Here is a 54817-nt window from a genome sequence, read left to right on the forward strand (position 1 = left end):
CGCGGCGGCTGGCGGTGGCGCGGCGGCGCGACGCCAGGCTGCGCCGGATGCTGCGCCTGGTGCCTGCGGCGATGCTGGTGGGGGCGGGCTGGCTGGCCCATGCGGGGCTTGGGCCGCTGGTGGTCAGCGAAGGCCAGGCCTCGGCCCCCGCGCCCGCCCTGGTCACGGCGGCGCTGTCCGCGCACGAGGTCAGCCTTCTGCGCCTGTCCATGGCCTCGCAGCCCGGCATCGCCCGGCTGGACCCGGCCGAGATGCGCGCGGCCACCGGCATCGTGCTGCCCCGGTTCGATCCGGCCTGGAGGGTGCGCGACGCGCAGGTCTTCCCCTCGCCCCAGGGGCCGGGGATCGAGATCCTGTTCGACGCCCCCGGCCTGGGCCAGGTCAGCCATTTCGCGGTGCGCACCGGCAGCTTCGACGTGACCCTGCCGCACCTGCATCAGACCCTCGGCCAGGGCATCGCCTGGTTCCAGATCGGCGAAACGGCCCATGTGCTGATCGCCGGGGCCGACAAGGCGGACGCCATCCTGGATGCCTCGCGGCATCTGTCGGACACGCTTTACTGATCCAACCATCGGAGCTTGCCATGCAACCCATCCGCCAGACCGGACGCAGCGCCGGATTTGCCCCCGCCGCCGCCCTGGACCAGGGGCTGCGCGCCCATATGCTGCGCATCTACAACTACATGGGACTGGGCCTTGCCGTGACGGGCCTTGTCGCGGTGCTGGTCGCCTCGGTCCCGGCGATCTATGTGCCGATCTTCAGCACGCCCCTGAAATGGGTCGTCATGCTGGCGCCCCTGGCCTTCGTGATGTTTTTGTCCTTCCGCATCGAGACGGTGTCGGGCGCGACCGCGCAGGCGCTGTTCTGGGCCTTCTGCGCGGTGATGGGGTTGTCCTTGGCCTCAATCTTCCTGGTCTTCACCGGGGCGTCCATCGCGCGGGCCTTCTTCGGCGCGGCGGCCATGTTCGCGGGGATGAGCCTTTACGGCTACACCACGCAGCGCGACCTGTCGAAGTTTGGCAGCTTCCTGATCATGGGCCTGATCGGCGTGATCATCGCCAGCATCATCAACATCTTCCTGGGATCCTCGGCGCTGCAATTCGCCATCTCGATCATCGGCATCCTGGTTTTCGTGGGCCTGACCGCCTGGGACACGCAGTCGATCAAGGTGGCCTACAGCGAACACCACGACGCGGAAACGCAGCAGAAGCTGGCGGTGATGGGCGCGCTGTCGCTCTATCTGAACTTCATCAACATCTTCCAGTTGCTGCTGAGCCTGACCGGCCAGCAGGACGAATGACGCAAGGCAAAAAAGGAGAAACCGTCATGGAGCACAACGACAGGCAAGCCATCGAGGGGTTGTTCAACAAGCTATCCGACGCCAGCCGCGCCCAGCCTTACCGCGACCCGGACGCCGAGGCGCTGATCGCCGACCTGATCGCGCGCAATCCCGGCGCGGCCTATTACCTGGCGCAGACGGTGATCGTCCAGGAACAGGCGCTGGATGCCGCGCAGCAGCAGATCGAGCAGTTGCAAAGCCAGCCCCAGGGCGGCGGCGGGCTGTTCGGGCGTCTGTTCGGCGGCGGGCAGCAGCAAGGGGCGCGGCCCATGGCCGCGCGCCCGGCGCAGGGTTACGGCCATGCCCCCCAAGGCTATGGCCATGCGCCGCAGGGCGGCAGCCCCTGGACCAGCGGGCGCCCGTCCGGCGGCGGCTTCATGGCCGGTGCCGCGCAGACCGCCATGGGGGTCGCGGGCGGCGTGCTGCTGGGCAATGCCATCGGAGGCATGTTCGCGGGCCCGGCCGAAGCGGCCCAGGAGTTCATGCCCGAGGAAGACGCCGGTCAGGACGACGGCGGCGACGAGGGGTTCGACGACAGCAGCGAATGATCGGGCTGCAGGGGCGCAGCCTCTCGCCGCATTCGATCTGGCGAAGGCCATCGCCTTCGCCACACGATGCCTTATCCATCTGGAACCGCCGGGCCCTAAAGGCCCGGCCAGCGCCCGCCCCGCCCCAGGCGGGCGCTTACACGCCCCCCCCTCGGATCGGGCGCCGGCCTTCCGTGGTCGCGGGGCCGCACCGTCTCTGATGGCACCGCCGCGCAAAGGGCGGGGGAAACGCGATGCGTTTCCTGATCCCGCCTGTTCGCCCCTGCCCTCAGCCCGCCTTCGACGGGACCGCGCCGGGCAGGTCGATGTTGATCTCCAGGCTGGACATCTGGTCGCCGCGTTCCATGCGGACCTCGACATCCTGTTCGCCGATGGGGACGTGCTTGCGGATCGCCGCGATGATGTCGCGTTGCAGCATGGGCAGGTAATCCGCCTCGGCGCTGCCGGTGCTGCTGCGTTCATGCGCCAGAAGGATCTGCAGCCGGTCCTTGGCCGTCTGCGCGGTCTTCGGGCGCGGCTTGCGGAGAAGGTCGAACAGGCTCATGACGCGCGCCCGAACAGCCGCTGGAACAGGCCGGGGCGGCGTTCGCCCACGATGCGCATCTCGACCTGGGTGCCGGTCAGGCGCGACACCGCGTCCTCATAGGCGCGCGATGCGGCCGAGGGTTCGTCCAGCACCACGGGCGTGCCCACGTTCGATGCCTTCAGCACCGCCTTGCTTTCCGGGACGACGCCCAGCAGGGGCACGGCCAAGATCTCCAGCACGTCCTCGACCGTCATCATCTCGCCCTTTTCCACGCGCTCCTGGTCGTAACGCGTCAGCAGGACCTGGGCCTTGATCGGCTCGGCGCCCTCGGTTTCGGCGCGGCGGGTCTGGCTGCTCAGCAGGCCAAGCACGCGGTCGCTGTCGCGCACCGACGACACCTCGGGGTTGGTGACGACCACGGCCTCGTCGGCGAAATACATCGCCATCTGGGCGCCGCGCTCGATCCCCGCGGGGCTGTCGCAGACGATATAGTCGAACTCGGCTTTCAGTTCCTTCAGGATCTGCTCGACGCCCTCCTTGGTCAGGGCGTCCTTGTCGCGGGTCTGCGAGGTGGGCAGGATCGACAGCGTGTCCAGCCGCTTGTCCTTGATCAGCGCCTGCTTGAGCTTGGCGTCGCCCTGGATGACGTTGATGAAGTCGAAGACCACCCGGCGCTCGCAGCCCATGATCATGTCCAGGTTGCGCAAGCCCACGTCGAAGTCGATCACCACCGTCTTGAAGCCCTGCTTGGCAAGCCCGGCCGAGATGGCGGCGGCCGAGGTCGTCTTGCCGACGCCCCCCTTGCCGGATGTGATCACGATCACCCGCCCAAGGGGCGAGTCCTTCTTGGCTTCCGTTGTCATGCGATCACCTCCATGCGAAGTTTCTCGTCCTCAAGGTATATGTGGGTGGGGCGGTTGCGGGCGGCGTCTTCCAGCATCTCGCTGGTCTGGTAAAGGCCCGCGATGGCGACCAGTTCGGCGCTGAGGCTTTGGCAGAAGATATGCGCGCGCTCGTCGCCGTGGCAGCCCGCGATGGCGCGGCCCCGCAGGGGGCCATAGACGTGGATGTTGCCCGCCGCGACCAGTTCCGCCCCCGAGGCGACCGAGCCGATCACCGTCAGGTCGCCATGTTCGGCCACGATCCGCTGGCCCGACCGGACGGGCGCGTGGATGACCTTGTTCTCGGGCGGAACGGGGGCGGCGGCGACAGGGGCGGGGGCGGGCGCGGCCTCTCGCGGCAGGGGGGCGTCGCGGCCCGTGCTGACGGGCACCAGGCCCAGGGCCTGCAGCGCCGCCGCGTCAAGGCCCGCGGCGTTCTGCACCCCGAAGACGCGCAGGTCGCGCCCGCGCAGGTTCTCGACCAGGTGGCGCAGGCGGTCGGGATCGTCGCTGAGGCCCGGGACATTCAGCAGGTCCAGCACCACCGGCGCGCCGGAAAAGAACTGCGGGGTCTTGTGCAACTGTTCGTCCAGTTGCGCGTAGAAGGGATCATCCGGGCTGTCGGTGTCGATGCGCAGCGCCAGCACGGTCAGGAAGCGGCCGCGCACCTGGAAAGAGGCCAGCTTCGCCGGCATGGAGCCATGCCGGGCCCGGGCGGGTCGATCGGACACGTCGAAACTCTGCTCCTGCGCTGTGGCGGATCGCGATTCGGGCCGCGCCGCTTTATTGGGGTCCGTTTCTCACGCCCGGGGGCCGGACGGAAGAAGCCGTCCCGTTGTTCAGCAGGAACCCGCCCACTTGTAAAGACCGGCGAGCCACAACCTGGACAGAATCTGCGGTCCCGGCCCGTTTCGATTGTCGCGGCCCTGCGCGGAAGGGCGGGCCGCGCCCTAGTCGGGCAGGATCCGCGCGAAGGCATCGCCAAAGGCCACCGTCGCGCCTGCGTCCCGCAGGTGCTTCAGGCGGCCTGCCCGATGCGCCTCGACCCGGGTTTCCATCTTCATGGCCTCGACCACGGCGATGACCTGGCCTGCCTCGACCAGCGCGCCGTCCTCCGCCTGCCAGGCGGTGAGGGTGCCGGGAACGGGGGCGGTGACGGTGGCCTCGTCGGTCTCCGCCATGGCCTCAGGGGCGGGCGCACCGGGGGCTGCGGCCATGATGCCTGCGGGCAGGCCCAGTTCGTGGCGCTTGCCGTCGATCTCGATCGCCATGCGCAGCAGGGGCGGCGTGGCGGCGGGCGTCACGCGGGCGTGGGGGGGCACGGCTGCGGCCAGGGTTTCGGCGAAGTCGGTTTCGATCCAGCGGGTGTGGACGCGGAAATCGCCGTTTTCGGCGCAGAAATCCGGTGCGTCCAGCACGGCGCGGTCGAAGGGCAGGACGGTCGCCACGCCCTCGATGCGGAACTCGGACAGGGCGCGGCGGGCGCGGGCCAAGGCCTCGTCGCGGGTGGCGCCGGTCACGATCAGCTTGGCCATCATCGAATCGAAGCTGCCGGGGATCACGGATCCGGCCACCACGCCGCTGTCCAGGCGGATGCCGGGGCCTGACGGCGCGTCGAAGGTGTGGATGGGGCCGGGCGTGGGCAGGAAGCCGCGCGCCACATCCTCGGCATTGATGCGGAACTCGATGGAATGGCCGCGCGGTTCGGGCACGCTGTCGTCCACCAGGCGCGCGCCGCGCGCCACCGCGATCATGCCGCGCACCAGGTCGATGCCGGTGGTTTCCTCGGTCACGGGATGTTCGACCTGAAGGCGCGTGTTCACCTCCAGGAAGGAAATCGTGCCGTTCGCGGACAGCAGGTATTCCACCGTCCCCGCGCCGCTATAGCCCGCATGGGCGCAGATCGCCCGCGCGCTGTCGTGGATGCGCTGGCGCTGGTCGTCGGAAAGGAAGGGCGCGGGCGCTTCCTCGACCAGCTTCTGGTTGCGGCGTTGCAGGGAACAGTCCCGCGTGCCGATCACCTTGACGGTGCCGTGCTTGTCGGCCAGCACCTGCGCCTCGACATGGCGGGGGCGGTCCAGGAACTGTTCGATGAAGCATTCGCTGCGGCCGAAGGCGGTCAGGGCCTCTCGCGTGGCCGAGGCGAACAGTTCCTCCACCTCCTCCAGCCGCCAGGCGACCTTCATGCCGCGCCCGCCGCCGCCGAAGGCCGCCTTGATGGCGATGGGCAGGCCATGCGCCTTGGCGAAGGCCAGGGCGTCGGCGGGGGTTTCCACCGGGCCGGGGGTGCCTGCGACCAGGGGTGCGCCCACGGCCTCGGCGATGCGGCGGGCCTCGATCTTGTCGCCCAGGGCGGTGATGACGGCGGGGTCGGGGCCGATCCAGATCAGGCCCGCGTCCTGCACGGCCTGCGCGAAACCGGCGTTTTCTGACAGGAAGCCATAGCCGGGATGGATCGCGTCCGCCCCTGCGCGCCGGGCGATGGCGATGATCTTTTCGGTGTTGAGATAGGTGTCGGCGGGGCTGTCGCCGCCAAGCGCAAAGGCGTGGTCGGCCATGCGGACGAAAGGCGCGTCGCGGTCGGCATCGGCATAGACGGCCACTGTTTCAATGCCTTCGTCGCGGCAGGCGCGGATGACGCGGACGGCGATCTCGCCCCGGTTGGCGATCAGCAGGCGGCCCAGCGGCAGGGTCGGGCCGGTGGCGAAAAGGGTCATGGCGTTGCCTCGATGTCCTGGAAGGGAGCGGCGGCGGTAAATCGGATGCGCGCGCCGGGGGGGATCTGGCCCGCCAGATCCAGCGCGGACGGCAGCAGGGTCGCGATCACCGGATAGCCGCCGGTCAGCGGGTGGTCTGCCAGAAACAGCACCGGCTGGCCGGAATGGGGGATCTGGATGGCGCCGGTTTCGGTGCCTTCGGAGGGCAGTTCGCGGGCGTCGTCGCGTGTCAGGGGGTCGCCCTCCAGCCGGATACCCACGCGGGACGATTGCGGCGTGACCAGCCAGTCCTGGGACAGGAAGTGCGCGATCATCTGGTCCGAGAACCAGTCGGCGCGGGGGCCGAGCGTCACGGGCAGTTCGACGGTGTCGCCCGGTTTCGGCAGCGCGGGCTGATCCTCGGGCGTGGCGATGGCCGTGGCGGGGTTGTTCGCGGCGTAAAGGCGCGCTCCAGCGGTCAGCGGGTCAGGCCCGACAAAGGCCAGCGTGTCGGTTGCGGCGGACCCCAGCACCGGGGCCACGTCGAAGCCGCCACGCAGCGCCAGATAGCTGCGCATTCCGGCAGCGGGGGGCGGGATCAGAACCTCGTCGCCCGCATCCAGCGCGAAGGTCGGCGGCACGGGCTGACCCGCGACCGTGGCCTGCGCCGCGCCGGTCAGGGCCAGCGTTACCGCCCGGTCCGCCCGCAGCCGCACGGGGCCAAGGGTGATTTCCAGGACCGGCGCATCGGAGGGATTGCCGACCGCGCGGTTTGCCCGGCGCATCGCGCCCATGTCCAGCGCGCCCGAGGTCGAGACGCCTTGCCCGCCCTGACCCGGACGGCCTTCGTCCTGGAAGACCAGCGGAAAGGCGGTCTGGATCACTGTCAGCGCAGGCTGGCCCTGCGGTTCCGGGATCGCGGCGACGGGATGGACCTCGGCCACCCCCTCGACGAACCGCGCCCGCACGCCGGGGCGCAGCAGGGCGGGCGGGTCGCGGGACAGATCCCACATCGGCACCCGGGTCGTGCCGATCAACTGCCAGCCGCCGGGCGTGTCCTGCGGATAGATGCCGCAGAAGCGCGCGGCCAGCGCCACCGATCCCGCCGGGATCCGCGTGCGGGGGGCAGGGCGGCGCGGCAGATCGAAGCGCGGGTCGTCGCCGGTCATGTAGGCGAAGCCGGGCGCGAAGCCGCAGAAGGCCACGGCCCAGGTGGCGGCCTGATGGGCGGCGATGACCTCGGCCACGGTCAGGTCCATGTGGGCCGCCACATCGTGCAGATCGGCGCCGTCATAGGTCACGGGGATCTCGACGGTTTCCACCGGGCCTGCCTCGCGCAGCGTGCCGGACGCGGGTTGGCGGGACAGGATCTGCGCCGCCAATGCGCCGTCGGCGACAAAGCCGGGGGCCACGCGGACCATCAGCGTGCGGGCCGCGGGGATGATTTCCGCCACGCCCTCGACGGGGCTGTCCAGCAGCGCGTCGAACAGCGCCAGCGTTTCGTCCAGATCGGCCAGTTCCACCAGCAGCGTGCGCGGCCCGACGGGAAGGAAGCGCATCGTCAGACCTGCCAGTTGCTGTCGGGAATGTCGGTGATGAACATGTGCCCCGGCGCATGGGTGATGGCGAAGGGCGGTTTCGAGGCCATCACCGCCGCCTGCGGCGTCACCCCGCAGGCCCAGAAGACCGGCACCTCGCCTTCGCGGATCGTGACCGGGTCGCCGAAATCGGGGCGGGACAGGTCGCCGATGCCCAAGGAGCGCGGTTCGCCCACATGGACCGGCGCACCGTGGACCGCCGGAAAGCGGCCCGAAATCATCGCGGCCTCGGCCACGCGGTCCGCCGGGATGGGGCGCATCGACACGACCATCTGTCCGTGCAGGCGTCCCGCCGGACGGCAGGCGCGGTTCGTCAGATACATCGGCACGTTGCAGCCCTGGGCGATGTGGCGCACCTCGATCCCCGCCGCCTGCAAGGGCGTCTCGAAGGTGAAGGAACAGCCGATCAGGAAGGTCACCAGGTCGGGATGCTCGGCCCAGGCCTCGGTCGCGTCCGCCACCTCATCCGCCAGCACCCCGTCGCGCCAGATGCGATACAGGGGAATGTCGGTGCGCAGGTCCGCGTCCGGCGCCAGCGCCGTGCGGTGGCTGCCGGGGTCGGTCACGTCCAGCACCGGGCAGGGCTTGGGGTTGCGCTGCGCGTAAAGCAGGAAATCCCACGCCCAATCGCGGGGCAGGGAGATCATGTTGCATTGGGTAAAGCCTGGCGCCATGCCGGCGGTGGGGGCGACAGTCGTGCGGCAGGCCAGGCGGGCGGCGGCGGCGCTTGCGGGATCGGGACGCATCAGGACACCTTTGCAAAGGGGGCGACGGTGACGCCGCCCGCGACCAGTTCCTCGCGGATGCAGCGGGCCATGTCCACCGCGCCCGCGCTGTCGCCATGCACGCAGATGCTCTGGGCCTCCAGCCGCAGGGGGGTGCCGTCGATGGCCTCGATCACGCCCTCGGTCGCAAGGCGCAGCATCCGGGCAGCCACGGCATTGGCGTCATGCAGCACGGCACCCTTTTCGCGGCGGGACACAAGCTGGCCCCCGGGCGTATAGGCGCGGTCGCCAAAGGCCTCGGCCACGGTGGCAAGCCCCGCATCGGCGGCGCGGGACAGGATCTGCGTCCCCGCCAGGCCCATCAGCACCAGCGAGGGGTCGATTTCCTTGATCGCCGCAATCACCGCATCGGCCTGCCGCGCGTCATTGGCGATGGTGTTATACAGCGCGCCATGCGGCTTCACATAGGTGACGTGCGTCCCGGCGGCCCGCGCGATGCCCTGAAGCGCGCCGATCTGATAGATCACGTCGGCGGTCAGTTCCGCCGAGGTCACGTCCATGGGACGCCGCCCGAAGCCCACGCGGTCGGGATAGGACACATGCGCCCCCACCGCCACGCCCCGCGCCGCAGCCCCCTCTACCGTGGCGCGGATGGTCAGCGGATCGCCCGCGTGAAAGCCGCAGGCGATGTTGGCGGAACTGACGATGCCCAGCATGGCGGGGTCGTCGCCCATGGTCCAGGCGCCATAGCCCTCGCCCAGGTCGCTGTTCAGGTCGATGGTGCGCATGTGTGTCCCCTTACAGGCCCAGGAAGGCGAAGATCGGGCCAATCGAGCGATAGCCCATGTACCAGGTCAAGGCACAGACGATGGCGCTGAGGATCAGCAGCGGACGGTTATAGCGGTGCCCGCCCATCAGGTCCGGTCGCGCAAAGCCGACATAGGTGAAGATCGTCAACCCGATGGGCAGGATCAAGCCGTTGAAGCCGCCCACGAAGACCAGCAGGGCTGCGGGTGCGGTGCCGATGGAAACGAAGACCCCCAGCGACACGGCGATGAAGATGACCGTGGCGATGTTGCGGCTGCGTTCCGGCATGGGCATGAAGGCCACCAGGAAGCTGACCGAGGTATAGGCCGCCCCGATGACCGAGGTGATGGCCGCCGCCCACAAGACCACGCCGAAGATCCGCATCCCCAGGTCGCCCAGGGCATGGGCAAAGGCCTGGCCCGCCGGGTTCGCGGCCTGGCTGGACAGATCCAGCGTCACGCCCGAGGCGACCACGCCCAGGATCGCCAGGAACAGGACAAACCGCATCACGCCCGTCACCGCGATGCCGGTCAGGGATGCGCGGGTGACGGCGGCCAGGTTCTCCTCGCCCACCAGGCCCTTGTCCAGCAGGCGGTGCGCGCCGGAATAGGTGATGTAGCCGCCGACCGTGCCGCCGACGATGGTGGTGATGGTCGGAAAGTCGATCACGGCGGGGAACACGGTCTGGCGCAGCGCCTCGCCCACCGGCGGGTTCGAGGTGACGGCGACGATCAGCGTCATCACGATCATCAGGATGCCCAGGCCGATCAGGGATCGGTCCAGCAGCAGCCCCGCGCGTTTCGACAGGAACACCCCGATGGCCAGCAGGGCGGAAATCGCGCCGCCGATCTTGGGGTCAAGCCCGAACATGGCGTTCATGCCAAGGCCCGCGCCCGCGATGTTGCCCACGTTGAAGGCCAGCCCGCCCACCATCACCAGCACCGCCAGCAGATAGCCCGCGCCGGGGATCGCGGCATTGGCGGTTTCCGACGCGTTCCGGCGGGTCAGCGCGGTGATGCGCCAGATGTTCAGCTGCACCACGAAGTCGATCAGGATCGAGGCCAGGATCGCAAAAGCGAAGGCCGCGCCCAGCTTGGCGGTGAAGGTCGCGGTCTGGGTGATGAAGCCCGGCCCGATGGCCGAGGTCGCCATCAGGAAGATCGCCGCCAGGAACCCGCCCCGCAGGGTGGCATTGGCGGCCGAGGGAACGGCTGTTGCACTCATCAGTCATGCTCCTGCTGCAAGGGAGGGCGTCGTTCTTGGAATGGCTGAAGCGTGACGGCGGCGTGACAACCTGTCAACGATTATTTGACAGGATGATTGGTATTGTTGAACAATGGTAAAGTTATTGCAGGTTTATCTGCTGTTCTGGTGAGCAGAAAGGGCCTGTTCTGTCCGATCAGAAGGCATTTCGGAACGACGATTCGCGCCCGATCCCTTGCCTCGGTCCCGGGTCGCGTCCATGCTCCGGCAAGGAAACAGGGACATGACATGACCACCGATCCGCCGGGCCTGGCCGAGGAAACCGCCTCGCGTTTGCGCAACGACATCATCGGCGGCAGCCTTCCGCCGGGTCAGCGGCTGTCGGAAACGCGGCTGGCCGCCGACCTGGGCGTGTCGCGCAACACCCTGCGCGAGGTGTTTCGGCTGCTGACGCGCGAAGGCCTCTTGCGCCACGAACCGAACCGGGGGGTCTTCGTGGCCGTGCCCTCGATGGCGACGATCGTGGACATCTACCGCGTCCGCCGCCTGATCGAGGTGCCCGCCCTGGCCCATGCCTGGCCCCGGCACGAGGCCGTGGCCCTGATGCGCGTCGCTGTCGAAAAGGCCCGCGCCGCGCGCGAGGCGCAGGACTGGCGCAGCGTGGGCAGCGCCAACATGGAATTCCACGCGGCCATCGTCGCCCTGACCGACAGCGCCCGCTTGCAGGTCTTCTTCGCCCAGATCATCGCCGAACTGCGCCTGGCCTTCGGCTTGCTGGACAGCCCCGAACGCCTGCACGAACCCTATATCGACCGCAACGGCCAGATCCTGGACCTGCTGGCCGGGGGCGATCAGGCCCGGGCGGCGGCGCTGATGGCAGGGTACCTGGACGAATCCGAACGCGTGGTGCTGGCGGCCTTTGCCCGGCTGGGCTAGGCCCGCAGAAAATGATTGACGTATCTCTTTTTCCGCCGGATGCTGGCGGAGGGAGGATAATCCGCCAATGCGAAACCCCACGCTGCACGATGTGGCGCGGGCGGCTGGCGTCAGCTATTCGACGGCCGACCGGGTTCTGAACGAACGCGGTGGGGTGGCCGCGAAGTCGATCCAGCGCGTCCAGCGCGCCATCCAGGATCTGGGTTATCGCCGCGACATCCACGCGGCGAACCTGTCGCGCCGCCGCAGCTATCGCTTTGCGGTGTTCCTGCCGGGGGGCGACCACGGCTTCTTCTCGGCCCTGGGCCAGGCCCTGCTGGCGCAGGCCGAGGCGCGGGCCTTGGACCGGGTGTCCGTCACGCTCTGCGATCCCGGCCAGGGGGCTGCGGGCGATTGGGACTGCGCGGCGCTGGTGGGCGCGGAATCCGAAGGGCTGGCGCAGGTCATGGCCGATCTGGCGGAACGCGGGATCCCCGCGATCACGCTGGTTTCCGACATCGCCGGGGCACGGCGGGCCTATGTCGGCATCGACAACACCGTGGCGGGACGCACGGCGGGGCGGCTCTTGCGGCTGGCCCATGGCCGGGGGGCGGGACGGGTCCAGCCGGTCCTGGGTTCCTTGTCCCTGCGCGATCATCGCGAACGCCTGGACGGCGCGGCCGAGATCCTGGGACCATCCCGCCTGACCCTGCTGCCCCCGGCCGAGGTCCACGACCACCCCGACCGGATGCGCGACGCCCTGACCGCCGCCCTGCGCGCCGATGACGGGATCACCGCGATCTATTCCATCGGCGCGGGCAACCGCGGCCTGATCGCCCTGATGGAGACCCTGGGCGAATCCCGCCCCTTTGTTGTCCTGCACGAATTGACGCCGCATTCCCGCGCCGCGCTGGAACTCGACCTGATCGACGCCGTCATCGACCAGAAACCGGCCGAGGAAGCCGCCCGCGCGCTGGACGCGATGCGCGCCATCGCCGACGGCGAGGAGCCGCCCCCCGCCGTGATCACCCCCGCCATCTTCTTCAAGGAAAACCTTCCCGGAGTGTCTGCATGACCGGCTATTTCGACGCCATCGCCCCCTTGTCCTTCGATCCCGATGCGGATGGCCCGGCCTTCCGCCACTACGACCCCGATGAAGTGGTCATGGGCAAGCGGCTGGAGGATCACCTGCGCTTTGCCGTGGCCTATTGGCACAGCTTCGGCTGGGAAGGCGGCGATCCCTTCGGCGGGCGGACCTTTGACCGCCCCTGGTTTCCCGCCGACACGATGGACTTGGCCGAGGCGCGCGTGGACGCCGCCTTCGACTTCTTCCGCATCCTGGGCGCGCCCTTCTTCTGCTTCCACGACCATGACGTGCGGCCCGAAGGCGCCAGCCTGGCGGAAAGCCGCGACCGCCTGAACCGCATCGCCGACCTGATGGCCGCGAAGATGCAGGACGGCGGGCCGCGCCTGCTGTGGGGCACGGCCAACCTGTTCACCAACCGCCGCTACATGGCGGGGGCGGCGACGAACCCCGATCCCGACGTCTTCGCCTATGCCGCCGCCACCGTGCGCGACTGCCTGGACGTGACGCACCGGCTTGGCGGCGCGAACTATGTGCTGTGGGGCGGGCGCGAGGGGTATGAAACGCTGCTCAACACCGACCTGGGCCGCGAGCTGGACCAGATGGGCCGCTTCCTGTCGATGGTGGTCGATTACAAGCACAAGATCGGGTTCGGGGGCACCATCCTGATCGAACCCAAGCCGCAGGAGCCCACCAAGCACCAGTATGATTTCGACGTGGCGACGGTCTATGGCTTCCTGTCGCGCTACGGCCTTGAAAAGGAAGTGAAGGTCAACATCGAGCAGGGTCACGCGATCCTGGCGGGCCATTCGTTTGAACACGAGATCGCGCTTGCCAACGCGCTCGGCATCTTCGGGTCCATTGACATGAACCGCAACGACCAGCAATCCGGCTGGGACACCGACCAGTTCCCGAACAACGTCCCCGAGGTGACGCTGGCCTATTACGAGATCCTGCGCGGCGGCGGCTTTTCCACCGGCGGCACCAATTTCGACGCCAAGATCCGGCGGCAGTCGCTGGACCCCGAGGATCTGGTGATGGCCCATGCGGGCGCGATGGATGTCTGCGCGCGGGGCCTGAAGGCTGCGGCGAGGATGCTGGAGGACGACCGGCTGGAGGCCGCCCGCCGCGACCGTTACGCCGGATGGCAGCGCCCCGAGGCGCAGGCCATGCTGGAACCCGGCGCGACGCTGGACGGCATCGCCGACCGGGCGGTGGCGGCGGGACTGGACCCGCAGCCGGTCTCGGGTCGGCAGGAAATCCTGGAAAACCTGGTCAACCGCTATGTGTAGGGGGAAGCGGCCATGAAGACCATCAAGGGACCGGCGCTGTTCCTGGCACAGTTCGCGGGGGATACTGCGCCCTTTGATACCTGGGACGGCATCACGAAATGGGCGGCCGATTGCGGTTACATCGGCGTGCAGGTGCCAAGCTGGGACGGGCGGCTGTTCGACCTGGCCAAGGCGGCGGAAAGCAAGGATTACTGCGACAACATCGCGGGCGTCGCCGCCGCGAACGGCGTGCAGATCACCGAACTGTCCACCCATCTGCAAGGCCAGCTTGTCGCCGTCCACCCGGCCTATGACGAGGCTTTCGACGGCTTCACCGTGCCGGACTGTCGCGGCAATCCCAAGGCGCGGCAGGAGTGGGCCGTGGATCAGGTGAAACAGGCCCTGTCCGCCAGCCGCAACCTGGGCCTGACCGCCATGGCCAGCTTTTCGGGCGCGCTGGCCTGGCCCTTCGTCTATCCCTGGCCGCAGCGCCCGGCGGGGCTGGTGGAGACGGCCTTCGACGAACTCGCCCGCCGCTGGCGCCCGATCCTGGACCATGCCGAGGATTGCGGCGTGGACATCTGCTTCGAGATCCACCCGGGCGAGGATCTGCACGACGGCGACAGCTTCGAGATGTTCCTGGACCGCGTGGGGGGCCACGCGCGGGCCAACATGCTGTACGATCCCTCGCACTATGTCCTGCAATGCCTTGATTACCTGGACAATATGGACATCTACAAGGACCGCATCCGCATGTTCCACGTCAAGGATGCGGAATTCAACCCGACCGGGCGCAAGGGCGTCTATGGCGGCTTCCAGCCTTGGGTGGACCGGGCAGGGCGGTTCCGGTCGCTGGGTGACGGTCAGGTCGATTTCGGCGCGGTCTTTTCCAAGATGGCGGCCAACGATTTCGACGGCTGGGCCGTGGTCGAATGGGAATGCTGCCTCAAGCACCCCGAGGACGGCGCGCGGGAGGGGGCCGAATTCGTCCGCAGCCACATCATCCGCGTGACGGAAAAGGCCTTCGACGACTTCGCGGACGGCGGCACGGATGAGGCCGCGAACCGCCGGATGCTGGGGATTTCGTGATGGTGCAGATTACAGTCAGAACCAAACAGGATGAAGTCTGGCACATTCACAGATACTCTGGCGGTCCACGCGTCAGGCCGGACAAACATGGCAAGGTGACCGGTTATCGCTGCACCCCTAATTCCAACAAACCTGAGGATGCAGTCTCGTTTGAAAACATATCCGAGGCAGCAGACTTCCTTCGTCGGAATCCTTCCTGGGGCGCGCGCTTCAGTCCCAACGGCAATGACACGCCCCAGAATATTTTCGTGAAAGGGATCGAAATAGACGGGGTCCCCCGATGACCCGCATCAGGCTTGGCATGGTCGGCGGCGGCAAGGATGCCTTCATCGGCGCGGTCCACCGCATCGCCGCCCGCATCGACGGGGAGTTCGATCTGGTCGCGGGCGCTCTATCCTCGACGCCGGAAAAGGCGCGCGACAGCGGCGCGGCCCTGGGGCTGGATCCCGACCGCTGCCATGGCACTTTCGAGGAGATGGCCGAGGCTGAATCCGCCCGCCCCGACGGGATCGAGGCGGTCGCCATCGTCACCCCGAACCACGTCCACGGCCCGGCGGCGGCGGCCTTTTTGCGGCGCGGCATCCATGTGATCTGCGACAAGCCGCTGACCGCGACCATGGCCCAGGCGGCGGAACTGGAAGCCGCAATCCGCGCGTCCGACGCGCTGTTCATCCTGACGCACAACTATACCGGCTATCCGATGATCCGGCAGGCGCGCGCGATGATCGAAGCAGGCGACCTGGGGGCCATCCGCGTGGTGCAGGTCGAATACGCGCAGGACTGGCTGACCGAGGCGGCGGAAACCACGGGCACCAACAAGCAGGCCGAATGGCGCACCGACCCCGACCGCAGCGGGGCGGGCGGGTCCATCGGCGACATTGGAACCCATGCCCATAACCTCGCCTGCTTCGTCACGGGGCTGTCGGTGGAAAAACTTTCCGCCGACCTGCAAAGCTTCGTGCCGGGGCGGCGGGTGGACGACAACGCCCATGTCCTGCTGCGCTTCCACGAAGGCGCGCGCGGGATGCTGTGGTGTTCGCAGGTCGCGCCGGGCAACGAAAACGCCCTGCGCCTGCGCGTCTATGGCGAAAAGGGCGGGCTGGAATGGGCGCAGGAGGATCCGAACTACCTGTGGTTCACGCCCTTCGGTGAACCCAAGCGCCTGCTGACCCGAAGGGGCGCAGGGGCGACGGACGCGGCCAATGCCGTCAGCCGCACGCCGGGCGGCCACCCGGAAGGCTATCTGGAAGGCTTCGCCAACATCTATGCCGGGGCCGCGCGGGCGATCCGGGCGGCGCAACGGGGCGAACGCGACCCGGTGCTGGACCTGCTGCCGGGGCTTGAGGAAGGACTTGCGGGGATGCGCTTCATCGACGCCTGCATCCGGTCGTCCCGCGACAATGCCGCCTGGGTGGCGATGTGAGCGTCCTTGCCCTGCGCCATGTCAGCCGCAGCTTCGGCCCGATCGAGGTGCTGCACGGCGTGGACATCGCCCTGCGCCCCGGCCGGGTCCATGCGCTGATCGGCGAAAACGGCGCGGGCAAGTCCACCACCATGAAGATCCTGGCGGGATACCAGCCGCCAAGCTCGGGCCAGGTGCTGCTGGACGGGCAGCCGGTCAGCTTCGCCAGCATGGGAGAGGCCGAGGCGCAGGGGATCTCGATGATCCACCAGGAATTCAACCTGGCCGAACAGCTGACGGTGGAACAGAACATCTTCCTGGGCCGGGAACTGAAGCGCGGCCCGCTGCTGGACAAGCCCGCCATGCGGGCGCGCACGCGGGAATTGCTGGACCGGCTGGAATGCCGCGTCTCGCCCGACCGGGTGGTGTCCACGCTGTCGAACAGCGACAAGCAGATGGTGGAAATCGCCAAGGCCCTGCTGCGCGACACCCGCGTGCTGGTCATGGACGAACCCACCGCCGTGCTGACGCGGGCGGAAACCGCGATCCTGCTGCGCCAGGTCCGGGCGCTGCGCAAGGCGGGGACGGCGGTGCTGTTCACATCCCACAAGCTGGACGAGGTGGAACAGATCGCCGACGACCTGACCATCATGCGCGACGGCCGCGTGGTCTGGACCGGAGAGGCCGCAGCCATGGACCAGCACGCGATGGCGAACGCCATGGTCGGGCGCGAGATGTCGGACCTGTTCCCCGCCAAGGTTTCCACGCCGGGCGAGGTCGCGCTGGAGGTCCGGAACCTGACCGTGCCGGGCTTTTCCCGCGACATCGGCTTCACCCTGCGCCGGGGCGAGATCCTGGGCGTCGCGGGCCTGATCGGGTCGGGCCGCACCGAAACCTTCGAGGGGCTGTGCGGCTTGCGTCCCGCCACGGGCGACGTGAAGATCTTCGGCCAACCCGTCCGCATCGACCACCCCTGGCAGGCGCAGGACCTTGGCCTGTGCTACCTGACCGAGGACCGCAAGACGCGCGGCTTGCTGCTGGGCAAGGGGCTGCGCGAGAACCTGACCTTGCAGGCGCTGTCAAAGTTCGACCGGGGCCTGATCGACACAACCGCCGAGGAGCGCGCCCTGGACCAGGCCATTGCCGACTTCGACATCCGCGGCCACCGCGCTGCGATGGTCGGCAACCTGTCGGGCGGCAACCAGCAGAAGCTGTTGTTCGCCAAGACCCTGCTGGCCGACCCCCGGATCATCGTCATTGATGAGCCCACGCGCGGCATCGACATCGGCACCAAGCAGCAGATGTATGTCCTCATCCGCCGCCTTGCGGCCGAAGGCCGCGCCATCGTCGTGATCTCGTCCGAGATGCAGGAGGTGATCGGCCTGTCCGACCGCATCCTGGTCATGCGCCACGGCCGCATCACCGGGGAACTGGGCGCCGACGCCACCGAGGACGCCATCGTCAAGCTGGCCATGGGCGTGGCCACGGAAAGGGAACCCGCATGAGCGACGCAACCGCCCCCGCGCCCCGCCGCATCCGCATGACCGTGATCGGCCCCATCCTGGCCCTGGTCCTGCTGGTGATCGCGGGTGCGTTGATGAACCCGAACTTCCTCGGCTGGGACAACGTGACGAACGTGCTGGCCCGGTCGGCCTTCATCGGCATCATCGCCGTAGGCATGACCTTTGTCATCACGGCGGGCGGGCTGGACCTGTCGGTCGGCTCCATGGCGGCCTTCATCGCCGGGCTGATGATCCTTGTGATGAACAGCCTTGTGCCCTCGATGGGCGCAGGCATCCCCGTGATCCTGATCGGCATGGCCGTCGCGCTGCTGGCGGGGCTTGCGGCGGGGCTGCTGAACGGCATCCTGATCACCCGCCTGGGGATCGAGGCCTTTATCGTCACCCTTGGGTCCATGGGCATCTATCGCAGCCTGGTCACATGGCTGGCCGACGGCGGCACGCTGTCGCTGGATTTCACCCTGCGCAGCCTTTACCAGCCGGTCTATTACGGGGGCGTCTTCGGGATCACCTGGCCGATCATCGTCTTTGCGGTGGTCGTGGTGATCGGAGAGGTGGTGATGCGCTCCACCGCCTTTGGCCGCCATTGCGCGGCCATCGGATCGAACGAGCAGGTCGCCAAGTATTCCTCGGTCCGCGTGGACCGGGTGCGGCTGATGACCTATGCCGCGCTTGGCCTTTTGGTCGGCATCGCCACCATCATGTATGTGCCGCGCCTTGGATCAGCCTCGTCCGCCACGGGGATGCTGTGGGAGCTTGAGGCGATCGCCGCCGTGATCATCGGCGGCACGGTGCTGAAGGGCGGCTTCGGGCGCGTCTGGGGCACGGTGATCGGCGTGCTGATCCTGACGCTGATCGGCAACCTGCTGAACCTGACGGATTTCGTATCGCCTTACCTGAACGGCGCCATTCAGGGGGCCATCATCGTTCTCGCTGTGGTGTTGCAGCGCGAAGGCAAGGCCCGCTGAGCCGGGCCCATATGGGAGGGAAACACATGAAGCATTTCGTATCGGGGCTGGCCATTGCCGCCGCACTGGCCGCCCCCGCGCTGGCGCAGGACGGGGAAACCAAGGTGATCGGGGTGTCGATCCCGGCGGCGACGCATGGCTGGGCGGGGGGCATGAACTATTTCGCGCAGGCCACCGTGGACCGGCTGGAGGAAACCTATCCCCAACTGGACTTCGTGCTGGCGACCGCGTCCGACCCCGCCAAGCAGGTCAACGACATCGAGGACATGGTGGCGACCCGCAACATCGACGCGCTTGTGGTGCTGCCCTTTGAATCGGAACCGCTGACCGGCCCGGTCCAGAACGTCAAGGCATCCGGCGCCTGGATCACCGTCGTGGACCGGGGCCTGTCGCAGGAGGGGATCGAGGATCTGTATGTCGCGGGCGACAACCCGGGCTTTGGGCGTGTCTCGGGCGAATACATGGCAAGCGCCCTGCCCGAGGGCGGCAAGATCGTCGTGCTGCGCGGCATTCCCACCACCATCGACAACGAACGCGTCGAAGGCTTCCAGGCCGCCATCGAGGGCAAGAACATCGAGATCCTGGGCATGGAACACGGCGACTGGAACCGCGACAAGGCCTTCACGGTCATGCAGGACTTCCTGTCGAAATACCCGCAGATCGACGCGGTTTGGGCGTCCGACGACGACATGGCCGTGGGCGTCCTTGGCGCCATCGAGGCGGCGGGCCGCAAGGACATCAAGTTCGTCCTGGGCGGCGCGGGCATGAAGGAGATGGTCAAGCGCACCATGGACGGCGACGCGATGATCCCCGCCAACGTCACCTATCCCCCCGCGATGATTGCCACCGCCATCGAGATCACCGCCGTGGGACTTGTCTCGCAGGCGCCGGTGTCGGGCGATTTCATCATCGGCTCGGTCCTGGTGACGCCGGAAAACGCCGAAACCTATTACTATCCCGACAGCCCGTTCTGACGCGTCGCAGGCTGCGGTCCTTGCAGGGCCGCAGCCGCCTTGCGCCGTTCGGCCATCACCGCCTGGAAGTTCGACAACAGGATGATGCCGCCGCCCAGGAACACCCACAGGTCGATCGCCTCGCCATAGAAATAATAGCCCACAAGGGCCGCCATCGGCACGCGCAGGAAGTCGATGGGGATCAGGATGGATGCGTCCAGCCGCCGCAAGGCCTGCGCTTGGGCATAATGCGCCGCAAGCGCGCCCACGCCCGCAACCAGCATCCAGGGAATGTCCGTCACCGCCACGGGCCGCCAGTCGGTCAGCGCGGCCAGCAGGCCCAGCGGCAGCTGGATCAGGATCATCCACACGACGATGGCCCCGGGCGAGGCATGTTGCGTCAGCTGCTTGACCAGGATCAGCGACAGCCCGTAACCGGCCGCCGCGATCAGCACCAGGGCGGCCGCCGGATCGACCATGCCGATGCCGGGCCGCACGATCACCATGACGCCGATGAACCCGCCCACGGTCGCCAGCAGGCGCGGCCCGCTCAGCCTTTCGCGCAGCAGCAGCCAGGCGAACAGCGTCACCCAGATCGGCATGGTGAATTCCAGCGCGAAGACCGAGGCCAGCGGCAGCAGCACCACGCCGACCGTCCAGAAATACTGCGCGGTGAAATGGATCACGTTGCGCGCCAGGTGCAGCCGCAGCTTGGCGGCGCGGCGCACCTCGGGGAACAGCGACCGGCCCACGGCCAGGATCACGAACAGCCCGACCAGCGCCCGGAAGAACAGCACCTGGCGGATCGACAGGGTTTCGGCCATTTCCCGCGATCCGACCGACATGCCGATAAAGGCCGTCATCGCCAGCGCCATCCAGACCAGGCCCTGGCCAAAGTTCGACCGCCCGCCCCCGGCGGCAGTTCCGATAGTGCCCGACATGGTTCCCCCTTTGCCCGAAGCGGCTGGACCATAGGCCGGACGCCGGGCAGGCGAAAGGCCCGGAGCCGCGAAAGGCGGCCTCAGGACAGCCTGCGCACCGTGACGGGGCAGGGCCGGCCGCCGTAAAAGGTGTCCAGGATGCGGTGGAACACGGGCGGCGCCCCTTCGACGGCCGCAAACAGCGTGGCCGAGGATCGCAGCTTCTCGGCGTCGATGCCGCCCATGATCCGTTCCGCCGGAAGGGTGGGGTGGGCCATCACCGCCTCGGCGCAGGCGATCAGGCGGGGGCCGAGGACCGGATGCGCCAGATAGCGCCGCGCCTCGTCCAGGTCGGCGATGCCGTAGTGGTGCGACATCGCCGACCGGCCAAGCCCGCGCAGTTGCGGGAAGATGAACCACATCCAATGGCTTTGCTTGCGCCCCCGCCGCAGTTCCGCCAGCGCGATGTCATAGGTGCCGTCCTGCGCCTCGGTGAAGCGGTCAAGCCGGTCGGGATCGGGGGAATGGCGGGCCATGGCGATGTCCTTTCGATGCCGCCAGCCAATCATGGTCGGGGCATGGGGTCAACGCGCCCGGGGCCGATGCTGCCCCGCCGCCTGCAGCCTGTGGAACCGGGATCGGGCATGGACCAGGGCGTCGCCGGGGGCGAGGTGGGCTTCCTCGATCTCGCCCACCCAAGGCGGCGGTGAAGGTATTGGCCGACCCGAAGGCCGCGACCCAGGCCGCCGATCCGTCCACCATGCCGATCCTGTCCACCATCCGCAGGAAGTGATGCGGCGCCATGGCATCGCCGCCGAACCGGCGCGGGGTCGAGGACCGGAAGATCCGCGCCTTTTTCATAGCGCCACGATGTCGCGGGGGATGTGGCGGCCCTGCTGTCCAGCAGGTGCTTGAACTCCACCGTTTCTGTCGGGCGCGAGAAATCGCGTCCGGTCAGGGTGGCGGCGGAAAAGCTGCTGCCGGTCAGAGGCTGGTTCATGGGCGCGGTCCTGTCGGTGTTTCAAGCATGAAGCATCGGGAGGGTGCATCAATCAAATGCATTGTGGGAATGATCCCCTATAGGCCCGGTGCATGTGCGGCATTGCCCCTTTGCCAGCCAGGACCGCCTGCATTATGCTGAGGGGATGAAGATGACCTTGCCTGCCCTTGCCGCCCTTGCCTGTCTGGGCCAGCCCGCCCTGGCCGCCGATCCCCTGGCCGGGATCTGGCGCACGCAGCCGGGACGCGACGGCGGCTTCGGGCATGTCGAGATCGGGCCCTGCGGGGGCGGGCTTTGCGGAACGGTGGTGCAGACCTTCGATGCGCAGGGCCAGGCGGTCCGGGCCGACGACCTGGGCGCGGCCATCCTGGCCGATGTGGTGGCGACGGGCGGGGGAAGCTATGGCAAGGGCCGGATCATCAACCCCGAAACCGGGCGCAGCTATACCGCCCGCCTGACGCTGCGCGGCGACCTGCTGGACGTGGGCGGCTGCATCCTGATGATCTGCCGCAACGCGGGCACCTGGCAGCGGGTGCGGTAGGGGATCGGCAGAGGGAAAATGCGGTACCGCTCGGTCCACCGGGCGGGACAAGGAAACGCATGCGTTTCCCCCGCCCGCCGCGCGAGGGTACCACCAGAGACGGTGCCGCCCCACGACCACGAGAGGCCAGCGACCGGCCCGGTGGGCGTGAAGCGCCCGCCGAGGGCGGGGCGGGCGCTGGCCGGGCCTTATGGGCCCGGCGGTTCCGGTGGATAGGGCAGCGCGTGGCGAAGGCGATGGCCTTCGCCAGATCAAGCGCGGCGCAGGAGTGAAGGGCTTGCCGCCCTAGACCGCCGCCACTTCCTTCCCGGCGCGGCGTTCCAGCCCGCCGAAGAAGCGTTGCAGCCGGTCCATGGCCTCGGTGATCTGTTCTACCGACAGCGAGCCGAAGCAGATGCGCAGGTGCCCCTCGCCCGCCGCGCCATAGAAGCTGCCCGCCTCGACCACGACGCCGGTTTCCTCCAGCAGACGTTCGGCCAGGGCTTGCGAGGCCAGGCCTGTGGCAGAGATGTCGGGAAAGGCATAGATGGTGCCCTCGGGCCAGGCGCAGGTGATGCCGGGCATCTGGTTCAGCCGCGACACGACGATGTCGCGCTTGGCCTTGTCCTCGGCGATCAGGCCCTCCAGCACCGCCGGGTCGCCGGTCACGGCGGCCAGCGCGCCGTCCTGGACAAAGGTGTTCACATGGGTCACGTCGTTGGCGGTGATCTTCAGAAGCGCGCCTACCGCCCAGTCGGGCGCCGCCATGTAGCCGATGCGCCAGCCGTCCATGGCATAGCTTTTCGTGAAGGCGAACAGGCTGACGGTGCGGTCCGCCATGCCGGGCAGGCTGGCGATGCTGGTGTGGCGGGCGTTGTCGAACAGGATGTCCTCGTAAACCTCGTCGGCCAGGACCAGCAGGTCGTGCCTGATCGCCAGGTCGGCCAGGCCCTGCAATTCCTCGCGGGTGTAAACCCGGCCGGTGGGATTGCAGGGGTTGATCAGCACGATCATCTTCGTGCGCGCGGTGATCCTGGGCTCGATCAGCGCCGGGTCGATGCGGAAGCCGTTGGCGGCGTCCAGGGGGGCCGTCACCACGCTGCCGCCCGCCAGTTCGATCTTGCCGATGTGCTGGGGGTAGAAGGGTTCCAGCAGGATCGCCTCGTCGCCCGGGTCGATGAAGGCCATGATGGCGGCAAAGGATCCGTGCGTCAGGCCGTTCGTGACGATGATCTGGCCGGGCGTCACATCCAGGCCGTTCTGGCGGACCAGCTTGTCGCGCAGGGCCTCGCGCAGGGGGGCGATGCCCGTCAGGTCGGAATAATGCACCTTGCCCGCGCGGATGGCGTCGATGGCGGCCTGCTTGATGTGGTCGGGCGTGTCGGCGTGCGGACGGCCCAGTTCCATGTGGATCAGGGCGCGGTCCGTGATGGCGGCGGCGCGGCCATACATGCCGAAGGATTTCTGCGAGGTGGCGGTGATGCGGCGGGCGAGATGCTTCATGGGGATACCCGGATGGACTGTCCCGCCCTTATTGTGATCGTTTGATCAAATTGGCAAGGGAAAAGTCGGCGGCATTTGGCGTTTGATCCAGGGCGGCCCGCCCGCTATCCGTCAGCCATGACGCATCCGAGAGGCGCACCGTGACATCCCATGCCGACAAGCCCTTGAAGCCCGTCGCCACCCGCAAGACCGTGCAGGACCAGGTTTACGAGCAACTGCGCGAGGCGCTGATGTCAGGGGCTTTCCAGGCGCGCGACAGCTTCACCATCGCCTCGCTGTCGGACCGCTTCCAGACCTCGCACATGCCGGTGCGCGAGGCCTTGCGGCGGCTGGCCGCGGAAAACGCGCTGCGCATCGCGCCTTCGGGCACCGCCTTCGTGCCCGATCTGTCACGCGAGGAACTGGACGACATCAGCCGCGCCCGCGTGATCATCGAAGGCGCGGCTGCGGAACTGGCCGCGCCGAACCTGACCGGGGCCGACCAGGCGGCGCTGGCCGCCTTGATCGCCGAGCATCGCGCCACCGGCATCAGCGGCGACATCGTGGCGATGGCGGCAGTGAACCGGCGGTTTCATTTCCACATCTACGCCGCCGCCCGCAGCCCGATCCTGATGAGCCATATCGAGAACCTGTGGCTGCGGTCCGGCCCCTATGTCCGCTTCCTGTCCGACCGGATGGGATCGCTGCTGCAAACCGACTACAAGGGCGAGTTCACGCAGCACCACGAGGCGATGCTGGCGGCGCTGGAGCGTGGCGACATGCCCGGTTTCCGCGCCGCGATGGAGGCCGACATCACCGCCACGCAAGACCTGCTGCACCGCTTCCTGGACGACCGCGCGGCCTGATCAGGCGGCGAAGCTTTCCACCGTCTTCAGCGCGCCGTCCAGCGCCTTGCCCTGTTCGTCGGCCAGCGCGGCGGTGCGCAACCGGCGCATCCAGTCGGCGGCGTCCGGGCGACCGCGCAGCATCGGCAGGGCGGACATCACGCGGTCGAACTTGGACAGCCCGCGCGCGTGCGTGTCGGAATAGCCCTTGATCAGCCGCCGGTTCGCCAGAACCTCGGCCGCAAGCGCGCGGTCGGTGGCGGCGGTCTCCATGGCCGTGTCGAACCAGGCCGCGACATGGGCCATTTCGCTGCGGTGGCGCAACAGGCTGCGCCGCCAGGGGCGCAGGGCCGACACCGCCCAAAGCAGGCCGAAGCCCGCCAGGCTGTCGGTGCGGATGCGGCGGCCCTTGTCCAGGTGGCGGGAATAGAACCGCTGCGCCCGGTCGCTGCCCTGCAGCCAAGCGCCGATGCGGGCGGGCAGGGTGGTGGTGAATTCCTCGAACCGGGGGTGGAAGTATTCGGTCAGGCGCAGCACCTGGTCGTCCTTCACCCGGACCTCCTCGCGCACGCGGCTGTGGCGGCTGGCGCGCGTCTTCAGATCCGCCACGCGCAGGATGTCGTCGTAACACAGCGCATTGGCCGCGTATTTTGCCGCCGCCTGCGTCAGGGCGAAAGGCGTGGCGTCCGCCCGGGCGGCACGTTCGACCATGTCCAGGTATTGCGCGCCATAGGCGATGTCCTGGTAATCCACGACCTTCTTCAGGCCCAGGCCTGCGATGTCCTGCGCTTCCGCCGGCAGGCGGTCCAGCCGCGCCTCCAGCGCCTGCCAATCGGCTTGCAGCGGGGCGGGGACGTTCAGCGTGCGGATGCGGGGTTTGAGGGCTTCGACCGCCGGGGGCGGCGTGGTGCCCCTGGCGCAGTCATAGGCAAGGCCAAAGGCGCGAAGGGACGCTTCGACCCCCTTGCCGGATTTGGCGATCACGGCCTCATAGCTGTCGCGGGGGAAGGGCAGGGCGCCCGATCCCGCCAGCGCGCCGAAGAGGCTGGCCGAGATCACCGAGCCTGCCCTGGTGGCCAGCGTCTCCATGTCGAAGGCCACCACCTGGTCGGCGGCAAGGCCCAGGGCGGCGATCACCTGGTCGGCGTCCGCGCGCCCGTCGCCCGGCACGACCTTTTCCGATACCGCCGCGATCCGGTGGGTGGATGCGATCAGCGTCGTCCGCCCCGGCGTCACGAAGCCGCGCATGACGGCGCGTCCCGCCTCCATCAGTTCGGCGGCGATCATGATGTCCACGTCGCCTTCCGACGGCGACAGCGCAAAGACGGGCGTGCGGCCGGTGTCCTTGCACATCTCGACGTAATAGACCGTGGCGCCGGTGCGCTGCGCCACGCCCGCGACCGAGGTGGACTGGGCATGATAGCCGTTCAGTTCGGCCACGTCGATGATCCAGTTGGTCAGGACGCCGCCGCCCTGTCCGCCGACCGCCAAGGCCGCCAGCGTGATGATCCGTTCGCCCTGGGGGCCGGGCGATCTGCGGGCGATGATCGGGGTGTGCATGGTCATGGGCGTCCCTTTCAGGCGAAGGTCAGGCGGCGCGCGTCGCGGCGCGCTTGCAGCCAGCCGATGATACGGGCCGTGCGGGATGCGCGGCGCTTTTCGGCGGGCGTCGGGTTCGACACGATCTCGGCCTGGTAGAACGAGGGGCAGAGGACGGCGGCGTCCGCGACCTCGCCGCAGTTGCCGCAGCCGACGCAAGACTGGTCAATGGCGGCGACAGGGTCGTCGCGCAGGGGATCGCCGGTGTCCTTGACCGACAGGGACGGGCAGCCCGACAGCCTCATGCAGGCGTGATCGCCCGTGCAGATATCCTCGTCCACGCCGAAGCGCGGGCGGACGGTGCGCTTGCCTTCCTTGGTGGCCTTCGCCAGCGCGGGCTTTTCGCGGCGCTGGCGGTTGAGCATGCATTCAGATGACGCCACGATGACCTTGGGGCCTTCCTCGGGGCTGGTCAGCGCCTCGATCATGGTGTCGCGCATCCGGGTCACGTCATAGGTGCGGTCGATCTGGCGCACCCATTTGACGCCCATGCCCCTGACCGCATCCGCAATCGGATTGTTGGTCTTGCGGCTTTTGTTGGCGGCGCGGGACGACAGGATGTCCTGCCCGCCCGTGGCCGCCGCATAATGGTTGTCCACGATGACGATCAGCCCGTCATGCTTGTTGAAGGACGCGTTGCCGATCGAGGAGGTCAGCCCGTTGTGCCAGAAGCCGCCGTCGCCCACGAAGCTGATCGACCGCTTGCCCGCCTTGTCCCGGTTCTGCAAGGCGGATGCCGAGGCCGGGCCAAGCCCGTATCCCATCGTCGTCGACCCGATGTCGAAGGGCGGCATGATGGAAAACAGGTGGCAACCGATGTCCGAGGCGATGTGGTGTTCGCCCAGTTGCCTCTGCACCAGCTTGGTCGCGGCGAAGATCGGGCGTTCCGGGCAGCCGGTGCAGAACCCGGGCGGACGGGCCGGGACCACGGAGGAGAGGTCGGGAATGTCGCTTTGCGCCGGTTCGTTGGGCGTGGCGGTGGCGGGCGGCAGCAGGCCGGGCGCGTGTTCGCGCAGGAAGGCGGCGATGCCTTCGACCAGGCGCTTGCCGGTATATTCGCCCGCCATGGGCAGGGTGCCCTTGCCCGCCAGCACCGTCTTGCGACCTGCCTGGTAGAGCATGTGGCCGATGGCCTGTTCGATGAAGTTGGGCTGGCCTTCCTCGACCAGCAGCACGGCGTCCTTGCCGTCGCAGAAGTCGAGGATCTGGCTGTCGCACAGCGGATAGACCGCGTTCAGGCACAGGATATGGATGTCGGTCTCGCCATAGATGTCCGACAGGCCAAGCCGGTTCAGCGCGCGGATCACGCCGTTATAGGTGCCGCCCTGCACGATCAGCCCGATCCGGGATGCCGGGTTGCCGAACTGTTCGTTGACGTTGTTTTCCAAGATATAGCTGACCGCGTTCGGCCAGCGGCGGTCGATCTTTTCGTTCTCGTGCAGAAAGACCGCCGGAGGCAGGACGATGCGGGACAGGTCGCGCTTGGGGTTCTGCAAGGCGTCCGACACGGTCATCTTCGGGCGCTGGTTGTCGGACGCGGTGAAGTGGCCGTGGACATGGCAGGACTTGATGCGCATCTGCATCATCACCGGGGTGTTCGACGCCTCGGACAGGCGGAAGCCATGGCCCACCGCCGCCACGATGGACGGCAGGTTCGGGCGCGGGTCCAGAAGCCACATCTGGCTTTTCATGGCGAAGGCATGGCTGCGTTCCTGCATGATCGAGGAACCCTCGCCGTAATCCTCGCCCAGGATCACCAGCGCGCCGCCGGTCACGCCGCCGGACGCCAGGTTCGCCAGCGCGTCGGATGCGACATTGGTGCCCACCGTGGACTTGAAGGCCACCGCGCCCCGGATCGGATAGTTCACGGACGCCGCCAGCATCGCCGCCGCCGTGGCCTCGGATGCCGAGTTCTCGAAATGCACGCCGTATTCGGCCAGCAGATCCTGGGCGTCCGAGAACACGTCCATCAGGTGGCTGATGGGCGATCCCTGATAGCCGCCGACATAGCCCACGCCGTTTTCCAGAAGCGCCTTGGTGACGGCAAGGATCCCCTCGCCCCGGAAGGTGCCGCCCGCGCCCATGCGCAGCTGCTCGACTTCCTTCTTGAATGACCGTTCTGCCATGGGTTTTCTCCTGTGGCGGTGGTTCAGGAACCGGGGTTCAAAAATCGTGATGGCGGATCGACCGCAGGATCCGGCCCAGCGTCGCGGTGAAGGCCGCGCGTTCGGCGGGCGGGATGGCCGCGAACAGCCGCTCCTCGGCCTCGCGCATGGCGGGCCAGGCGCGGGCGTGAAGGGCCGCGCCCACATCGGTCAGGTGGATGCGGCGGACGCGGCTGTCCTGCTCGCAGGCCTCGCGCCGGATCAGGCCGGCGGCCTCCATGCTGTCCAGCGTGCGCGACAAGGTGGACTGCTTGATGACCGTCAGCACCGACAGTTCGTTGACCGTGCGCGGGCCGTCGCCCGCCAGGACCGCCAGCACGCGCATTTGCGGCACGCTGACGCCCTCGGGGGCCAGGGTCTCGGCGACCCCGGCGTTATAGCGCGCCATGATCCGGTTCAGCAGATAGGGGGCGAACCCCTCCAGATCGCGCGCCATGGGTTCAGGCCGGAACCAGCACCAGCGCGCGGATCGGGCTGCCGGTGCCGTTCTCGATCTTCAGGGGCGCGGCGATCAGGATCGCGCCCTTCGGGGGCAGTTCCGACAGGTTCACCAGGGACGCCAGGCCATAGCGGTTGTTCGCGTGCAGCAGGTTGTGGGCTGGATAGGGCGGGGTCATGCCGCCCGCGATGCCCGCGTCGGTGCCCCAGCCAAGCACCTTCTTGTCCATCAGGTACTGGATGCAATCGGCGGACGGCCCCGGCGTGTGCGGGCCGGTCTCATCCGCGTTCAGATACAGCGCCGCGTCGCCATTGCGCTTGCACCAGTCGGTGCGCATCAGCACCCATTCGCCCTCGCCGATCTCGCCATGCTCGGCCTCCCAGGCCTTCACGCCCTCGGCGGTCAGCAGGAAGTCGGGGTCAGCCGCCGCCTGGGCGGAACAGTCGATGACATTGGCAGGGGCCACGAAGTTCTGCGGCGCGATGGTGTCGGTCGATCCGTCGGGATAGTCCTTGCCGGTGATCCAGTGGTGCGGCGCGTCGAAATGCGTGCCGGAATGTTCGCCGACCTTCAGCCAGTTCCAGGCCCAGAACGGTCCCCGGTCGCCGTATTTGCTGATCGGGTGGATCTCGATCGGCGGCGTGTCGTCGGCGATTTCCGGCGGCAGCTTCAGCAGCGGCGTTCTGGGCCCCAGCGTGGCCGTGCAATCGACGACGCGGATCCTGCCCGTCAGCAGGGCCTGGCCCAGGTCTTCAAGGCTGGCGATGTCTTTCATCCCGTTCTCTCCCGTTGGTGGTGTTATTGTTTTTATATGCAGATGCATATATCTGCTTGGCCAAGCTGTGGCACGCTGTGATCAAGCAATCAAGATTTTTGTCGCGGGCACCGTGCGGATGCCCGCGGATTGATCAGGCTTCGACGTGGATCGGCTTGCGCACCACGCCATAGCTGGCGCCCCAGGCGTCGGTCATGTCGCAGCGGATGTCCCACAGTTCCGGAAAAAAGCGGTGCCGGGCCCCCGATTCGAGGATCTGCACCGGGCGGCCCTTCAGCGACTTCGACCCCATGCCGATGGAGCGGTGGATGAGGTAAACGTGCATGGCCCGGAACTTCTGGAACAGCTCGTCATATTCGATCAGCGCCTCGCCCACGACATAGCTGTCGCCGTGGTCGTATTTGGCGTCATAGATGTCGGCGACGGTCAGGCCGCGCCCGTCCAGATAGACGGCCTTGAACGCATCCCACAGGTCATTGGGCATCCGCAGCAAGGCCTGGAAGCCCGGCGATTCCTGGCCCGATCCGTTGCCAAGCTGCTTGCGCACCTCCTGGTATTCGCGGGGCGACATGGTTTCCAGCAGGTCAAGCTGCTGCGTCATCAGCCGCATCAGGCGATGGACGCGGCCCATCAGCGTGACCACGCGATGCGTGTTGCCCGCGTCGATGAAGTCGCGCACATCCACCAGCGTATAGGCGATCAGCTTCATCCACAGCTCCTCGACCTGGTGGACGATCTGGAACTGCAATTCGTCGCCGTTGCACATCTGGGCCAGGGGCTTCTGGCATTGCAGCAGCGGCTCGACATTCAGATAGACGCCGTAGTCCAGCAGCTTCGGCGTCTCGATCAGCTTGTGCCATTCGTCGCGGGTCATGGTTCCTGTCCTTGCGTTCGCGGGGTTCTTGATCATGTTCCAGAATCAGGGGAACATTGTTCCCGAAGTCGCGCCGTGGCAGGCCTGCCTGAAAACGGTCGGCGGCTTTCGGGCCGGGGCGGGGGAACGGATGGACCAGATCGACCTTGACCTGCTCGCCGCGCTGGAGGCCGATGCCCGCCTGTCCTTCGCCGAACTGGCCGAACGCCATGGGCTGTCCAAGACCCCCGTCTGGAAGCGCGTCAAGGCGATGGAGGAGGCGGGCGCGATCCGGGGCTATGGGGCCCAACTGGACGCCGCCGCCCTGGGCTTCGGGATCGAGGCCTTTGTCCAGGTGACGCTGGCCCCGGACTCCGCCGAGCGGTTCGAGGCCATGGTCATGGCCCATCCCGCCATCCGCCGCTGCCATGCGACGACCGGGGCGGGGGATTATCTGCTGCATGTACTGTGCCGCGACATCGCCATGATGGACCGCCTGCTGCGGCGCGAGATCGCGCGGATGCCCGGCGTGGTACGGACCGAAACCATCGTTTCCACCCGGACGGTCAAGGACCGCCATTCGCTGGCTGCCGCAGCCAAGGCGCTTGGCAAGGGCTGATCCAATCCGTTTCAGGGGGCTTTATTGACAAAAACTGTTGCAAACAGCGCCTGCGGATAGCCTTGTCCAGGAAAGATGTATTTGATCAAACCATCATTTCCGTCGGAAGCTCGAAGACAACCGCGCCTGTCCATCCACCAGAGAGAGCCGTTTACGATCCTCCGCCCCTTGCTTTTGCCGCCGCGCTGGCCTGTTCCACGGCGGGCCTAGCCCATGCCCAAGCCGTCCGCAACATCGTCCGCTTTGCCTATAGCCAAACGCTGGAAAGCCCGAACCCGTCTTTCACCACGCTGCGCCTTGGCGTGATCATCGGCCGCAACGTCTGGGACAGGCTGGTGGCCCGCAACGCCGAAACCGGCGCCTTCGAGACGCTGCTAGCAACCGAATGGACCTGGGCGGACGACACCACCCTGGATGTGACCCTTTGTGAGGGTGTCAAGTTCCATGCCCGCACGCTTTGCCGAACGTTACCCCAAGGAACTGTCGGGCGGGCAGCGCCGGCGCGTCGCCATCGCCCGCGCCCTGGTGATGAGCCCCGACCTGATCATCTGCGACGAGCCGACCTCGGCCCTTGACGCATCCGTGCAAAGCCAGATCCTGAACCTGCTGATGGATTTGAAGCGCGACCTGGGGCTGACCTATGTGTTCATCTCGCATAACCTGTCGGTGGTCGAACACCTGGTCGATCAGGTGGCCGTGATGTATGGGGGCCAGGTGGTCGAACTGGGCAGCACCGCGCAGGTCTTCGAGGCGCCCCGGCATCCCTATACCCGCGCGCTGCTGGCTTCGGCGCTGACCGTCGCGCCGGGGCTTGGCGTGCCCGATATCGGCCTGGGCACCGCCTTCCCGAACCCGCTGGCGATCCCGCCCGGCTGTTCCTTCCAGCCCCGCTGCCCGCGCGCCTTCGACCTGTGTTCGCGGGTGCGCGCGCAGCCCGTCGATGTGGCCTTCGGCGGCGCCGCCTGCCATCTGGCCGCAGAACCCCTGAGAGGTGCCGCATGAGCCTTGACCTTGCCCCGACCCGCGACGCCGTCATCGCCGCCGCGCTTGAGATTCTGGACTCGGGCCGCTTCCAGGCGGATCTGGCGCGGCGTGTCGCCATGCCCACCGTCTCGCGCGAGGAGGCGCACAAGCCTGATCTGCAAGCCTATATTGATCAAGAGTTGGTCCCGGTCCTCGACCGCCTGGGCTTTGCCCTGCGGCACTTCCGCCGCGACGCCGCCCCCGGCGCCTTCCTGCTGGCGACCCGGATCGAGGATCCCGCGCTGCCCACCGTGCTGATGTATGGCCACGGCGACGTGGTGACCGGCGTGCCGGAACAATGGTCGCCCGGCCTTTCGCCGTTCCGGATGACCGAACGCGACAGCCGCTGGTATGGCCGCGGCACCGCCGACAACAAGGGCCAGCATTCCATGAACCTGGCCGCGCTCGAGGCGGTGCTGGCTGTTAACGGCAGCCTGGGCTTCAACCTGAAAGTCCTGATGGAGATGGGCGAGGAATACGGATCCCCCGCCCTGGCCGACCTGGTCGCCGACGAAGCCCAGGCCTTCGCCGCCGACATGCTGATCGCATCCGACGGGCCGCGCATCGGGCTGAACCAGCCGACGATCTTCCTGGGCGCGCGCGGCGGCATGAACATCCACCTCGAGGTCGTGGCCCGCGAAGGCTATCACCATTCCGGCAACTGGGGCGGCTTGCTGGCCAATCCGGGCGTGGAACTGGCCCATGCCATCGCCGCGCTGATCGGGCCGACCGGCGAATGCCTGGTGCCCGAACTGACCCCTGGCACCATCCCCGACGATGTGCGCGCCGCGCTGTCGCGCTGCACCATCGAGACCGCGCCGGGCGATCCCGACCTGGACCCCTGGTGGGGCGCCCCCGGCCTGACCCAGGCCGAGCGCGTCTATGGCTGGTCCACGCTGGAGGTGATGGAGATCGAGGTCGGCAATATCGCCAAGCCGCTCTACGCCATCCCGCCTTGGGCGCGGGCGCGGCTGCAACTGCGCCATCCAGTCGGCGTCGATACCGATGCCGTCCTGCCCGCCATCCGCGCCAGGCTGGACGCGGCGGGCCTGCAGCGCGTGAAGATCGTGCCCGCCACCGACGCGGCCTTCCCGGCCAGCCGGTCGGCCTTGGACAACGAATGGGTGCGCTTCGTGGCGGCGTCGATGGAACGCACCCTGGGCAAGCCGCCGGTGATCCTGCCGAACCTGGGCGGCTCGCTGCCAAATACCATCTTCACGGATACGCTGGGCCTGCCGACGATCTGGGTGCCGCATTCCTATCCGGGCTGCGGCCAGCACGGCGCCGACGAGCACCTGCCTATCAGCATCGTGCGCGAGGGGCTGGCGATCATGGCGGGCATCTTCTGGGATCTGGGACATCGGTGATGGGTTACTTCCTGTATCATTCCATCGGCACCTTCCCCGGCAAGCAGGCCGCCGTGAACGCCGCCTTGGCCGATTTCACCGCCCATTGGTGCGCCAGCGACGACGGCCAATGGCCCGACGCGATGACGCGGCGCGCGGATTTCATCGCCGCCTGGTCCTGGCTGATCGGCGCGCCCGAAGGTTCCCTGACCCTGGCCGAAAGCGTGACGGCGGCGCTTTATACGCTGATGCGGGGACTGCCGGAACAACGGCTGTCGGGCGGGATGGTGCTGGTCGCGCAGGACTGCTTTCCCAGCCTGCATTTCCTGTTGGCGGAACTGGGCCGCCGCATGGGCTTTGCGCTGCGCACCGTCGCCCCGACCGGGGGCCGCGCCCATGTCACCGACGACGACATGGTGGCGGCCTGGGGGCGCGATGTGCGGCTGGCGCTGCTGACCTGGGTGACATCGACCGCCTCGCACCGCTGCGACCTGGACCGGCTGATCGACCATGGCCGCCGCATGGGCAGCCTGGTCGGCGTGGACGTGACGCAGGGCGTGGGCATCCGGCCCTATGCCGCGAAGGCCGATTTCACGGTCGGATCCTCGCTGAAATGGCTTTGCGGCGTGCCGGGGGCGGGCGTCTTGCAGGTCATGCCGGATCTGCTGGCCGGCTGTTCGCCCGAATTCCGCGGCTGGTGGAGCCAGGCCAACCCCTTTTCCTGGGATCTGGACGCCTTCGCCTTTGCCCCCGATGCCCGGCGCTTCGACAACGGCACGCCCAACGTGCTGCCCGCCATCGCCGGCAAGCCGGGGCTGGATTTCGTGCTGTCCACGGGGGTGGAAACACTGGCCGACCACAACCGCCGCCTGACCGGGTTGCTGCTGGACGGCGCGCAAGACCTGGGCCTGCGCATCGTCTCGCCGCTGGACGAGGCCGCGCGCGGCGGCAGCGTGATGATCGACCTGCCGCAGCCGGGGCTGGTCGATGCGCTGCGCGGGCAGGGCATCTTCGCCGATCAGCGCGGCAGCACCCTGCGCCTGTCGCCCGGCGCGGTGACGACCGCCGCCGACTGCGCCCGGCTTCTGGAAAGCCTGGCCTCGGCCAGGACCAGGGGCGCGGCGTCATGACGCCCCAGCTGAAGCCGATCGGATCGCGCCGCACCATGGCCGGCGAGGTTTACAGCCAGCTTCGCGCCGCCCTGATGGAGGGCGTCTTCGAAACCGGCGACAGCTTTGCCATATCCGACCTGGCGCAACGCTTCGGCACCTCGAACACCCCGGTGCGAGAGGCGCTGCGCCGCCTGACCGACGAGGGTGCGCTGGTCGAGGGCAAGTGGAACTCGGCCACGCTGCCCGCGCTCAGCGCGGCGGGGCATGACCAGCTCTGCAAGGCGCGCAAGGTGATCGAAGGGGGCGCGGCGGAACTGGCGGCGGAGGAGATCACCGCCGCCGAACTGGACCAACTGCGCGACATCTCGCAGCGCCACCAGTCCGCGCTGCTGGACGGCCGGGTCGAGGAGATGCTGGCGGGGAACAAGGATTTCCACTTCACCATCTACCGCGCCGCCCGCAATCCGATCCTGCTGGAGCAGATCGAGAACCTGTGGCTGCGCTCCGGTCCCTATACCCGCTTCCTGTCGGAAAAGATGCGCGACCTGCTGAAAGCCGACGTGACGCTCAGCTATGCGCGCAGCCACGACCACATCGTGGCCGCCTTGGAGGCCCGCGACGGGGCGGCGGCCCGGGCCGCGATGATGGACGACATCGGGGCCGTGCGCGACTGGATGGCGGGCTTTCTCGCGCCCTAGCGCGCATGGGCCCGCGCGAACCGCGCCTCCAGCCAGCCGGTCAGGCGCACCATCGGCCACAGGATCGCCACATAGATCAGCGCCGCGCCCAGCAGCGGCGTGGGGTTGGCGAACAGCGCCTGCGCATCGGTCGCCTGCTTCAGCAGGTCGGACATGGCGACCACGGATGCCAGCGAGGTGTCCTTGATGATCGACACGCAGTTCGACGCGTGGGGCGGGATCACGATGCGCATGGCCTGCGGCAGGATCACCTTGTGCATCATCCGCCAGAAGCCCAGGCCAAGGGCGGCGGACGCCTCGAACTGGCCCTTGGGGACGGCCTGGATGCCCGCGCGCATCACCTCGGCCGTGTAGGCGCCAAGGACCAGCGACAGGGCGATGGCGGCGGCGGCAAAGGACGACAGCACCACGCCCGCGAAGGGCAGCGCGTAATAGATCAGGATCAGCACCACCAGCACCGGCATGGCGCGCATCACGTCGATATAGCCCACGGCCAGCAACCGCAGCGGCCGGGCCGCGAACAGCCGCGTCATGGCCAGGCCCAGGCCAAGCGCGGTGCCCGCGACGATCGCCACCGCCCCCAGCAGCAGCGTCATCCCAAGCCCGCGCAGCAGGATCGGGAAGGCGCGCGCCAGCACGTCGAGATTGAAGAAGATATCAAGCGCGTTCATCGGGTCGGTGCCGGATCAGCCGGGCGTCACCGCGCCGCCGTGGGGATCGGCATCGGCGTCACGGTGAAGCTGTCCGGGGCAGGGGCCACGCCCAGCCATTTTTCATGCAGCGCGGCCATGGTGCCGTCGGTCTTCATCTCCGAGATGGCCGCGTTCACCTGCTCCAGCTTTTCCGACCCCTTCGGCATCATCATGGCGAACTGCTCGCCCGTGACGACCTCGGCCCCGACCTTCAGGCCCTGCATCTGCGTGAAGGCATAGCGCATCCCCACGATGTCGTTCACCGCCGCGTCGATGCGGCCGTTCTGCAGATCGGTCAGCATGTTGGCGGTGCTGTCATAGCTTTTCACGCCCGCATAGCCCAGGGTCGCCTGGTTGTCGCGCAGCCAGCCTTCGCCAAAGGACGTGGCGACGGTGCCGACGGTCTTGTCCTTCAACCCCTCGGGGCCGGTCAGGTCCGAATCCTGCCGCACGCCGATGCCGAGCGCGCCCTGGAAATAGGGCTGCGTGAAGGACTGGCTTTCCAGCCGTTCGTCGGTGACCGTCAGGGACGAAATCACGATATCCGCCCGGCGCGAGGCCGTCGCCACGAACAGCGCCTTGAAGTCCATGCCGCCTTGGGGGGAAGGTTGACATATTCCCGCAACTGTTCAAAAATTATTTTGGGTTCAAAATGATTTTTGATCAAAATTTGTGGGACAGCTTATCAGAGGGGCAGGCAGGTGGAACCGGAACAGATGGATACGGCCCTTTACGCGCAGGGCGACACGGGCGCCGCGCGCCAGCGCCTGCGGCTGTGGCTGCAGATGCTGAAGGCCGTGCGCCATGTGGAAAACGACCTGCGAGAGCGGTTGCGCCAGGGATACGACATGACCCTGCCGCGTTTCGACGTGCTGGCCGCGCTGCTGGCCGCGCCGGACGGGTTGCGCATGACGGAACTGTCGCAGCAGTTGATGGTGTCGAACGGCAATGTCACCGGGATCGTGGACCGGCTGGTCGCCGACGGGCTGGCCGAACGCGAGACGATGGAAAGCGACCGCCGCGCCTTCCGGGTCCGCATCACTGACACGGGCGCGACCCTGATGCGCGAGATGACGGCGCGCCACCTGGAATGGATCGACGAACTGTTGGCCGATGTGACCGAGGCGGACGCGGCGCGCGGCATCTCGATCATGCTGGATATTCGCCACAAGGCGCATCGGTAAGGGCCCGCCGCTGACGGCGGGCCTTTGCGTCACAGGATCCCTGTCTCGCGGGCGACGCGGCGATAGGCGGCGCCTGCGGTGAAGCCGCCGTCGATCACGAAATCCTCGCCTGTGATGAAGGCGGATGCCTCGGAGGCCAGGAACAGCACCAGTTGCGCGACCTCGTCGGCCTCGCCCGCCCGCGCCATGGGGGTGATGCCGATCATCGGCCCCAGATGGGGCGAGTTGCGGTTCAGATCCGTCACGATCAGGCCGGGGCAGATGGCGTTCACGCGGATGCCGCTTTCGGCATATTCCATCGCCGCCGTCCGCGTCAGCCCGCGCAGCGCCCATTTGCTGGCCGTATAGGCCGGGTCGTAATGCCCCGAGAACGCGCTGTTCGACGAGATGTTGACGATGCTGCCCCCTTGGCGCATCGCCGGGGCGGCGGCGCGGATGCCCAGAAAGGCGCCGGTCAGGTTCACGTCGATCACGCGGCGCCATTCGTCGGGCGTCATGTCGCGGATGATCTTGCGGTTGATGATGCCCGCGTTGTTCACCAGCACGTCCAGCCGCCCGGTCCAGTCCAGCGCCGTCTTGACCGCGCCGTCCCAGGCCTCGGCCTCCGTCACGTCCAGGCGCAGGAAGCGGGCCTTGTCGCCCAGGCGTTCGGCCTGGGCCTCGCCCTCGGCCTCCAGCACGTCGCAGATCAGGACATGGGCGCCTGCGGCCACCAGCAGTTCGGCGTGGGCGGCGCCCTGGCCGCGGCCGCCGCCGGTGACGATGGCGGTCTTGCCGGAGAGATCCGACATGGCCCGCAGTTTCTCTTGCGCGTTCATGCCTGCACCATCCGCTGACGTTGCTGCCCAAGGCCCGCCGCGCCCAGGGTGACGACCTGGCCTTCGCGCAGGAAGGTGGGCGGCGTCATGCCGAGGCCCACGCCCGGCGGCGTGCCGGTGGCGATGATGTCGCCGGGCAGCAGCGTCATGAACTGGCTGATATAGCTGACCAGATGCGCCACGCCAAAGATCATCGTGCGCGTGTTGCCGGTCTGGCGGCGCTGGCCGTCCACGTCCAGCCACAGGTCGATGGCCTGGACATCCGCGATCTCGTCCCTGGTGACCAGCCAGGGGCCGATCGGGCCGAAGGTGTCGTGGCTTTTCCCCTTGGTCCACTGCCCGCCGCGTTCGGACTGGAAGCGGCGTTCGCTGACATCGTTGACCAGCAGATAGCCCGCGACATGATCCAGCGCCCGCGCTTCATCGACGTATTTCGCGCGGGTGCCGATGACGATGCCAAGTTCGACCTCCCAATCGGTGCGGTCCGAGCCGCGCGGGATTTCCACGTCGTCGTTCGGCCCGCAGATGGCGCTGACGGCCTTGGCGAACAGCACGGGTTCCGCCGGGGGCTCCTTGCCGGTCTCGCGCGCGTGGTCGGCATAGTTGAGACCGACGCAGAGGAACTTGCCCACCCCCGCGACCGGCGGGCCAAGGCGTTCCGGCCGGACCAGCGGCAGATCGGCAGGGTCCAGCGCGGCGAGGCGGGCCAGCCCCTCGGGCGACAGGGCAGCGCCCGCGATGTCGACGACGTGGGCCGACAGGTCGCGGACTCCGCCATCCGCATCCAGCAGGCCGGGCTTTTCGGCGCCGGGGGCGCCGTAGCGAAGAAGTTTCATGATCGGTCCTTACGCGCGGCGATAGCCCTGAAGCTGGCTGTCCGGCACGTCGTCGAAGTTCGTGACCAGGTTGTCGGGCGTGCGGCAGGTCAGCCAGACCAGCTCGTCGGTGGTGCTCATGTTCACCTCGACATGCTTCATGAAGGGCGGCACGAAGACGAAATCGCCTTCATACATGTCCACGAATTCCTGGTAATCCTCGCCGAAATAGATGCGGCCGTGGCCTTTCAGGACATAGCCGCCGGTCTCGCAATGCTCGTGGTGATGCGGGGGCGAGCGGTGGCCGGGTTCGTTGGAAACCCGCCCGAACCAGATTTTCGTGGCAGGCGTGTGCTGCGGGCTGACGCCCGACTTGCGCACGCAATCGCCCGACTGGGCGGTCTGTTCGCCAAGCTCGCCTGCGCGGGTGACGACGGGGACGACCTTTTCCATGTTTTCTCCTCCTTGGTTGTGAATGTCAGGCGGCCAGCGCGCGGGGACTGCCCGCGTCGTCGACGGCCGCCATGATGAAGCGTGCCGTGGCAATGGGGGTGCGCGCGCCGTCCGGGTCCGCGATGCCCGCCAGCTCCAGCGTGAACGAGGTTCGGCCCCGTCCCGCTTCGCGCGCAAAGACGGCGAAGTCCGACCCCACGGTCAGGGGCGCGTGGAACACCATCTCCTGCACGGCGCGGATCAGGCAGGCGCCCGCCACGGCGCGCCCGGCGCGGCCTGCGGCATGGTCGAACTGTCCCATGATCCAGCCGCCAAAGACGGTGTGGCCTGTCGCCGCGTCGGCGGGGCGGGCGACGGTCAGGATGACCGGGCGGTCGTCGGATGCAGGCCAGTCAGTCATGGGGGATCACCGCCGTCGCCTCGATCTCGATTTTGGCGGCGTCCTCCATCAGGGCCACGACCTGCACCACGGCCATGGCCGGGAAATGGCGGCCGATCACGCGGCGATAGGCGGCGCCGATCTGCTTGAGGTTCGACAGGTATTCCGCCTTGTCGGTGATGTACCAGGTCAGGCGCACCAGATGTTCAGGCCGCGCGCCCGCCGTGTCCAAGACGGCCACGATGTTTCGCAGCGTCTGCTCGAACTGGCCCACCAGATCCATATGCTCGAACTGCTGCTGGCCGTTCCAGCCGATCAGCCCGCCGGTATAGACGACCTTGCCTTCGGCCAGCACGCCGTTCGCATAGCCTTTGGCCTGCACCCAGCCTTCGGGGTTCAGGAAGGAATGCGGAGAGGTGGGGGGATTTTGCAGGTTCATCATGTTTCTCCGCCAGAGATGGAAATTGCCTGGCCCGTGACCATCGCCGATCCGGGCGCGCAGAGCCACAGCACCGCCTCGGCCACGTCTTCGGGGGGGACCAGGCGGTTCATGGGATTGGTCGCGGCCAGCGAGGCACGGGCTTCATCGGGGCTGCGCCCGGTCTTGGCGACGATGGTGTCGATGGACCGCTGCGTCATCTCGGTGTCCAGAAAGCCGGGGCAGATCGCGTTGACGGTGATGCCCTTGCGCGCCACCTCCAGCGCCGCTGACCGGACGAGGCCCAGGACGCCGTGCTTGGCCGCCGCATAGGGCGCGACATAGGCGTAGCCCTTGAGGCTCGCGGTCGAGGCGATGGCGATCACCCGGCCCCAATCGCCCCCCATGGTCCGCAAGGCTTCGCGGATGGTCAGGAAGCTGCCGGTCAGGTTCACGTCGATCATGGCGCGGAACTGGTCCAGCGTGGTGCGGGCCAGGGGCGCGCTGTCGGACGCCCCGGCATTCGCCACCACGATGTCGAAGGGGCCGGTGGCGAACAGCGCCTGCACGGCGGATTCGTCCGTGATGTCGCAGACCTGCGCGCGGATGCCGGGGGGCGGGTCGATGGGACGGCGGCCGCAGACGGTGACCTCGGCCCCCGCATCCGCCAGCCTGCGCGCGATGACCGCGCCCACGCCGGATCCGCCGCCCGTGACCAGCACCCTGCGCCCCGCCAGCGTCATGCCACCGCCCTTGCGCGTTCGGTCAGCGTGTTGGCCTGCCGCCGCCCGCCTTCATAGGGCGCGGGCCAGGCCTGTTCGGTATCGCCCAGTTCCACCGCCGCGTGCAGCGTCCAATAGGGGTCGGCCAGATGCGGGCGGGCCAGCAGCACCAGATCCACGCGCCCTGCCATCAGGATGGAATTGACGTGATCGGGTTCATAGATGTTGCCCGCGACCAGCGTGGGCACGCCCAGGTCGTTGCGGATGCGGTCGCTGAAGGGCGCCTGGAACATGCGGCCATAGACCGGCTGTTCCGCCTTGTCCGTCTGGCCCGAGGACACGTTGATCGCATCGGCCCCTGCATCGTGGAAGGCGCGGGCGACCTGCACGGCATCAGCGGGCGTCACGCCGCCATCCACCCAGTCATGGGCCGAGATGCGCACCGTCATCGGCTTGCCCTGCGGCCAGGCGGCGCGCATGGCGGCAAAGACCTCCAGCGGGAAGCGCAGGCGGTTTTCCAGGCTGCCGCCGTATTCGTCCGTCCGCCGGTTCGTGACGGGCGAGATGAACGAGGCCAGCAGATAGCCGTGCGCCGCGTGCATTTCCACCATGTCGAAGCCCGCGCGGTCGGCGGTTTCCACGGCGGCCACGAACTGCGCCTTGACGGCGTCCATGTCGGCGCGGTCCATGGCCTTCGGCGTCTGGCTTTCCGGCAGATAGGGCAGGGCCGATGCCGCCATCAGCGGCCAGTTCCCCTCGGTCAGCGGCTTGTCGATCCCTTCCCAGGCCAGCCGGGTCGATCCCTTGCGCCCCGCATGGCCGATCTGGGCGCAGATCTTCGCATCCGTTTCGGCATGGACGAAATCGGTCAGGCGGCGCCACGCGGCTTCCTGGTCCGGGCCGATGCAGGGGCAGCCCGGCGTGATCCGGCCTTCCGGCGAAACACACAGCATTTCCGTGAAGACCAGCCCGGCGCCGCCCTTGGCGCGTTCGGCGTAATGGACGAAATGCCAGTCGGTCGGGTGGCCGTCCTTCGCCTTGTACTGCGCCATGGGCGAGACGACGACGCGGTTCGTCAGCCGCATGTCGCGCAACTGGAAGGGCGCGAACATCGGGCGGCGGGTGGACTGGCTGCCCGCCTTGGCCTGGAACCAGGCCTCGGCCCCGGCCAACCATTCGGGATCGCGCAGGCGCAGGTTTTCATGCCCGATCCGCTGGCTGCGGGTCAGCAGGGAATAGGTGAACTGGGTCAGGTCCAGGTCCAGATACCGCTCGACCTCCTCGAACCACTCGGTCGAGTTGCGCGCGGCCGAGGTGACGCGCAGCACCTGCAACTGTCGTTCGGCCTGGTAATCGGCCAGCGCCCGGTCCAGCGGCTTGCCCGCGTTCAGCTCATCCGCCAGGGCGATGGCGCTTTCCATGCCCAGCTTGGTGCCCGAGCCGATCGAGAAATGCGCGGTGGCCGAGGCATCGCCCAAGAGCACCACATTGTCGAAATACCAGTTCTCGCAGGTGACGCGCGGAAAGCGGATCCAGGCAGAGCCGCGGATGTGGTTGGCGTTCGACATCAGGCTGTGGCCGCCCAGGTGGCGGGCGAAGATACGCTCGCACAGCGCCATGCTGTCGGCCTGGGACAGGTTGGCGAAGCCGAAGGCGTCAAACGTCTCGGGCCCGCATTCGACGATGAAGGTCGCGGTGTCGGCGTCGAACTGATAGGCGTGGGCCCAGATCCAGCCGTGTTCGGTCTTTTCGAAGATGAAGGTGAAGGCGTCGTCGAATTTCTGCCGGGTGCCCAGCCAGACGAAATGGTTGCGCCGCATGTCTATCTGCGCGCCGAAGCGGTCGGCATAGGTCTGGCGCGTGCGCGAGTTCAGCCCATCGGCGGCCACCACCAGATCGTGCGAGGCCCGCAGCGCCTCGATGGCCGCCTGGTCCAGATCCGTCTGGAAGCGCAGTTCCACCCCAAGGTCGCGGGCGCGCTGTTGCAGAAGCAGCAGCAGCTTCATTCGCCCGATCCCCGCGAAGCCGTGCCCGCCCGAGGTCATGCTTTCCTCGCCCCGCACGACCTTCACGTCGTCCCAATAGGCGAAGCTGTCGCGGATCATCGTTTCGCTGACGGGATCGTTGCCGGCGAAGTTGTTCATCGTCTCGTCCGACAGCACCACGCCCCAGCCGAAGGTGTCGTCGGGCCGGTTGCGTTCATAGATGGTGATGTCGTGGCTGGCATCCCGCAGCTTCATCGAGATGGCGAAGTAAAGGCCGGCAGGGCCAGCCCCAAGAACGGCGATCTTCATGTCCAGGCTTCCTTGTGTCGATGCGACCGGCGGCAAGTATTTTAGGTATGAAATTATACTGCCCCGAGTCTGTCAAGATCATTCTTCGCAAGGTGGCGGTTGTTGACAGAAGATGCGGGGGCGATATGCTTCAAGCGTAAACCAAACGGCGCTTGCGAACGCCGCAGCCGCCCGCAAAGGACCGCCTCATGCCCTTTACCCTTTCCAAGCCGCTGCGCTTTGGCGATTGCGACCTGACCGGGATCGCCTATCACCCGGCCTATCTGTCGATGCTGGTCGATGTGAACGAGGCGATGTTCGCGTCCTTCGGCGTCACCTGGAAGGAAATCATGTTCGAGCGCAAGCTGGGCCTGCCCACCTTGTCGATGAACATCCTGTTCACCAAGCCCGCCGTCTATGGCGACGTGCTGACCTTCAACGTGCATGTGCGCAACGTGGGCCGGTCCTCGCTGGATCTGGAAACGGTGGTGACGGTCGGCCCGGACGTGATCTGGACCATCCGCCAGAAGATCGTCCTGACCTCGCTGGAAAACCACAAGTCCACGCCCTGGCCCGACGACATCCGCGCGGGGCTGGAGCGTTACCTGGAACCCGTCGCCGCCGAATAGGCCACAAAGGCGGCGGTGCGGCGGTCGGCCTCGGTCTCGGGGCCTTGCGCCCAGGGGCGGAAGCGCAGGCGGAAGGCCGCAAGACGGGTGGCCGGGTCCACGGGCGGATAGCCGATGCGGGTCAGGCTGGTCTGAAGATCCGCGTCCGCGCCCGTGCCGCCGGCCAGCGCCAGCCCCTCGCGGGCCAAGCGCTGCCAGTCGAAGCGCGGGCCGGGGTCGATCTTGCGGCCCGGCGCCATGTCCGAATGGCCGATCACGCCCGCAGGTCCGATGCGCCAGCGCGCCATGATGTCGCGCAGCAGGGCCACCAGCGCATCCATCTGCCGGACCGGGAAGGGGCGGTCGCCGGGATTGGCGATCTCGATCCCGATGGAGCGGGAGTTCACGTCGCAGCAGTCCTGCCACGACCCCGCGCCCGCGTGCCAGGCACGGCGATCCTCGGGCACCAGGGGATCAAGACGGCCATCCTCGTGGATCAGCCAATGGGCGCTGACCTCGGCCACGGGATCGCACAGGCGCGCGCGCGCCTCGGCGGTGTCGGCCATGCCGGTGTAATGCAGGACGACCAGTTCGGGGCGCTGGCCCCGGCGGTCGCCATGGTTGGGACTGGGGAAATCCCCGGTCACAGCGGCGGCTGGTCGCCCGCGCGCATCGAAGGGGGCACGATCACGATCGGCGCGTTCGAATCGCGCACAACGCGCGCGGGGGCGGTGGTCTGGACCGGAACCGCCTGGACGGGCACCGCCCGGACCGGAGCCGCCTGTCCCCGGACCACCGGGACTGCAACAGGCCGTGTGGATGCGGGCTGCACCTTCTTCACCACCCGCACGCGGTTCACGCCCATGGTGGGCGGGACCGGCACCGGGCTGCGTCCGGCGATGTCGGCGCCGGTCGGGGCATAAAAGGGCCGCGCGACCGGAATGGTCTTGGGCGATTCGGCGTTGGTCACCAGGGCTGCCTCGCGTGCGGCGCGATATTCGCCATAGCGGGTGGGCGCGAAATTGTAGTTCGGGTTCCAGCCCAGATGTTCGCCACAGCCGGCAAGCGCCAGCACCGAAAGGATCAGACAGCCGCGCATCGTGCCTCCATGACCTGCCACCGGGCCAAGCCTACCACCAGCGATCCGGCTTTGCCACAAATCCTGCAGCGCGTTCAAGGACAAGCGCGTGGTTGAGCAATTCGCCTTCCTCGAACGGGCGGCCGAACAGTTGCAGGCCCAGGGGCAGGCCCTGCCGGTCCTGGCCCACGGGAACCGCGATGCCCGGCAGGCCGACCAGGTTCAGCGTCACCGTGAACACGTCGTTCAGATACATCTGCACCGGATCGCTGCTGTCCATGGCCCCCAGGCCGAAGGCCGCGGACGGAGTCGTCGGCGCCAGGATCGCGTCGATGCCCTCGGCGAAGGCATTGTCGAAGTCGCGCTTGATCAGCGCGCGGACCTTGCGGGCGCGGTTGTAATAGGCGTCATAGAAGCCCGCCGACAGCACATAGGTGCCGATCATCACCCGGCGCTGCACCTCGGGGCCAAAGCCTTCGGCGCGGGTCTTTTCATACATCTCGGTGATGCCGTCGCCCTGGCCCAGCTTGGCGCGGCGGCCATAGCGCACCCCGTCATAGCGCGCGAGGTTCGACGAGGCCTCGGCCGGCGCGATCACGTAATAGGCGGGCAGGGCGTATTTCGTGTGCGGCAGGCTGATGTCGACGATCTGGGCGCCTGCATCGCGCAGCATGGCCGCGCCCTTGTCCCACAGCGCCTCGATCTCGGGCGGCAGGCCGTCGCGGTATTCGCGCGGGATGCCGATGCGCTTGCCCCGGATGTCGCCGGTCAGCAGGGATTCGTAATCCGGCACGGCCACGTCGGCGCTGGTCGAATCCTGCGGATCGACGGAGGCCATCGCCCCCAGCATGATCGCCGCGTCGCGCACCGTCTTGGTCATCGGCCCGGCCTGGTCCAGGCTGGACGCATAGGCGATCACCCCCCAGCGACTGACCCGGCCATAGGTGGGCTTCAGCCCCACGATGCCGGTGAAGGCCGCGGGCTGGCGGATCGACCCGCCGGTATCGGTCCCGGTCGCCGCCAGGCACAGGTCCGCCGCCACCGCCGCCGCCGACCCGCCCGAGGAACCGCCCGGCGTCAGCTGCCGGTCATCGACCTTCCAGGGGTTCACCGCCGCGCCATAGCAGCTGGATTCGTTGGCCGAACCCATGGCGAATTCGTCCTGGTTCAGCTTGCCCAGCATCACCGCCCCCGCGTTCCACAGGTTCTGCGTCACGGTGGATTCGTATTCCGGGCGGAACCCTTCCAGGATCCGGCTGGCGGCCTGGCTGGGCACGCCCTTCACGCAGAACAGATCCTTGATCCCCAGGGGGATCCCGGTCATCGGCGCCGCGTCCCCGGCCTTGATGCGGGCATCAGCGGCCCGGGCCATGTCGCGCGCCATCTCGGGCGTCTTGTGGACGAATGCGTTCAGCGCGCCCGCCCCCTCGATGGCGGTCAGGCAGGCTTCGGTCAGCTCGACGGCCGTGGTGTCGCCCTTGCGCAGGGCGTCGCGCGCGTCCGCGATGGTCAGGGTGTTCAGGTCGCTCATTCCACCACCTTCGGGACGGCAAAGAAGCCCTCGCGGGCATCGGGGGCGTTGGACAGGATCTTGTCGGCCATCTCGCCGGTGGTCACGACATCCTCGCGCCGCTTGAGCCGCATGGGCGTGACGCCGGTCATGGGTTCCACGCCGGTCACATCGACCTCGGACAGCTGTTCCATGAAATGCAGGATGCCGTTCAGTTCGCGGGCAAGCGCCGGCAGGGCGGCGTCATCGACCGCGATGCGCGCCAGATGCGCGACCTTGCGGGCCTGATCCTCGGTGATCGACATGGCGTTTCCTTTCGTTGGCCGGGGTTTACAGCCCCCGGCGCGCCCCTGCAAGAAGGGCGGCCTTGCGCAGCCCGGGACGTTTGCTGCCTTTGCCGAAAATTTTCTCGGACGGCAGATTTTTCCCCTTGCGCCCCTTCGCGGCTTTGCCTAAACACCGCTCCACGCCGCCGGGAAACACGGGCAGCGTCGACAAGTGGCCCGTTCGTCTATCGGTTAGGACGTCAGGTTTTCAACCTGAAAAGAGGGGTTCGACTCCCCTACGGGCTGCCACAAAATCAAGAAAATCGTTTCTTCTCAACGCTCTTGCAGCAGCTTCTGCTGGCCTGTCCGGTGGGTTGGCCAAGTCGCGCCATCAGGTGATCCGATCCAGCGCCTTGTGGGCCAGTGCAGCCCGAGGGCGAGAGTTTCACTGATCGAACGCCAGGCGATTCAAGCGATACGTGGCTGCAGGCCTTCATCGACTTGCCTGTTGGAGGACCGGCTGTCCTGCGGCCTGTTCTTGCCCGTCATGGCTCATCCGTTGCAAGCTTTGCAATGTGTTGGAGGAGCAAGCCATGCAGGTTGCGCAGATCGGACGCTGGCCCGGGAAAAGCCCTGTCCTGCCCGGTCAGCCTTCGCATCCCGCAGTCTATCACATGCTGGACGTCGCTGCCGTGGCCGAGGTCCTGCTGGCCGATCACCCGCGGCGCGACCTGTTCTGCCTGCTGATCGCGCTGCACGATCTGGGCAAGATCGGAAACGTGTTCCGCGACATGCTTTTGAACGGCACGGTCCAGGACAGAAAACACTGGGAGGTGACGGAGGCCTGGCTGCTGGACAAGGAAATCGAAAGATTGCTGCTGAACCGGCTCGATGGCCGTTTCCAGGCATTGCGCCCCCTGGTTTCTGCCATTGCAGGCCATCACGGCAAGCCCCCGCGAACAGGGGAACACGATTGGAAGCGGATGCGTGACCGCGCGGGTGACGAGGCACGCGCGGACGCGATGGCATTCGTGCAAGGCTGCCTTGATCTGTGGCCCGAAGCGCGCCTGAACGGTCTGCGCCAGAACGAGGCCAAGACCCTGACATGGTTCCTGGCCGGGGTCACGACGGTTGCCGATTGGGTCGGCTCCAACACGGAATGGTTCGCGCCGCAAAGTGCCGGCCCGACGCTGGCCGAATACCTCGACGATGCCCGTCAACGCGCGCCGGATGCCCTGCGCGCCGCCGGGTTGTTGCCGCCCTTACCGAAAGACGATCCGCTGTTCGATTTCGCCCTGCGCCCCATGCAGCGGGCCGCGCGCGACATCGCATTGCCGCCCGGACCGATGCTGGCGATCATCGAGGACGAAACCGGCGCCGGCAAGACCGAGGCCGCGTTCATCCTGGCGCAACGGATGCTGTGCGCGGGCAAGGGGCGGGGCCTTTATGTCGCGCTGCCGACGATGGCGACGGCGGATGCGATGTTCCGCCGCGCGCGCAAGGTCGTGAGCGGCTTGTTCCAGGACGCGCCCTCGCTGACGCTGGCGCATGGCCGGGCGGGGCTGTCGGTCGAGTTCCGGGATGTGCGCAACACGGCCCCTGGGTCGGACGATCCCGTCTGCGGCGACTGGCTGGCGGCCAGCAGGCGGCGCGCCCTGCTGGCGGATGTGGGCGTCGGCACCATCGACCAGGCGCTGCTGGCGGTGCTGCCGACCCGCTTCGCCACGCTGCGCAACTGGGGCCTGTCGCGCAAGATCCTGATCGTGGACGAAGCGCATGAACTGGGCGAGCCCTACATGGCGCATGAACTGGCCACCCTGCTGCGGCTTCATGCGATGCAGGGCGGCTCGGCCATTCTGCTGACGGCGACGCTGCCGCTGGATTTGCGGGCGCGGCTGTCGCGCGCCTTTGCCGAAGGGGCCGGGCAGCCCTTTGCCGAGGACCGCGACCCCGCCTATCCCAGCCTGTCGATCCCCGCAGGCGCATCGGTGCGCAGCTTCGACCCGCCGGAAATGACCAAGGGCGATGTCGCGGTCAACCGCCTTCCCGATGCGGATGCCGCGCTGGATCTGCTGGCCCGCCATGCCGCTGCGGGTGCGGCCTGCGTCTGGGTGCGCAATGCCGTGGACGACGCGATCTCTGCTGTCGCCGCGTTGCGGGCGCGGGGCATCGCGGCCGATCTTCTGCACGCCCGCTTCACGCTGGCCGACCGCAAGCGGATCGAGGCGGGGATGATGGCCCGTTTCGGCCGCGACGGCACGGCCCGCCAGGGGCGGGTTCTGGTGGGGACGCAGGTGCTGGAATCCTCGCTGGATCTGGACTTCGACGTGATGGTGTCGGACCTTGCCCCCATCGCCTCGCTGATCCAGCGGGCCGGGCGGCTGTGGCGGCACATGGACCTGCGCCCGGCGGACCTGCGCCCGGTGCCTGCGCCGGTGCTGCATGTCGTTTCGCCCGATCCGGCGGCAGTCGCGGATGATCGCTGGCTGCACGGCGTCCTTGATCGCGGTGCCTGGGTCTATCCCCTGGCGGATCAATGGCGCACCGCTGCGGTCCTGGCCGAGGCGGGCGCCCTCCGCGCGCCCGGCAACCTGCGCGCCCTGATCGAGGCCGTGCATGGCCGCGACGCCCGCCCCGTGCCCCCCGCGCTGGAGCGCGCCGAACTGGAAACCATCGGCGAAGGCCATGCCCGCAGCAGCCACGCGCGCCAGGCAACGATACGGATCGAGGAAGGCTATCGCGATGGCGGCGGCGGTTCCGACGATGCCGAATATCCGACCCGGCTGGGGCAGCCGACGCGGACCCTGCTGCTGCTGCGCCGCGAGGAAGGGCGGCTGCGGTTCTGGTCGGGCGATGCGGACGCCTGCGATACCCATGCCAGGGCCGAAGCCGAGGCGCTGAGCGAGGTTTCCGCCAGCGCCGCCCGGCTGGCCGGGCTGGATCTGCCGGATCAGAAGGATCCTGAACTGGCCGGTTTCAGCAAGGACTGGCCGGACTGGCGCAAGGCCTCGGTGACGCTGTGCGTGGTGGAGGATGGGAGGATCTGCGAGGGGCTGGCCTATGATGGGGATTTGGGGTTGCTGTTTGGGCAAGGGCCGGAAGGTATGGGACCAAAGCCTTCTTGATCATTGTTCCGAACCCGAAAGGCCAGGAAAGTGCAGGCCCTGGCCGGGTGCTTTCGGTGAGAAAATCCAGAAAGCCGCTTTGAAATCTGTTGCCGGATTGCCTCTGCGCGATCTAGCTTGATTCCGCCATACCTTGGAAAATGATGTATTTCGGAGTTCCTTTTTGCCCCTCAATCTCATTTCCGACGCCTGGATTCCCGTGTCCTGCACCCATGGCCGCAGGATCATCCGTCCCGATCAGATCGCCGAACCCGATGTCCTGTTCCCCGACTGGCCGCGCGCCGACCTGAACATCGCCTGCCTGGAACTGCTGATCGGCCTTGTCCATCTGGCCGACCCGGTCGAGGAGGTCGAGGACTGGGCCGACCGCAAGCCCGATCCCGACCGGCTGCGCGCGGCCCTGGCGCCCTTGGCGCCCGCCTTCGACCTGGGCGGCGATGGGCCGCGCTTTCTGCAAGACCGCGAACGGTTCGAGACGGCGAATGCCAAGGTGGACGTCAATTCGCCCGACATGCTGTTCATCGATTCGGCGGGCGGCAACACCACCCGGAACAATGCCGACCTGATGGTGCGGCGCGGGCGCTATCCGCGCCTTGATCCCGCGCTGGCGGCGATGGCGCTTTACACGCTGCAATCGCAGGCCCCGGCGGGGGGCGCGGGCAACCGCACCTCGATGCGGGGCGGGGGGCCGATGATCACGCTGGTCGAACCGCCCGAACCGGGGCTGTGGCCGCTGGTCTGGGCGAATGTCCCGCTTGGCCGCCCGCAGGGACCGGATGCGCTGCCTTGGATGCAGGGCACGCCCCGGCCCGATCCCGTCTATCCGCCCGAGGACGGCAACCTGGCCGAGGCTTTTTTCGGAATGCCCCGCCGCCTGCGCCTGATCTTCGACGGCGATCAGGTCACGGGCGTCCTGCAAAAGCCCTGGGGCGCGAATTATGCAGGATGGGAACACCCGCTGACGCCTCATTACCGCGTGAAGGACGGCGCGGAACTGCTGCCCCAGCATCCGCGCGCGGGCGCCTTTGGGTATCGCAACTGGCTTGGCATCAACGCGGCCTCGACCAGCGACCTGCGCCGCCAGGCCGCTGCGCTGACGGGATATGCCGACCGCGCCTACAGCACCGACGGCGCCAGCGTCATCGTCGCGGGTTGGGCGATGGACAACATGAAGCCCCGCGATTTCACCCTGTCGCGCCAGCCGCTGATCCCGAAGGGCGAGGCGCTGACCCGCATCCAGCGGATGATCGCCGCCGCCGAGATCTGCGCCCCCGCGCTGCGCAACGCGCTGAAGCCGCTGGTCGGCGAAGGCACCGCGCTGGAGGCGCTGCGCGAGGAATTCTTCCTGCGCACGCAAGGCCCGTTCGAGCGGCTGGCGGGCGAAACCGGCCAGGACGACACGATGGCCCGCTGGCTGGCCGGGATGCACAAGACGGCACTGGCCCTTTTCGACGACGCGGCGATGCCGGGACTGGCGGGAATGCCGATCAAGGACGTGGAAACCATCTTGCGCGAACGGAACCTGCTGATCGCGATGTTCCGCGGGCAGGGCAAGATCGGCGCCCGGCTTTACGGCGAACTGGGGTTGGAGGCGAAGGCAAGGGCGGCATGACGGACGATATCGGAAAGACGCTGTCGGGGTAGTGGCGCGAGGCGCTGCGGCCTGCCGACGATACCTCGGCCGCCCGTGCCCTGCGCGCCCGGCTGAGGCGGGCGGATGCGCTGGAGGCGCTGGCCCAGCCGCAGGTTCACGACCTGGTGGCCCGCGCGCCCTGGCTGCGGCATCGGCCCAAGGGGCTGATCCGCGTGGTGCAGGTGCTGGCGCATGTCGAACGCAACGATCCGCGCAGCCTTGCGCGCGTTCTTGGCGGCGGCGATCCGCCCGTCATGTCGCGGGCGCGCTTTGAACGGCTGGTCCGGTCCGAGGCGGACGAACTGCCGCGCGCCCTGCGCCGCGCCATCGCCCTGACCGAGGGCGGCTGCAATGTCGCCCTGCTGGGCCGGGACGTGCTGAACTGGGACGACCCCGAACGGGGCGAGGACATCCGCCGCAACTGGTATTTCGACTATTTCAACGCCGCACGCGACAGTGCCGCGACCGAAGGCAAGACCGAGGATATTGCGCAATGACGACCTTTCTGCAACTGCACCTGCTGACCGCCTATCCGCCGTCGAACCCGAACCGCGACGACCAGGGTCGACCCAAGCAGGCCACGGTCGGCGGCGCCCCCCGGCTGCGCCTGTCCAGCCAGTCGATCAAGCGCGCCCTGCGTGTATCCGAACCGTTCCGGCAAGGTCTGGCGGGGCATATGGGCCAGCGGACGAAGCTGATGGCCAAGGCGCTGCTGGACCGCCTGCTGGCCGGAGGCATGGATGCGGCACAGGCCCGCGCCAAGGCCGAGGAGATCGCCAAGGTCTTCGGCAAGATCGAGCCGCAGGACAAGAAGCGCCCCGAGGCGATCCAGGGCACGACGCTGGCCTTCATCTCGCCCGACGAACGCGCCTTCGCGCTGGAACTGGCCGACAAGGCGCTGGCGGGCGAGGCGCTGCCGACGGAAAAGGAACTTGCCAGGACCGTCCTGCGCACCGCCGACGGCGCCGTGGACATCGCCATGTTCGGGCGGATGCTGGCCGACAATCCCGACTTCAACCGCGACGCCGCCGTCCAGATCTCGCACGCGATCACCACCCACCGCGCCCAGGCCGAGGACGACTATTTCACCGCCGTCGATGACCTGCAAAGGCCCGAGGACACGGGCGGCGCCCATCTGGGCGAACACGGCTTCGGGTCGGGCGTTTACTACCTTTACGCCTGCGTGAATTGCGACCTGCTTGTGGAAAACCTGGGCGGGGACAGGGATCTGGCCGCGCGCGGGCTGCGGTCGCTGGTCCGCGCCATCGCCACGTCTACGCCCTCGGGCAAGCAGAACAGCCATGCCCACCGGCCCCGCGCGGGCTATGTCCGGGCCGAGATCGGGCAGGCCGCCCCGCGCGATCTGACAGGGGCCTTCTTCGCGCCGGTCCGGGGCGAGGATCTGTTCGACGCATCGGCCCGCGCCCTGGAAAAGACCGCCGCCGACATCGACCGCGCCTATGGCCCCGCGGCGGATGCGGTGGAAACCATGGACGTGCCGAAGGGGCAGGGCACCCTGTCGGCAATCGAGGATTTCGCGGCCTCGGCGCTGGAACGGCAGAATGCCTGAACATCTGGTCTTCACCCTGGCGGCGGCCCTGGCCTCGAACGGCGATCTGGCGGGGCATGAACGGCGCGGCACGCTGGCATGGCCGGGCCGGTCGGCGATCCTGGGGCTGCTGGCGGCGGCGCGCGGCATCCGCCGCGACGATGCGGGCGGGCAGGCGGCGCTGGCGCCCCTGCATGTCGCCGTGGCGGTTCACGACATCGGCCAGCCGCTGCGCGACTATCACACGGTGCAGACGGTTCCCACGGCGGCGGCCAGGCGTCCCGACAGCCGCGCCGCTGCGCTGCAAAAGGCAGGGCGGGCGGTCAACACCACGCTGACGCAGCGCGACTACCGCTGCGGCGTGCTGTATTCGGTCGCCGTCTGGGGGCTGGACATGGCGCCCTTTCGCGACGCGCTGCTGCGGCCGGTCTTCACGCTTTACCTGGGGCGCAAGTCCTGCCCGCTTTCCGCCCCGCCCGCGCCCCGGCTGGTTCAGGCCGACGATGCCGCGACCGCCTTGGAGGCCGCGCAGATGCCGGAATTCCGCCCCGCGCCGCCCGCTTTCGCGATCTATTCGGACGCGCCATCCCCCGCTGCCCAGGTCGAGCGGCGCAACGACGTGCCGCTGGACCGCAGCCTGTGGCACTTCGCCAGCCGCGAGGTCCATGTCACCCACCTGCCGAGGTCCGCATGAGCCTGTATCTGTCGCGCCTGACGCTGTCGCGCGCCCCCTCGGTCGATGCCTTGAAGCGCCTGATCGACCCCCAGGAACGCGGCCGCGCGCAGGACGCCCATCACCGCCTGCTGTGGTCGGCCTTCGCCGGCGATCCCGACGCCCCGCGCGATTTCCTGTGGCGGGCCGAGGGGAACGGCCGCTTCTTCGTCCTGTCGCGCCGCCGCCCGGCGGATTCGCCCTTCTTCGATCCGCCCGAGGTCAAGGCGTTCGCCCCGGCCCTTGCCCCCGGCGACCGGCTGGACTTCGTGCTGCGCGCCAACGCCACCCGCACCCGCAAGACCGGCGAGACGACCGCATCGGGCAACGACCGGCGCAAGCATGACGACGTGGTCATGCACGCCATCCGCGACCTGCCCAAGGGCGCGCGGGCCGAGGCGCGCATGGCCGCCGCCGAAACCGCGGGCCGCGCCTGGCTGGAAGGGCAGGGCGCCCGCGCCGGCTTCGCCATCGAACGCGCCGAGGTTGCGGATTATTCCGTGGTCGCGCTGCCCCATCATCGCGGCCCGCGCCGGGGCCAGCCGCAGTTCGGCATCCTGGATCTGTCGGGGGTGATCCGCCTTGACGATCCCGCGCTGTTTCTGGACCGCATGGCCCAGGGGTTCGGGCGGGCGAAGTCCTTCGGCCACGGATTGATGATGATCCGCCGGGCGCGCCCCGCATGAGCATGCCGGGCCTGCCGCCGCCACGGCCCATCCCGATCAAGGACCGCTCGTCCCTGGTCTTCGTGGAACGCGCGCAACTGGATGTGGCCGACGGCGCCTTCGTGGCCGTCAATGCCGACGGCACCCGGACGCAGATCCCGGTGGGCGGCCTGGCCGGGGTGATGCTGGAACCCGGCGCCCGCATCTCTCATGCGGCGATCGCATTGGCCGCGCGGACCGGCACCCTGATCACCTGGGTGGGCGAGACGGGCGTGCGGCTTTATTCGGCGGGCCAGCCGGGCGGGGCGCGGGCCGACCGGCTGCTGTGGCAGGCCCGCCTTGCGCTGGACGATGCCGCCCGGTTGCGGATCGTGCGCAAGATGTATGCCCTGCGCTTCAACGAGGACGCGCCGCAGCGCCGGTCCATCGACCAGCTTCGCGGGATCGAGGGCGTGCGCGTGCGCAAATCCTACGAGCTTCTGGCGCAGGCCCATGGCGTCGCCTGGACCCGCCGCAGCTATGACCCTCGTGACTGGGAGGCCGGCGACATCCCCAACCGCTGCCTGTCCGCCGCGACCGCCTGCCTGCACGGCCTGACCGAGGCCGCCGTTCTGGCCGCAGGATACGCCCCGGCCATCGGCTTCCTGCACAGCGGCAAGCCCCTGTCCTTCGTGTATGACATCGCCGACCTGTGGAAGATCGACACCGTCGTCCCCGAGGCGTTCCGCATCGCGGGCCTCGCCGCGCGCGGCAAGCTGGACATGGCGCCCGACCGGGCTGTCCGCCTGGCCTGCCGCGACGCCTTCCGCAGGACCGGCCTTCTGGGCAAGATCATCCCTCGGATCGAGGAGGTTCTGGAAGCCGGAGAGCTTCCCCGCCCCGAGCCGCCCGCCGATTCCATCGGCCCGGCCTTCGACGAGGACCGATCAGGCGACGACGGGCATCGCGGATGATCGTGGTCGTGGTGACGAACGCCCCGCCGCGCCTGCGGGGCCG

Annotated in this window: 58 protein-coding genes and 1 tRNA gene (1 of these 59 cut by a window edge); 29 read left to right on the top strand and 30 right to left on the bottom strand. The window is 68.1% G+C overall.

Annotation, left to right across the window (positions count from 1 at the left end; translation table 11 throughout):
* The 3 genes from JX613_RS10175 to JX613_RS10185 form a co-directional block, all read left to right on the top strand.
* The coding region (locus JX613_RS10175) for an anti-sigma factor (RefSeq protein WP_207101351.1) at positions 1-563 on the top strand (563 nt) is incomplete at its 5' end.
* A 20-nt stretch (positions 564-583) separates the two neighbouring features.
* Positions 584-1300, top strand: a complete 717-nt coding sequence (locus tag JX613_RS10180) for a Bax inhibitor-1/YccA family protein (RefSeq protein ID WP_207101352.1) — start codon at positions 584-586, stop codon at positions 1298-1300.
* 26 nt (positions 1301-1326) lie between these two features.
* On the top strand, positions 1327-1887 hold the full coding sequence (locus JX613_RS10185) for a DUF2076 domain-containing protein (protein ID WP_207101353.1): 561 nt from the start codon (positions 1327-1329) through the stop codon (positions 1885-1887).
* Between the two features lie 268 nt (positions 1888-2155).
* Here the strand turns inward: JX613_RS10185 and minE are convergent, their stop codons facing one another.
* From minE to JX613_RS10225, 8 genes are all read right to left on the bottom strand, one after another.
* Positions 2156-2431 carry a cell division topological specificity factor MinE gene (minE, locus tag JX613_RS10190; protein WP_207101354.1) on the bottom strand — a complete coding sequence of 92 codons (276 nt, stop codon included), beginning with the start codon at positions 2429-2431 and terminating at the stop codon, positions 2156-2158.
* Positions 2428-3276 carry a septum site-determining protein MinD gene (minD, locus tag JX613_RS10195; protein ID WP_207101355.1) on the bottom strand — a complete coding sequence of 283 codons (849 nt, stop codon included), beginning with the start codon at positions 3274-3276 and terminating at the stop codon, positions 2428-2430. The genes minE and minD overlap by 4 nt, the downstream gene beginning before the upstream one ends.
* Positions 3273-3989, bottom strand: coding sequence for a septum site-determining protein MinC (gene minC / locus JX613_RS10200; protein ID WP_207101356.1), 717 nt, complete (start codon positions 3987-3989; stop codon positions 3273-3275). The genes minD and minC overlap by 4 nt, the downstream gene beginning before the upstream one ends.
* 255 nt (positions 3990-4244) lie before the next feature.
* Positions 4245-6011 carry an acetyl/propionyl/methylcrotonyl-CoA carboxylase subunit alpha gene (locus tag JX613_RS10205; RefSeq protein ID WP_237168493.1) on the bottom strand — a complete coding sequence of 589 codons (1767 nt, stop codon included), beginning with the start codon at positions 6009-6011 and terminating at the stop codon, positions 4245-4247.
* Positions 6008-7549: a 5-oxoprolinase subunit B/C family protein gene (locus JX613_RS10210; RefSeq protein WP_207101357.1), complete on the bottom strand. Its 1542-nt coding sequence runs from the start codon at positions 7547-7549 to the stop codon at positions 6008-6010. The genes JX613_RS10205 and JX613_RS10210 overlap by 4 nt, the downstream gene beginning before the upstream one ends.
* 2 nt (positions 7550-7551) lie before the next feature.
* Positions 7552-8334 (bottom strand): putative hydro-lyase, encoded by a 783-nt coding sequence (locus JX613_RS10215; protein ID WP_207101358.1) that lies wholly within the window; start codon positions 8332-8334, stop codon positions 7552-7554.
* Complete coding sequence (locus JX613_RS10220) at positions 8334-9101, bottom strand: LamB/YcsF family protein (RefSeq protein WP_207101359.1); 768 nt, start codon at positions 9099-9101, stop codon at positions 8334-8336. Before JX613_RS10220 ends, JX613_RS10215 begins: the two co-directional genes overlap by 1 nt.
* Before the next feature lie 10 nt (positions 9102-9111).
* On the bottom strand, positions 9112-10344 hold the full coding sequence (locus JX613_RS10225; protein WP_207101360.1) for an NRAMP family divalent metal transporter: 1233 nt from the start codon (positions 10342-10344) through the stop codon (positions 9112-9114).
* A 267-nt stretch (positions 10345-10611) separates the two neighbouring features.
* Between JX613_RS10225 and JX613_RS10230 the strand changes: the two genes are divergently transcribed.
* The 8 genes from JX613_RS10230 to JX613_RS10265 all read left to right on the top strand — a co-directional run bounded on the left by JX613_RS10230 (position 10612) and on the right by JX613_RS10265 (position 19546).
* Positions 10612-11259, top strand: a complete 648-nt coding sequence (locus JX613_RS10230; protein WP_207101361.1) for a GntR family transcriptional regulator — start codon at positions 10612-10614, stop codon at positions 11257-11259.
* A 67-nt stretch (positions 11260-11326) separates the two neighbouring features.
* Positions 11327-12313: a LacI family DNA-binding transcriptional regulator gene (locus tag JX613_RS10235; RefSeq protein ID WP_207101362.1), complete on the top strand. Its 987-nt coding sequence runs from the start codon at positions 11327-11329 to the stop codon at positions 12311-12313.
* Entirely contained in the window at positions 12310-13614 is a 1305-nt protein-coding gene (xylA, locus tag JX613_RS10240; RefSeq protein ID WP_207101363.1) for a xylose isomerase, read from the top strand. The genes JX613_RS10235 and xylA overlap by 4 nt, the downstream gene beginning before the upstream one ends.
* A 12-nt stretch (positions 13615-13626) precedes the next feature.
* On the top strand, positions 13627-14682 hold the full coding sequence (locus JX613_RS10245) for a sugar phosphate isomerase/epimerase family protein (protein ID WP_207101364.1): 1056 nt from the start codon (positions 13627-13629) through the stop codon (positions 14680-14682).
* 280 nt (positions 14683-14962) lie between these two features.
* Positions 14963-16105, top strand: a complete 1143-nt coding sequence (locus JX613_RS10250) for a Gfo/Idh/MocA family protein (protein ID WP_207101365.1) — start codon at positions 14963-14965, stop codon at positions 16103-16105.
* Positions 16102-17589 carry an ATP-binding cassette domain-containing protein gene (locus JX613_RS10255; protein WP_207101366.1) on the top strand — a complete coding sequence of 496 codons (1488 nt, stop codon included), beginning with the start codon at positions 16102-16104 and terminating at the stop codon, positions 17587-17589. The genes JX613_RS10250 and JX613_RS10255 overlap by 4 nt, the downstream gene beginning before the upstream one ends.
* Positions 17586-18572: an ABC transporter permease gene (locus JX613_RS10260; RefSeq protein WP_207101367.1), complete on the top strand. Its 987-nt coding sequence runs from the start codon at positions 17586-17588 to the stop codon at positions 18570-18572. The genes JX613_RS10255 and JX613_RS10260 overlap by 4 nt, the downstream gene beginning before the upstream one ends.
* A 26-nt stretch (positions 18573-18598) precedes the next feature.
* Positions 18599-19546, top strand: coding sequence for an ABC transporter substrate-binding protein (locus JX613_RS10265; protein WP_207101368.1), 948 nt, complete (start codon positions 18599-18601; stop codon positions 19544-19546).
* On the opposite strand, the gene JX613_RS10270 is transcribed toward JX613_RS10265, so the two are convergent.
* Together JX613_RS10270 and JX613_RS10275 are read right to left on the bottom strand one after the other, a co-directional pair.
* Positions 19525-20466 carry a DMT family transporter gene (locus tag JX613_RS10270; RefSeq protein WP_207101369.1) on the bottom strand — a complete coding sequence of 314 codons (942 nt, stop codon included), beginning with the start codon at positions 20464-20466 and terminating at the stop codon, positions 19525-19527. The genes JX613_RS10265 and JX613_RS10270 overlap by 22 nt on opposite strands.
* Positions 20467-20546: 80 nt before the next feature.
* On the bottom strand, positions 20547-20981 hold the full coding sequence (locus JX613_RS10275) for a DUF1810 domain-containing protein (protein ID WP_207101370.1): 435 nt from the start codon (positions 20979-20981) through the stop codon (positions 20547-20549).
* A gap of 609 nt (positions 20982-21590) precedes the next feature.
* Between JX613_RS10275 and JX613_RS10280 the strand changes: the two genes are divergently transcribed.
* On the top strand, positions 21591-21986 hold the full coding sequence (locus JX613_RS10280; RefSeq protein WP_207101371.1) for a DUF2147 domain-containing protein: 396 nt from the start codon (positions 21591-21593) through the stop codon (positions 21984-21986).
* 285 nt (positions 21987-22271) lie between these two features.
* Here the strand turns inward: JX613_RS10280 and JX613_RS10285 are convergent, their stop codons facing one another.
* Positions 22272-23468 (bottom strand): pyridoxal phosphate-dependent aminotransferase, encoded by a 1197-nt coding sequence (locus JX613_RS10285; RefSeq protein ID WP_207101372.1) that lies wholly within the window; start codon positions 23466-23468, stop codon positions 22272-22274.
* A gap of 140 nt (positions 23469-23608) precedes the next feature.
* Between JX613_RS10285 and JX613_RS10290 the strand changes: the two genes are divergently transcribed.
* Positions 23609-24313: an FCD domain-containing protein gene (locus JX613_RS10290; protein ID WP_207101373.1), complete on the top strand. Its 705-nt coding sequence runs from the start codon at positions 23609-23611 to the stop codon at positions 24311-24313.
* Here the strand turns inward: JX613_RS10290 and JX613_RS10295 are convergent, their stop codons facing one another.
* The 5 genes from JX613_RS10295 to JX613_RS10315 form a co-directional block, all read right to left on the bottom strand.
* Positions 24314-25858 carry an indolepyruvate oxidoreductase subunit beta family protein gene (locus JX613_RS10295; RefSeq protein WP_207101374.1) on the bottom strand — a complete coding sequence of 515 codons (1545 nt, stop codon included), beginning with the start codon at positions 25856-25858 and terminating at the stop codon, positions 24314-24316.
* Positions 25859-25869: 11 nt separating this feature from the next.
* Positions 25870-28017 carry a thiamine pyrophosphate-dependent enzyme gene (locus JX613_RS10300; protein WP_207101375.1) on the bottom strand — a complete coding sequence of 716 codons (2148 nt, stop codon included), beginning with the start codon at positions 28015-28017 and terminating at the stop codon, positions 25870-25872.
* Between the two features lie 37 nt (positions 28018-28054).
* The gene (locus JX613_RS10305; RefSeq protein ID WP_207101376.1) at positions 28055-28492 is read right to left on the bottom strand and encodes a MarR family winged helix-turn-helix transcriptional regulator; all 438 of its coding nucleotides are present in this window, start codon (positions 28490-28492) and stop codon (positions 28055-28057) included.
* Between the two features lie 4 nt (positions 28493-28496).
* The gene (locus JX613_RS10310) at positions 28497-29270 is read right to left on the bottom strand and encodes a cyclase family protein (RefSeq protein ID WP_207101377.1); all 774 of its coding nucleotides are present in this window, start codon (positions 29268-29270) and stop codon (positions 28497-28499) included.
* A 133-nt stretch (positions 29271-29403) separates the two neighbouring features.
* Positions 29404-30144, bottom strand: coding sequence for a tryptophan 2,3-dioxygenase family protein (locus JX613_RS10315; RefSeq protein ID WP_207101378.1), 741 nt, complete (start codon positions 30142-30144; stop codon positions 29404-29406).
* Between the two features lie 34 nt (positions 30145-30178).
* Here JX613_RS10315 and JX613_RS10320 point away from each other — a divergent pair, with 34 nt between their 5' ends.
* The 5 genes from JX613_RS10320 (at position 30179) to JX613_RS10340 (ending at position 34921) form a co-directional block, all read left to right on the top strand.
* Positions 30179-30742, top strand: a complete 564-nt coding sequence (locus tag JX613_RS10320) for an Lrp/AsnC family transcriptional regulator (RefSeq protein WP_207101379.1) — start codon at positions 30179-30181, stop codon at positions 30740-30742.
* A 444-nt stretch (positions 30743-31186) separates the two neighbouring features.
* Positions 31187-31744 carry an oligopeptide/dipeptide ABC transporter ATP-binding protein gene (locus JX613_RS10325; protein ID WP_207101380.1) on the top strand — a complete coding sequence of 186 codons (558 nt, stop codon included), beginning with the start codon at positions 31187-31189 and terminating at the stop codon, positions 31742-31744.
* A complete protein-coding gene (locus tag JX613_RS10330) occupies positions 31741-33132 on the top strand; it encodes a M20 family metallopeptidase (RefSeq protein WP_207101381.1) in 1392 nt (463 codons plus the stop codon). The genes JX613_RS10325 and JX613_RS10330 overlap by 4 nt, the downstream gene beginning before the upstream one ends.
* Positions 33132-34241 carry an aminotransferase class V-fold PLP-dependent enzyme gene (locus JX613_RS10335; protein WP_207101382.1) on the top strand — a complete coding sequence of 370 codons (1110 nt, stop codon included), beginning with the start codon at positions 33132-33134 and terminating at the stop codon, positions 34239-34241. Before JX613_RS10330 ends, JX613_RS10335 begins: the two co-directional genes overlap by 1 nt.
* Positions 34238-34921 (top strand): GntR family transcriptional regulator, encoded by a 684-nt coding sequence (locus tag JX613_RS10340; protein ID WP_207101383.1) that lies wholly within the window; start codon positions 34238-34240, stop codon positions 34919-34921. The genes JX613_RS10335 and JX613_RS10340 overlap by 4 nt, the downstream gene beginning before the upstream one ends.
* Here JX613_RS10340 and JX613_RS10345 read toward each other — a convergent pair.
* Together JX613_RS10345 and JX613_RS10350 are read right to left on the bottom strand one after the other, a co-directional pair.
* The gene (locus tag JX613_RS10345) at positions 34918-35592 is read right to left on the bottom strand and encodes an amino acid ABC transporter permease (protein WP_207101384.1); all 675 of its coding nucleotides are present in this window, start codon (positions 35590-35592) and stop codon (positions 34918-34920) included. The two genes, JX613_RS10340 and JX613_RS10345, sit on opposite strands and share 4 nt — an antisense overlap.
* A 26-nt stretch (positions 35593-35618) precedes the next feature.
* Positions 35619-36203, bottom strand: a complete 585-nt coding sequence (locus tag JX613_RS10350; protein WP_207101385.1) for an ABC transporter substrate-binding protein — start codon at positions 36201-36203, stop codon at positions 35619-35621.
* Between the two features lie 111 nt (positions 36204-36314).
* On the opposite strand from JX613_RS10350, the gene JX613_RS10355 reads away from it, so the two are divergent.
* A complete protein-coding gene (locus JX613_RS10355; RefSeq protein WP_419538829.1) occupies positions 36315-36797 on the top strand; it encodes a MarR family winged helix-turn-helix transcriptional regulator in 483 nt (160 codons plus the stop codon).
* A gap of 29 nt (positions 36798-36826) precedes the next feature.
* Here the strand turns inward: JX613_RS10355 and JX613_RS10360 are convergent, their stop codons facing one another.
* From JX613_RS10360 to JX613_RS10390, 7 genes are read right to left on the bottom strand one after another with little or no spacing between them, the layout of a single operon-like run.
* Positions 36827-37615, bottom strand: coding sequence for an SDR family NAD(P)-dependent oxidoreductase (locus tag JX613_RS10360; RefSeq protein WP_207101386.1), 789 nt, complete (start codon positions 37613-37615; stop codon positions 36827-36829).
* Positions 37612-38451 (bottom strand): fumarylacetoacetate hydrolase family protein, encoded by an 840-nt coding sequence (locus tag JX613_RS10365; protein WP_207101387.1) that lies wholly within the window; start codon positions 38449-38451, stop codon positions 37612-37614. Before JX613_RS10365 ends, JX613_RS10360 begins: the two co-directional genes overlap by 4 nt.
* A 9-nt stretch (positions 38452-38460) precedes the next feature.
* Positions 38461-38883, bottom strand: coding sequence for a cupin domain-containing protein (locus JX613_RS10370; RefSeq protein ID WP_207101388.1), 423 nt, complete (start codon positions 38881-38883; stop codon positions 38461-38463).
* A 25-nt stretch (positions 38884-38908) separates the two neighbouring features.
* A complete protein-coding gene (locus tag JX613_RS10375; protein ID WP_207101389.1) occupies positions 38909-39283 on the bottom strand; it encodes a hotdog domain-containing protein in 375 nt (124 codons plus the stop codon).
* Complete coding sequence (locus JX613_RS10380; protein WP_237168494.1) at positions 39276-39704, bottom strand: RidA family protein; 429 nt, start codon at positions 39702-39704, stop codon at positions 39276-39278. Before JX613_RS10380 ends, JX613_RS10375 begins: the two co-directional genes overlap by 8 nt.
* On the bottom strand, positions 39701-40423 hold the full coding sequence (locus JX613_RS10385) for an SDR family NAD(P)-dependent oxidoreductase (RefSeq protein WP_207101390.1): 723 nt from the start codon (positions 40421-40423) through the stop codon (positions 39701-39703). Before JX613_RS10385 ends, JX613_RS10380 begins: the two co-directional genes overlap by 4 nt.
* Positions 40420-42696 (bottom strand): bifunctional salicylyl-CoA 5-hydroxylase/oxidoreductase, encoded by a 2277-nt coding sequence (locus JX613_RS10390; RefSeq protein WP_207101391.1) that lies wholly within the window; start codon positions 42694-42696, stop codon positions 40420-40422. The genes JX613_RS10385 and JX613_RS10390 overlap by 4 nt, the downstream gene beginning before the upstream one ends.
* A 188-nt stretch (positions 42697-42884) precedes the next feature.
* Between JX613_RS10390 and JX613_RS10395 the strand changes: the two genes are divergently transcribed.
* On the top strand, positions 42885-43304 hold the full coding sequence (locus JX613_RS10395) for an acyl-CoA thioesterase (protein ID WP_207101392.1): 420 nt from the start codon (positions 42885-42887) through the stop codon (positions 43302-43304).
* Here JX613_RS10395 and JX613_RS10400 read toward each other — a convergent pair.
* Genes JX613_RS10400 through JX613_RS10420 form a run of 5 tightly spaced genes read right to left on the bottom strand, consistent with a single transcriptional unit; the run spans position 43277 to position 46369 of the window.
* A complete protein-coding gene (locus tag JX613_RS10400) occupies positions 43277-43930 on the bottom strand; it encodes an N-acetylmuramoyl-L-alanine amidase (protein WP_336512291.1) in 654 nt (217 codons plus the stop codon). The genes JX613_RS10395 and JX613_RS10400 overlap by 28 nt on opposite strands.
* Positions 43927-44382, bottom strand: a complete 456-nt coding sequence (locus tag JX613_RS10405; protein ID WP_207101393.1) for a hypothetical protein — start codon at positions 44380-44382, stop codon at positions 43927-43929. Before JX613_RS10405 ends, JX613_RS10400 begins: the two co-directional genes overlap by 4 nt.
* Positions 44383-44413: 31 nt before the next feature.
* Positions 44414-45892 carry an Asp-tRNA(Asn)/Glu-tRNA(Gln) amidotransferase subunit GatA gene (gatA, locus tag JX613_RS10410; RefSeq protein ID WP_207101394.1) on the bottom strand — a complete coding sequence of 493 codons (1479 nt, stop codon included), beginning with the start codon at positions 45890-45892 and terminating at the stop codon, positions 44414-44416.
* On the bottom strand, positions 45889-46176 hold the full coding sequence (gene gatC, locus JX613_RS10415) for an Asp-tRNA(Asn)/Glu-tRNA(Gln) amidotransferase subunit GatC (protein WP_207101395.1): 288 nt from the start codon (positions 46174-46176) through the stop codon (positions 45889-45891). The genes gatA and gatC overlap by 4 nt, the downstream gene beginning before the upstream one ends.
* Before the next feature lie 25 nt (positions 46177-46201).
* Complete coding sequence (locus JX613_RS10420) at positions 46202-46369, bottom strand: hypothetical protein (RefSeq protein ID WP_207101396.1); 168 nt, start codon at positions 46367-46369, stop codon at positions 46202-46204.
* A 2-nt stretch (positions 46370-46371) separates the two neighbouring features.
* On the opposite strand from JX613_RS10420, the gene JX613_RS10425 reads away from it, so the two are divergent.
* The 9 genes from JX613_RS10425 to cas2e form a co-directional block, all read left to right on the top strand.
* Positions 46372-46446, top strand: a tRNA-Glu gene (locus JX613_RS10425).
* Between the two features lie 284 nt (positions 46447-46730).
* Positions 46731-49262 (top strand): CRISPR-associated helicase Cas3', encoded by a 2532-nt coding sequence (gene cas3 / locus JX613_RS10430; RefSeq protein ID WP_207101397.1) that lies wholly within the window; start codon positions 46731-46733, stop codon positions 49260-49262.
* A gap of 163 nt (positions 49263-49425) precedes the next feature.
* A complete protein-coding gene (gene casA / locus JX613_RS10435; protein ID WP_237168496.1) occupies positions 49426-50874 on the top strand; it encodes a type I-E CRISPR-associated protein Cse1/CasA in 1449 nt (482 codons plus the stop codon).
* A 44-nt stretch (positions 50875-50918) separates the two neighbouring features.
* The gene (casB, locus tag JX613_RS10440) at positions 50919-51392 is read left to right on the top strand and encodes a type I-E CRISPR-associated protein Cse2/CasB (RefSeq protein WP_207101428.1); all 474 of its coding nucleotides are present in this window, start codon (positions 50919-50921) and stop codon (positions 51390-51392) included.
* On the top strand, positions 51389-52465 hold the full coding sequence (gene cas7e / locus JX613_RS10445; protein WP_207101399.1) for a type I-E CRISPR-associated protein Cas7/Cse4/CasC: 1077 nt from the start codon (positions 51389-51391) through the stop codon (positions 52463-52465). Before casB ends, cas7e begins: the two co-directional genes overlap by 4 nt.
* Positions 52458-53138, top strand: coding sequence for a type I-E CRISPR-associated protein Cas5/CasD (gene cas5e, locus JX613_RS10450; RefSeq protein WP_207101400.1), 681 nt, complete (start codon positions 52458-52460; stop codon positions 53136-53138). The genes cas7e and cas5e overlap by 8 nt, the downstream gene beginning before the upstream one ends.
* The gene (cas6e, locus tag JX613_RS10455; RefSeq protein WP_207101401.1) at positions 53135-53842 is read left to right on the top strand and encodes a type I-E CRISPR-associated protein Cas6/Cse3/CasE; all 708 of its coding nucleotides are present in this window, start codon (positions 53135-53137) and stop codon (positions 53840-53842) included. The genes cas5e and cas6e overlap by 4 nt, the downstream gene beginning before the upstream one ends.
* Entirely contained in the window at positions 53839-54774 is a 936-nt protein-coding gene (cas1e, locus tag JX613_RS10460; RefSeq protein WP_207101402.1) for a type I-E CRISPR-associated endonuclease Cas1e, read from the top strand. The genes cas6e and cas1e overlap by 4 nt, the downstream gene beginning before the upstream one ends.
* Positions 54771-54817, top strand: partial view of a type I-E CRISPR-associated endoribonuclease Cas2e gene (cas2e, locus tag JX613_RS10465; RefSeq protein ID WP_207101403.1) — the 5' portion only. The gene runs 244 nt beyond the window's last position; only the first 47 of its 291 coding nucleotides appear in the window; its start codon is at positions 54771-54773; its stop codon lies beyond the right edge, outside the window. Before cas1e ends, cas2e begins: the two co-directional genes overlap by 4 nt.

The sequence above is a fragment of the Paracoccus shandongensis genome, assembly GCF_017315735.1.
Taxonomy (GTDB): domain Bacteria; phylum Pseudomonadota; class Alphaproteobacteria; order Rhodobacterales; family Rhodobacteraceae; genus Paracoccus; species Paracoccus shandongensis.

What these genes read in the sequence shown, in the direction of transcription:
- cas5e (WP_207101400.1), top strand. Translation starts at nt 52,458, where the DNA reads ATGCCTGAACATCTGGTCTTCACCCTGGCGGCGGCCCTGGCCTCGAAC.
- JX613_RS10340 (WP_207101383.1), top strand. Translation starts at nt 34,238, where the DNA reads ATGACGCCCCAGCTGAAGCCGATCGGATCGCGCCGCACCATGGCCGGC.
- JX613_RS10315 (WP_207101378.1), bottom strand. Translation starts at nt 30,144, where the DNA reads ATGACCCGCGACGAATGGCACAAGCTGATCGAGACGCCGAAGCTGCTG.
- JX613_RS10320 (WP_207101379.1), top strand. Translation starts at nt 30,179, where the DNA reads ATGTTCCAGAATCAGGGGAACATTGTTCCCGAAGTCGCGCCGTGGCAG.
- JX613_RS10325 (WP_207101380.1), top strand. Translation starts at nt 31,187, where the DNA reads ATGCCCGCACGCTTTGCCGAACGTTACCCCAAGGAACTGTCGGGCGGG.
- JX613_RS10305 (WP_207101376.1), bottom strand. Translation starts at nt 28,492, where the DNA reads ATGGCGCGCGATCTGGAGGGGTTCGCCCCCTATCTGCTGAACCGGATC.
- cas7e (WP_207101399.1), top strand. Translation starts at nt 51,389, where the DNA reads ATGACGACCTTTCTGCAACTGCACCTGCTGACCGCCTATCCGCCGTCG.
- JX613_RS10365 (WP_207101387.1), bottom strand. Translation starts at nt 38,451, where the DNA reads ATGAAACTTCTTCGCTACGGCGCCCCCGGCGCCGAAAAGCCCGGCCTG.
- JX613_RS10265 (WP_207101368.1), top strand. Translation starts at nt 18,599, where the DNA reads ATGAAGCATTTCGTATCGGGGCTGGCCATTGCCGCCGCACTGGCCGCC.
- xylA (WP_207101363.1), top strand. Translation starts at nt 12,310, where the DNA reads ATGACCGGCTATTTCGACGCCATCGCCCCCTTGTCCTTCGATCCCGAT.
- JX613_RS10335 (WP_207101382.1), top strand. Translation starts at nt 33,132, where the DNA reads ATGGGTTACTTCCTGTATCATTCCATCGGCACCTTCCCCGGCAAGCAG.
- JX613_RS10260 (WP_207101367.1), top strand. Translation starts at nt 17,586, where the DNA reads ATGAGCGACGCAACCGCCCCCGCGCCCCGCCGCATCCGCATGACCGTG.
- JX613_RS10250 (WP_207101365.1), top strand. Translation starts at nt 14,963, where the DNA reads ATGACCCGCATCAGGCTTGGCATGGTCGGCGGCGGCAAGGATGCCTTC.
- JX613_RS10220 (WP_207101359.1), bottom strand. Translation starts at nt 9,101, where the DNA reads ATGCGCACCATCGACCTGAACAGCGACCTGGGCGAGGGCTATGGCGCC.
- JX613_RS10310 (WP_207101377.1), bottom strand. Translation starts at nt 29,270, where the DNA reads ATGAAAGACATCGCCAGCCTTGAAGACCTGGGCCAGGCCCTGCTGACG.
- cas6e (WP_207101401.1), top strand. Translation starts at nt 53,135, where the DNA reads ATGAGCCTGTATCTGTCGCGCCTGACGCTGTCGCGCGCCCCCTCGGTC.
- JX613_RS10360 (WP_207101386.1), bottom strand. Translation starts at nt 37,615, where the DNA reads ATGAACGCGCAAGAGAAACTGCGGGCCATGTCGGATCTCTCCGGCAAG.
- JX613_RS10350 (WP_207101385.1), bottom strand. Translation starts at nt 36,203, where the DNA reads ATGGACTTCAAGGCGCTGTTCGTGGCGACGGCCTCGCGCCGGGCGGAT.
- JX613_RS10295 (WP_207101374.1), bottom strand. Translation starts at nt 25,858, where the DNA reads ATGACCATGCACACCCCGATCATCGCCCGCAGATCGCCCGGCCCCCAG.
- JX613_RS10375 (WP_207101389.1), bottom strand. Translation starts at nt 39,283, where the DNA reads ATGACTGACTGGCCTGCATCCGACGACCGCCCGGTCATCCTGACCGTC.
- minC (WP_207101356.1), bottom strand. Translation starts at nt 3,989, where the DNA reads ATGCCGGCGAAGCTGGCCTCTTTCCAGGTGCGCGGCCGCTTCCTGACC.
- JX613_RS10205 (WP_237168493.1), bottom strand. Translation starts at nt 6,011, where the DNA reads ATGACCCTTTTCGCCACCGGCCCGACCCTGCCGCTGGGCCGCCTGCTG.
- JX613_RS10280 (WP_207101371.1), top strand. Translation starts at nt 21,591, where the DNA reads ATGAAGATGACCTTGCCTGCCCTTGCCGCCCTTGCCTGTCTGGGCCAG.
- gatC (WP_207101395.1), bottom strand. Translation starts at nt 46,176, where the DNA reads ATGTCGATCACCGAGGATCAGGCCCGCAAGGTCGCGCATCTGGCGCGC.
- JX613_RS10225 (WP_207101360.1), bottom strand. Translation starts at nt 10,344, where the DNA reads ATGAGTGCAACAGCCGTTCCCTCGGCCGCCAATGCCACCCTGCGGGGC.
- JX613_RS10390 (WP_207101391.1), bottom strand. Translation starts at nt 42,696, where the DNA reads ATGAAGATCGCCGTTCTTGGGGCTGGCCCTGCCGGCCTTTACTTCGCC.
- JX613_RS10185 (WP_207101353.1), top strand. Translation starts at nt 1,327, where the DNA reads ATGGAGCACAACGACAGGCAAGCCATCGAGGGGTTGTTCAACAAGCTA.
- JX613_RS10345 (WP_207101384.1), bottom strand. Translation starts at nt 35,592, where the DNA reads ATGAACGCGCTTGATATCTTCTTCAATCTCGACGTGCTGGCGCGCGCC.
- JX613_RS10300 (WP_207101375.1), bottom strand. Translation starts at nt 28,017, where the DNA reads ATGGCAGAACGGTCATTCAAGAAGGAAGTCGAGCAGCTGCGCATGGGC.
- JX613_RS10230 (WP_207101361.1), top strand. Translation starts at nt 10,612, where the DNA reads ATGACCACCGATCCGCCGGGCCTGGCCGAGGAAACCGCCTCGCGTTTG.
- JX613_RS10330 (WP_207101381.1), top strand. Translation starts at nt 31,741, where the DNA reads ATGAGCCTTGACCTTGCCCCGACCCGCGACGCCGTCATCGCCGCCGCG.
- JX613_RS10405 (WP_207101393.1), bottom strand. Translation starts at nt 44,382, where the DNA reads ATGCGCGGCTGTCTGATCCTTTCGGTGCTGGCGCTTGCCGGCTGTGGC.
- JX613_RS10245 (WP_207101364.1), top strand. Translation starts at nt 13,627, where the DNA reads ATGAAGACCATCAAGGGACCGGCGCTGTTCCTGGCACAGTTCGCGGGG.
- JX613_RS10380 (WP_237168494.1), bottom strand. Translation starts at nt 39,704, where the DNA reads ATGATGAACCTGCAAAATCCCCCCACCTCTCCGCATTCCTTCCTGAAC.
- JX613_RS10285 (WP_207101372.1), bottom strand. Translation starts at nt 23,468, where the DNA reads ATGAAGCATCTCGCCCGCCGCATCACCGCCACCTCGCAGAAATCCTTC.
- cas3 (WP_207101397.1), top strand. Translation starts at nt 46,731, where the DNA reads ATGCAGGTTGCGCAGATCGGACGCTGGCCCGGGAAAAGCCCTGTCCTG.
- JX613_RS10180 (WP_207101352.1), top strand. Translation starts at nt 584, where the DNA reads ATGCAACCCATCCGCCAGACCGGACGCAGCGCCGGATTTGCCCCCGCC.
- minD (WP_207101355.1), bottom strand. Translation starts at nt 3,276, where the DNA reads ATGACAACGGAAGCCAAGAAGGACTCGCCCCTTGGGCGGGTGATCGTG.
- JX613_RS10395 (WP_207101392.1), top strand. Translation starts at nt 42,885, where the DNA reads ATGCCCTTTACCCTTTCCAAGCCGCTGCGCTTTGGCGATTGCGACCTG.
- JX613_RS10235 (WP_207101362.1), top strand. Translation starts at nt 11,327, where the DNA reads ATGCGAAACCCCACGCTGCACGATGTGGCGCGGGCGGCTGGCGTCAGC.
- JX613_RS10215 (WP_207101358.1), bottom strand. Translation starts at nt 8,334, where the DNA reads ATGCGTCCCGATCCCGCAAGCGCCGCCGCCGCCCGCCTGGCCTGCCGC.
- JX613_RS10210 (WP_207101357.1), bottom strand. Translation starts at nt 7,549, where the DNA reads ATGCGCTTCCTTCCCGTCGGGCCGCGCACGCTGCTGGTGGAACTGGCC.
- cas1e (WP_207101402.1), top strand. Translation starts at nt 53,839, where the DNA reads ATGAGCATGCCGGGCCTGCCGCCGCCACGGCCCATCCCGATCAAGGAC.
- minE (WP_207101354.1), bottom strand. Translation starts at nt 2,431, where the DNA reads ATGAGCCTGTTCGACCTTCTCCGCAAGCCGCGCCCGAAGACCGCGCAG.
- JX613_RS10370 (WP_207101388.1), bottom strand. Translation starts at nt 38,883, where the DNA reads ATGGAAAAGGTCGTCCCCGTCGTCACCCGCGCAGGCGAGCTTGGCGAA.
- JX613_RS10270 (WP_207101369.1), bottom strand. Translation starts at nt 20,466, where the DNA reads ATGTCGGGCACTATCGGAACTGCCGCCGGGGGCGGGCGGTCGAACTTT.
- JX613_RS10275 (WP_207101370.1), bottom strand. Translation starts at nt 20,981, where the DNA reads ATGGCCCGCCATTCCCCCGATCCCGACCGGCTTGACCGCTTCACCGAG.
- JX613_RS10385 (WP_207101390.1), bottom strand. Translation starts at nt 40,423, where the DNA reads ATGACGCTGGCGGGGCGCAGGGTGCTGGTCACGGGCGGCGGATCCGGC.
- gatA (WP_207101394.1), bottom strand. Translation starts at nt 45,892, where the DNA reads ATGAGCGACCTGAACACCCTGACCATCGCGGACGCGCGCGACGCCCTG.